The sequence below is a fragment of the Ideonella sp. BN130291 genome, from assembly GCF_036231905.1.
Taxonomy (GTDB): Bacteria; Pseudomonadota; Gammaproteobacteria; order Burkholderiales; family Burkholderiaceae_C; genus CAMLIZ01.
Genome location: NZ_JAZARE010000011.1, coordinates 1 through 57,671 on the forward strand (window position 1 = coordinate 1; position 57,671 = coordinate 57,671).

At 69.2% G+C, this 57,671-nt stretch carries 47 protein-coding genes and 1 pseudogene (1 of these 48 running past the window's edge); 15 read left to right on the plus strand and 33 right to left on the minus strand.

Annotated elements, in window-relative coordinates; genetic code table 11:
- The first annotated feature begins 147 nt into the window (after positions 1 to 147).
- The 9 genes from VPH43_RS21515 to VPH43_RS21555 all read left to right on the plus strand — a co-directional run bounded on the left by VPH43_RS21515 (position 148) and on the right by VPH43_RS21555 (position 12,689).
- Positions 148 to 879, plus strand: coding sequence for a hypothetical protein (locus VPH43_RS21515; protein WP_328579814.1), 732 nt, complete (start codon positions 148 to 150; stop codon positions 877 to 879).
- A 677-nt stretch (positions 880 to 1,556) separates the two neighbouring features.
- Positions 1,557 to 2,849 (plus strand): MFS transporter, encoded by a 1,293-nt coding sequence (locus VPH43_RS21520; protein WP_328579815.1) that lies wholly within the window; start codon positions 1,557 to 1,559, stop codon positions 2,847 to 2,849.
- A 36-nt stretch (positions 2,850 to 2,885) separates the two neighbouring features.
- Positions 2,886 to 4,274 (plus strand): NarK family nitrate/nitrite MFS transporter, encoded by a 1,389-nt coding sequence (locus VPH43_RS21525; protein ID WP_328579816.1) that lies wholly within the window; start codon positions 2,886 to 2,888, stop codon positions 4,272 to 4,274.
- A 106-nt stretch (positions 4,275 to 4,380) separates the two neighbouring features.
- Positions 4,381 to 8,163, plus strand: coding sequence for a nitrate reductase subunit alpha (locus VPH43_RS21530; RefSeq protein WP_328579817.1), 3,783 nt, complete (start codon positions 4,381 to 4,383; stop codon positions 8,161 to 8,163).
- Positions 8,160 to 9,683: a nitrate reductase subunit beta gene (gene narH, locus VPH43_RS21535; protein WP_328579818.1), complete on the plus strand. Its 1,524-nt coding sequence runs from the start codon at positions 8,160 to 8,162 to the stop codon at positions 9,681 to 9,683. The genes VPH43_RS21530 and narH overlap by 4 nt, the downstream gene beginning before the upstream one ends.
- Positions 9,680 to 10,372 carry a nitrate reductase molybdenum cofactor assembly chaperone gene (gene narJ / locus VPH43_RS21540; RefSeq protein ID WP_328579819.1) on the plus strand — a complete coding sequence of 231 codons (693 nt, stop codon included), beginning with the start codon at positions 9,680 to 9,682 and terminating at the stop codon, positions 10,370 to 10,372. Before narH ends, narJ begins: the two co-directional genes overlap by 4 nt.
- Entirely contained in the window at positions 10,369 to 11,175 is an 807-nt protein-coding gene (gene narI, locus VPH43_RS21545; protein WP_328579820.1) for a respiratory nitrate reductase subunit gamma, read from the plus strand. Before narJ ends, narI begins: the two co-directional genes overlap by 4 nt.
- A 13-nt stretch (positions 11,176 to 11,188) precedes the next feature.
- Positions 11,189 to 11,959: a peptidylprolyl isomerase gene (locus tag VPH43_RS21550; RefSeq protein ID WP_328579821.1), complete on the plus strand. Its 771-nt coding sequence runs from the start codon at positions 11,189 to 11,191 to the stop codon at positions 11,957 to 11,959.
- Between the two features lies 1 nt (position 11,960).
- A complete protein-coding gene (locus VPH43_RS21555; protein WP_328579822.1) occupies positions 11,961 to 12,689 on the plus strand; it encodes a carbonic anhydrase in 729 nt (242 codons plus the stop codon).
- A gap of 51 nt (positions 12,690 to 12,740) precedes the next feature.
- On the opposite strand, the gene VPH43_RS21560 is transcribed toward VPH43_RS21555, so the two are convergent.
- Genes VPH43_RS21560 through VPH43_RS21585 form a run of 6 tightly spaced genes read right to left on the minus strand, consistent with a single transcriptional unit; the run spans position 12,741 to position 16,815 of the window.
- Positions 12,741 to 13,208, minus strand: coding sequence for a RidA family protein (locus VPH43_RS21560; protein WP_328579823.1), 468 nt, complete (start codon positions 13,206 to 13,208; stop codon positions 12,741 to 12,743).
- Positions 13,205 to 13,648, minus strand: a complete 444-nt coding sequence (locus tag VPH43_RS21565) for a ribonucleotide reductase subunit alpha (RefSeq protein ID WP_328579824.1) — start codon at positions 13,646 to 13,648, stop codon at positions 13,205 to 13,207. The genes VPH43_RS21560 and VPH43_RS21565 overlap by 4 nt, the downstream gene beginning before the upstream one ends.
- A 44-nt stretch (positions 13,649 to 13,692) precedes the next feature.
- Entirely contained in the window at positions 13,693 to 14,886 is a 1,194-nt protein-coding gene (locus tag VPH43_RS21570) for an NnrS family protein (protein WP_328579825.1), read from the minus strand.
- A 17-nt stretch (positions 14,887 to 14,903) separates the two neighbouring features.
- A complete protein-coding gene (locus tag VPH43_RS21575; protein WP_328579826.1) occupies positions 14,904 to 16,016 on the minus strand; it encodes a hypothetical protein in 1,113 nt (370 codons plus the stop codon).
- Positions 16,013 to 16,369, minus strand: a complete 357-nt coding sequence (locus VPH43_RS21580) for a metal-sulfur cluster assembly factor (RefSeq protein ID WP_328579827.1) — start codon at positions 16,367 to 16,369, stop codon at positions 16,013 to 16,015. The genes VPH43_RS21575 and VPH43_RS21580 overlap by 4 nt, the downstream gene beginning before the upstream one ends.
- Entirely contained in the window at positions 16,366 to 16,815 is a 450-nt protein-coding gene (locus VPH43_RS21585; RefSeq protein WP_328579828.1) for an Rrf2 family transcriptional regulator, read from the minus strand. The genes VPH43_RS21580 and VPH43_RS21585 overlap by 4 nt, the downstream gene beginning before the upstream one ends.
- Before the next feature lie 136 nt (positions 16,816 to 16,951).
- Between VPH43_RS21585 and VPH43_RS21590 the strand changes: the two are divergent.
- A pseudogene (locus tag VPH43_RS21590) lies at positions 16,952 to 17,680 on the plus strand (YoaK family protein); the annotation flags it as partial.
- A gap of 49 nt (positions 17,681 to 17,729) precedes the next feature.
- Here the strand turns inward: VPH43_RS21590 and VPH43_RS21595 are convergent.
- Positions 17,730 to 18,215 carry a hypothetical protein gene (locus VPH43_RS21595; protein WP_328579829.1) on the minus strand — a complete coding sequence of 162 codons (486 nt, stop codon included), beginning with the start codon at positions 18,213 to 18,215 and terminating at the stop codon, positions 17,730 to 17,732.
- 199 nt (positions 18,216 to 18,414) lie between these two features.
- Between VPH43_RS21595 and VPH43_RS21600 the strand changes: the two genes are divergently transcribed.
- On the plus strand, positions 18,415 to 19,212 hold the full coding sequence (locus VPH43_RS21600; RefSeq protein ID WP_328579830.1) for a Crp/Fnr family transcriptional regulator: 798 nt from the start codon (positions 18,415 to 18,417) through the stop codon (positions 19,210 to 19,212).
- Here VPH43_RS21600 and VPH43_RS21605 read toward each other — a convergent pair.
- Together VPH43_RS21605 and VPH43_RS21610 are read right to left on the minus strand one after the other, a co-directional pair.
- Positions 19,160 to 21,301: a PAS domain S-box protein gene (locus VPH43_RS21605; RefSeq protein WP_328579831.1), complete on the minus strand. Its 2,142-nt coding sequence runs from the start codon at positions 21,299 to 21,301 to the stop codon at positions 19,160 to 19,162. The genes VPH43_RS21600 and VPH43_RS21605 overlap by 53 nt on opposite strands.
- 11 nt (positions 21,302 to 21,312) lie before the next feature.
- Positions 21,313 to 22,065: a response regulator transcription factor gene (locus tag VPH43_RS21610; protein ID WP_328579832.1), complete on the minus strand. Its 753-nt coding sequence runs from the start codon at positions 22,063 to 22,065 to the stop codon at positions 21,313 to 21,315.
- Positions 22,066 to 22,202: 137 nt separating this feature from the next.
- On the opposite strand from VPH43_RS21610, the gene VPH43_RS21615 reads away from it, so the two are divergent.
- Positions 22,203 to 22,625 (plus strand): universal stress protein, encoded by a 423-nt coding sequence (locus tag VPH43_RS21615; protein WP_328579833.1) that lies wholly within the window; start codon positions 22,203 to 22,205, stop codon positions 22,623 to 22,625.
- A 46-nt stretch (positions 22,626 to 22,671) separates the two neighbouring features.
- On the opposite strand, the gene VPH43_RS21620 is transcribed toward VPH43_RS21615, so the two are convergent.
- The 11 genes from VPH43_RS21620 to VPH43_RS21670 all read right to left on the minus strand — a co-directional run bounded on the left by VPH43_RS21620 (position 22,672) and on the right by VPH43_RS21670 (position 35,900).
- Complete coding sequence (locus VPH43_RS21620; RefSeq protein ID WP_442909327.1) at positions 22,672 to 25,362, minus strand: bifunctional acetate--CoA ligase family protein/GNAT family N-acetyltransferase; 2,691 nt, start codon at positions 25,360 to 25,362, stop codon at positions 22,672 to 22,674.
- A 46-nt stretch (positions 25,363 to 25,408) separates the two neighbouring features.
- Positions 25,409 to 26,236, minus strand: coding sequence for a universal stress protein (locus VPH43_RS21625; protein WP_328579835.1), 828 nt, complete (start codon positions 26,234 to 26,236; stop codon positions 25,409 to 25,411).
- Between the two features lie 136 nt (positions 26,237 to 26,372).
- Positions 26,373 to 27,734: an MATE family efflux transporter gene (locus VPH43_RS21630; protein ID WP_328579836.1), complete on the minus strand. Its 1,362-nt coding sequence runs from the start codon at positions 27,732 to 27,734 to the stop codon at positions 26,373 to 26,375.
- A 66-nt stretch (positions 27,735 to 27,800) separates the two neighbouring features.
- Positions 27,801 to 28,577 carry an SDR family oxidoreductase gene (locus tag VPH43_RS21635; RefSeq protein WP_328579837.1) on the minus strand — a complete coding sequence of 259 codons (777 nt, stop codon included), beginning with the start codon at positions 28,575 to 28,577 and terminating at the stop codon, positions 27,801 to 27,803.
- Between the two features lie 5 nt (positions 28,578 to 28,582).
- A complete protein-coding gene (locus tag VPH43_RS21640; protein ID WP_328579838.1) occupies positions 28,583 to 29,863 on the minus strand; it encodes an L-fuconate dehydratase in 1,281 nt (426 codons plus the stop codon).
- Positions 29,860 to 30,717 (minus strand): ureidoglycolate lyase, encoded by an 858-nt coding sequence (locus VPH43_RS21645; protein ID WP_328579839.1) that lies wholly within the window; start codon positions 30,715 to 30,717, stop codon positions 29,860 to 29,862. Before VPH43_RS21645 ends, VPH43_RS21640 begins: the two co-directional genes overlap by 4 nt.
- A 10-nt stretch (positions 30,718 to 30,727) precedes the next feature.
- Entirely contained in the window at positions 30,728 to 31,669 is a 942-nt protein-coding gene (locus tag VPH43_RS21650) for an ABC transporter substrate-binding protein (RefSeq protein ID WP_328579840.1), read from the minus strand.
- A 43-nt stretch (positions 31,670 to 31,712) separates the two neighbouring features.
- Positions 31,713 to 32,732 (minus strand): ABC transporter permease, encoded by a 1,020-nt coding sequence (locus tag VPH43_RS21655; RefSeq protein WP_328579841.1) that lies wholly within the window; start codon positions 32,730 to 32,732, stop codon positions 31,713 to 31,715.
- A 23-nt stretch (positions 32,733 to 32,755) separates the two neighbouring features.
- A complete protein-coding gene (locus VPH43_RS21660) occupies positions 32,756 to 34,270 on the minus strand; it encodes a sugar ABC transporter ATP-binding protein (RefSeq protein ID WP_328579842.1) in 1,515 nt (504 codons plus the stop codon).
- Positions 34,267 to 35,139 carry an amidohydrolase family protein gene (locus tag VPH43_RS21665; RefSeq protein ID WP_328579843.1) on the minus strand — a complete coding sequence of 291 codons (873 nt, stop codon included), beginning with the start codon at positions 35,137 to 35,139 and terminating at the stop codon, positions 34,267 to 34,269. The genes VPH43_RS21660 and VPH43_RS21665 overlap by 4 nt, the downstream gene beginning before the upstream one ends.
- A gap of 11 nt (positions 35,140 to 35,150) precedes the next feature.
- Positions 35,151 to 35,900, minus strand: coding sequence for an SDR family oxidoreductase (locus tag VPH43_RS21670; protein ID WP_328579844.1), 750 nt, complete (start codon positions 35,898 to 35,900; stop codon positions 35,151 to 35,153).
- A 120-nt stretch (positions 35,901 to 36,020) separates the two neighbouring features.
- Here VPH43_RS21670 and VPH43_RS21675 point away from each other — a divergent pair, with 120 nt between their 5' ends.
- Both VPH43_RS21675 and ybaL read left to right on the plus strand, forming a co-directional pair.
- Positions 36,021 to 36,785 (plus strand): IclR family transcriptional regulator, encoded by a 765-nt coding sequence (locus tag VPH43_RS21675; RefSeq protein WP_328579845.1) that lies wholly within the window; start codon positions 36,021 to 36,023, stop codon positions 36,783 to 36,785.
- Between the two features lie 61 nt (positions 36,786 to 36,846).
- Positions 36,847 to 38,547 carry a YbaL family putative K(+) efflux transporter gene (gene ybaL, locus VPH43_RS21680; protein ID WP_328579846.1) on the plus strand — a complete coding sequence of 567 codons (1,701 nt, stop codon included), beginning with the start codon at positions 36,847 to 36,849 and terminating at the stop codon, positions 38,545 to 38,547.
- A 130-nt stretch (positions 38,548 to 38,677) separates the two neighbouring features.
- Here ybaL and VPH43_RS21685 read toward each other — a convergent pair whose 3' ends face one another.
- Genes VPH43_RS21685 through VPH43_RS21695 form a run of 3 tightly spaced genes read right to left on the minus strand, consistent with a single transcriptional unit; the run spans position 38,678 to position 42,028 of the window.
- Entirely contained in the window at positions 38,678 to 39,655 is a 978-nt protein-coding gene (locus tag VPH43_RS21685) for a tripartite tricarboxylate transporter substrate binding protein (protein ID WP_328579847.1), read from the minus strand.
- 14 nt (positions 39,656 to 39,669) lie between these two features.
- A complete protein-coding gene (locus tag VPH43_RS21690; RefSeq protein ID WP_328579848.1) occupies positions 39,670 to 40,929 on the minus strand; it encodes a glycerate kinase type-2 family protein in 1,260 nt (419 codons plus the stop codon).
- Between the two features lie 16 nt (positions 40,930 to 40,945).
- Positions 40,946 to 42,028 carry a tartrate dehydrogenase gene (locus tag VPH43_RS21695; RefSeq protein ID WP_328579849.1) on the minus strand — a complete coding sequence of 361 codons (1,083 nt, stop codon included), beginning with the start codon at positions 42,026 to 42,028 and terminating at the stop codon, positions 40,946 to 40,948.
- Between the two features lie 115 nt (positions 42,029 to 42,143).
- On the opposite strand from VPH43_RS21695, the gene VPH43_RS21700 reads away from it, so the two are divergent.
- On the plus strand, positions 42,144 to 43,097 hold the full coding sequence (locus VPH43_RS21700; protein WP_328579850.1) for a LysR substrate-binding domain-containing protein: 954 nt from the start codon (positions 42,144 to 42,146) through the stop codon (positions 43,095 to 43,097).
- Positions 43,098 to 43,159: 62 nt separating this feature from the next.
- Here VPH43_RS21700 and VPH43_RS21705 read toward each other — a convergent pair whose 3' ends face one another.
- The 10 genes from VPH43_RS21705 to VPH43_RS21750 all read right to left on the minus strand — a co-directional run.
- Positions 43,160 to 46,057, minus strand: coding sequence for a PAS domain S-box protein (locus VPH43_RS21705; protein ID WP_328579851.1), 2,898 nt, complete (start codon positions 46,055 to 46,057; stop codon positions 43,160 to 43,162).
- A gap of 58 nt (positions 46,058 to 46,115) precedes the next feature.
- Positions 46,116 to 46,991, minus strand: a complete 876-nt coding sequence (locus VPH43_RS21710) for an ABC transporter substrate-binding protein (protein WP_328579852.1) — start codon at positions 46,989 to 46,991, stop codon at positions 46,116 to 46,118.
- Positions 46,992 to 47,223: 232 nt separating this feature from the next.
- On the minus strand, positions 47,224 to 47,913 hold the full coding sequence (locus VPH43_RS21715) for an ABC transporter substrate-binding protein (RefSeq protein ID WP_328579853.1): 690 nt from the start codon (positions 47,911 to 47,913) through the stop codon (positions 47,224 to 47,226).
- Between the two features lie 145 nt (positions 47,914 to 48,058).
- Positions 48,059 to 49,594, minus strand: coding sequence for an alpha-N-arabinofuranosidase (locus VPH43_RS21720; RefSeq protein ID WP_328579854.1), 1,536 nt, complete (start codon positions 49,592 to 49,594; stop codon positions 48,059 to 48,061).
- A gap of 35 nt (positions 49,595 to 49,629) precedes the next feature.
- Entirely contained in the window at positions 49,630 to 51,000 is a 1,371-nt protein-coding gene (locus tag VPH43_RS21725; protein WP_328579855.1) for an alpha-L-fucosidase, read from the minus strand.
- Positions 51,000 to 52,208, minus strand: coding sequence for a glycoside hydrolase family 27 protein (locus VPH43_RS21730; RefSeq protein ID WP_328579856.1), 1,209 nt, complete (start codon positions 52,206 to 52,208; stop codon positions 51,000 to 51,002). The genes VPH43_RS21725 and VPH43_RS21730 overlap by 1 nt, the downstream gene beginning before the upstream one ends.
- Positions 52,209 to 52,253: 45 nt before the next feature.
- Positions 52,254 to 53,564, minus strand: a complete 1,311-nt coding sequence (locus VPH43_RS21735; RefSeq protein WP_328579857.1) for a serine hydrolase domain-containing protein — start codon at positions 53,562 to 53,564, stop codon at positions 52,254 to 52,256.
- Positions 53,565 to 53,639: 75 nt separating this feature from the next.
- Positions 53,640 to 55,595: a sialate O-acetylesterase gene (locus VPH43_RS21740; RefSeq protein WP_328579858.1), complete on the minus strand. Its 1,956-nt coding sequence runs from the start codon at positions 55,593 to 55,595 to the stop codon at positions 53,640 to 53,642.
- A 19-nt stretch (positions 55,596 to 55,614) separates the two neighbouring features.
- Entirely contained in the window at positions 55,615 to 55,965 is a 351-nt protein-coding gene (locus tag VPH43_RS21745; RefSeq protein ID WP_328579859.1) for a DUF5110 domain-containing protein, read from the minus strand.
- Between the two features lie 177 nt (positions 55,966 to 56,142).
- Positions 56,143 to 57,671: the 3' portion of a VPS10 domain-containing protein gene (locus VPH43_RS21750; protein ID WP_328579860.1), read on the minus strand. The gene runs 796 nt beyond the window's last position; only the last 1,529 of its 2,325 coding nucleotides appear in the window; the start codon falls outside the window, past its right edge; it ends in the stop codon at positions 56,143 to 56,145.

The window sequence follows — 57,671 nt, forward strand, 5'->3', positions numbered from 1 at the left end:
GTGAGGACCACAAAGGGCGCTTCAAACCCACTTCGGAGGGCGACCGCATCATGAGTTTGTCCGACTACCTTGTTCGAAGCGCCCATCGCGGGCGCGCGAAAACGAGTTGTTCAGACCTTCCCTAGGCCGCACCGCAAGAGGTCGAACATGAACGAATTCGATGGCGATCATCGAAAGTATCAGGCCCTGATGGACTACGTGGCGTTCAAGGAACTACACGAGTTTGTCTCAAATTCCGCGGCGATTGCAGCCCATACCGATTCGTACGCAGTCAGTTCTCTCGGCCCAATCGCCGCCTCGAAGGTCGTTGAATTGAAGGTGGCGAAAGCCGGGGAGCTTCGCGGCGCGCTGATGCACTTTGCCTGCCAGACGATTGTCAGTCTGTGTACTACCTTTGAAGTGGCCGCTAGGGACTTCTTGCAGGCAGTGTTTGCAGTGAAGCCTGACGGCATGTTCGAGTTCCTGGGCCCCGAAGATGCCCGGGGTCATGTCCCACTGAAGGACGTCCTTCAGGCCTCATCACATGACGAGTTAGTAGGCGCGCTGGCAAAGAGAGCTGCAGGCTCCGCCTCAAAGGGAAAGTACGGCGCAGTGTTTGCACGCGCCACTCAGCTAGCGGGTGGAACTGTGGACAAGGCAATCGTTTCCCGCTTAAACAGCTTGCAGACAGAACGAAACAAGCTGGTTCACGAGCGACACCGGCCTGCTATCGGCCTTGAAGAAGTGCTCAACGCTCACGCGACCGTCGATGCGGCAATCGACGCCCTTTGCGAGATCGCCGTGAAGGCCGGGATGCCGGGCCGCTATACATGCGTCCACTCAGACGCGGCGTGGGTAGTTCAGGATGTTGTGGGCCTAGTTCCAGGCGACGCTCCGTAGTCGACCAGGCAGTTGTCCCCATAGGGAGAACGCCATCACGCGCGCTCGACCGACAGGCGCAGTACGACCTTCATCCATCAAGTACCCACGGTGCCTTTCTCGCAACAGAAACACCTGAGCAAGTTTCCAGGATCAATATACAGAAGCAGTCGTTCAAACAACCGCCGGGCGGTCGTCGCCGTCGAGCGGCTGGTTCCCGGGCTGAAGCTGTCCGTCAGGCCGCCGACGCTTTGTGGCCGGTGTTCCCGGGGGCTGTCGCTCAGGCCATGATCCGCAAACGACTCAGATCAGTCTGCTGCCGTAGTTCGCTGCCGTGAGCCGAGCGGCTGCATCGGTCGCGAAAGAAGTCACCCAACAAGCGCTCCAACCTGCAACGTTCGTCGCCGGCACCGCTGAACACGTGCAGCGCCGGAACAGTCTGCCAGCCATTTGCAACCACCGCTTGGCCACACCGTAGTGCAAGCCCCCCGGGCTATCTCCCATCCTGCCCCATCCCCGCGCGTCACTCCTTGACGCCGCGCAACCCCACGCTCCTCTGATCCGCAGGTAGTTCTTCCGGACGACCCACCGCGCCCGGCATCGTTCTTCCGCACACCGCTCGCCCTGTCCAGCGAAGGATGCCGCGATGGCGCGTGGGCGGGAACAGTAGCGGCATGGAGAAAAAAAGGAGCCCCTCCATGCCTGCGATCCCTGCTTCCATCCCCCGTGTCGCGCCTCGCGCTGACAGCGCGCCGCGCAGCGGCCAGGCGCTGTCGGTGCTCGTCGTCAGCACGCTGGCCTTCACCGTGTGCTTCATGGTCTGGATGATGTTCGGCGTGATCGGCATTCCGATCAAGAAGGCGCTGAACCTCAACGCCACCGAGTTCGGCCTGCTCACCGCCATGCCGGTGCTCACCGGCTCGCTGATCCGGGTGCCACTGGGCATCTGGACCGACCGCTTCGGCGGCCGCATCGTCATGGCGGTGCTGATGGCCTGCACGGTGCCCGCCATCTGGCTGATGGCCTACGCCACCGCCTACTGGCACTTCCTGGTCATCGGCCTGTTCGTCGGCCTGGCTGGCGGTTCGTTCTCGGTGGGCACGCCCTATGTGGCGCGCTGGTTCCCCAAGAACAAACAAGGCTTCGCGATGGGCGTGTATGGCGCTGGCAACTCCGGCGCGGCGGTCAACAAGTTCATCGCCCCCGCGCTGGTGGTGGGCTTCGGCTGGGCCGTGGTACCTCAGGTTTACGCGGCCGTGATGCTGGGCACGGTGGTGCTGTTCTGGATGTTCAGCCACTCCGACCCGAAGCACCTGGTGCCCAGCAACGTCACCTTCGGCCAGCAGTTGAAGGCGCTCAAGGACCCCAAGGTGCTCAAGTACTGCCAGTACTACAGCATCGTGTTCGGCGGCTACGTGGCCCTGAGCCTGTGGATGGTGCAGTACTACGTGGGCGAGTTCGGGCTGGACATCCGCGTGGCCGCGCTGCTGGCCGCCTGCTTCTCCCTGCCGGGCGGCGTGCTGCGCGCAGTGGGCGGCTGGCTGTCGGACAAGTACGGCGCCCACAGCGTCACCTGGTGGGTGATGTGGGTGAGCTGGGTCTGCCTGTTCCTGCTGAGCTACCCGCAGACCGACTTCACCGTGCTCACCGTCAATGGCGCGCGCAGCTTCCACATCGGCCTGAACGTCTATGGCTTCACCGCGCTGATGTTCGCGCTGGGCGTGGCCTTCGCCTTCGGCAAGGCCAGCGTCTTCAAGTACATCAGCGACGAATACCCCAGCAACATCGGCGCCATCAGCGGCATCGTCGGCCTGGCCGGCGGCCTGGGCGGCTTCGTGCTGCCCATCCTCTTCGGCGCGCTGGTGGACCTGACCGGCATCCGCTCCAGCGCCTTCATGCTGATGTACGGCGTGGTCTGGGTCTCCCTCATCTGGATGTACTTCACCGAGGTGCGCCGCACCGAGGTGATGGGCCGGCACGTGCCTGCCTGACGCCCGCAACGCTCTTCAACCTCAACGGAGAACCTCATGGCTTCTTCCTCCCTCATCGCGCACTGGAACCCGGAGGACCACGGCTTCTGGCGCAGCACCGGCGCCTCCATCGCGCAACGCAACCTGTGGATCTCCATTCCCGCCCTCACGCTGGCCTTCGCCGTGTGGATGGTGTGGTCGGTGGTGGTGGTGAACCTGCCCTCGGTGGGCTTCAAGTTCAGCACCAACCAGCTGTTCTGGCTGGCATCGCTGCCGGCCCTGTGCGGCGCCACCTTGCGCATCTTCTATTCGTTCGCGGTGCCCATCTTCGGCGGGCGGCGCTGGACAGCCATCTCCACCGCATCGCTGCTGCTGCCGGCCGCCGGAATCGGCATGGCGGTGCAGAACCCGGGCACCCCCTATGAAGTGTTCGTGCTGCTGGCGCTGCTGTGCGGCTTCGGCGGCGGCAACTTCGCCTCCAGCATGGCCAACATCAGCTTCTTCTTCCCCAAGGAGAAAAAAGGCACGGCGCTGGGCCTGAACGCCGGCCTGGGCAACCTGGGCGTGTCGCTGGTGCAGTTCGTGGTGCCGCTGGTCATCACCGCCGGCGCCTTCGGCGGCTGGGGCGGGGAAGGGCAGACCATCATGAGGGCCGGCAAGGCCACCACCCTCTGGCTGCAGAACGCGGGCTACGTGTGGGTGCCGTTCATCATCCTGTCGGCATTGGCCGCCTGGTTCTGGATGAACGACCTGGCCGAGGCCAAGGCCTCCTTCGCCGACCAGGCCGTGATCTTCAAGCGCAAGCACAACTGGCTGATGTGCTGGCTGTACCTGGGCACCTTCGGCAGCTTCATCGGCTACTCCGCCGGCTTCCCGCTGCTGATCAAGAGCCAGTTCCCCGGCGTGAATGCACTGCAATACGCCTGGCTGGGCCCGCTGGTCGGTGCACTGGTGCGCCCTGTGGGCGGCTGGCTGGCCGACAAGGTGGGCGGCGCGAAGGTCACCTTCTGGAACTTCATCGCCATGGCGCTGGGCGTGGTGGCGGTGCTGCAGTTCCTGCCGCAGGGCGGGCAGGGCGGCAACTTCGGCCTGTTCCTCGCTTCCTTCCTGGTGCTGTTCGCCGCCTCGGGCATCGGCAACGGTTCCACCTTCCGCATGATCCCGGTGATCTTTCTGACCGAGCGGCAGCGAGCCGCGGCGGGGCAGCCGAAGGCCGTGCAGGAACAAGCCATCAAGGAGGCCAACAAGGAAGCTGCGGCCGTGCTGGGCTTCAGCTCGGCGGTGGGCGCCTACGGTGGCTTCTTCATTCCCAAGGCCTATGGCACCTCGGTGTCCATGACCGGGTCGATGGATGCGGCGCTGTACTTCTTCATCTTCTTCTACGTCACCTGCGTGGCGGTGACCTGGTGGTTCTACAGCCGCAAGAACGCGGAAATGCCGTGCTGATGCATCGCCTGTCACACAGCATTCACGCAGCGTTACGCACTACAGCGATGCAGTCATACCGCGTTGGCGTCCGCGCCCCAAGCTGCACGCACTTTCGGAGCCACTGATGAGCCACTTTCTGGACCGCCTCACGTTCTTCGCCCAGCCCAAGGAGAGCTTCTCCGACGGCCATGGCGTGACCACCGGCGAGGACCGCACCTGGGAGGACGCCTACCGCGCCCGCTGGCAGCACGACAAGATCGTGCGCTCCACACACGGCGTCAACTGCACCGGCTCCTGCTCGTGGAAGATCTACGTCAAGGGCGGCATCGTCACCTGGGAGACCCAGCAGACCGACTATCCGCGCACCCGCTGGGACCTGCCCAACCATGAGCCGCGCGGCTGCGCCCGCGGCGCCAGCTACAGCTGGTACCTCTACAGCGCCAACCGGGTGAAGTACCCGCTGGTGCGTGGCCGCCTGCTCAAGCACTGGCGCGAGGCACGCGCCACGCTGGACCCGGTGGACGCCTGGACCGCCATCGTCAACGACCCCGCCAAGCGCGCCGACTGGCAGAAGCAGCGCGGCCTGGGTGGCTTCGTGCGCAGCAGCTGGGACGAGGTGAACGAGATCGTGGCCGCGGCCAACGTGCACACCATCAAGCAGCACGGCCCCGACCGCATCATCGGCTTCTCGCCCATTCCGGCGATGAGCATGGTGAGCTACGCCGCCGGCAGCCGCTACCTCAGCCTGATCGGCGGCGTGTGCATGAGCTTCTACGACTGGTACTGCGACCTGCCACCCAGCAGCCCGCAGACCTGGGGCGAGCAGACCGACGTGCCGGAGTCGGCCGATTGGTACAACAGCACCTACATCATCGCCTGGGGCTCCAACGTGCCGCAGACGCGCACGCCGGATGCCCACTTCTTCACCGAGGTGCGCTACAAGGGCGCGAAGACGGTGGCGGTGACGCCCGACTATGCCGAGGTGAGCAAGCTCGCCGACATCTGGCTGCACCCCAAGCAGGGCACCGATGCCGCGATCGCGATGGCCATGGGCCACGTGATGCTCAAGGAGTTCTACATCGACAAGCGGAGTGCGTACTTCGACGACTACGCGCGCCGCTACACCGACCTGCCGCTGCTGGTGACGCTGAAGTCGCAGACCCTGCCGGACGGCCGCAAGATCATGGTGCCGGACCGGTACGTGCGCGCCAGCGACTTCCACGGCCACCTGGGCCAGCAGCACCATGCCGAGTGGAAGACCGTGGGCTTCGACGCCATGGGCAAGGCCGTGCTGCCCAACGGCTCCATCGGCTTCCGCTGGGGCCCCGAAGGCGACCCCGACAAGGGCAAGTGGAACCTGGAGGCCAAGGAAGCGCGCCACGGCAACGAGGTGCACCTGAAGCTGTCGGTGCTTGAGAACGAGGCCGGCGAGCAGGCGCACGACATGGTGCCGGTGGGCTTCCCGTACTTTGGCGGCATCGACTCGCCGCAGTTCACGCCCAACAAACAAAGCGACGTGCTGGTGCGCCAGGTGCCGGCCGTCACGTTGATGCTGGAAGAGCAGGGGGTTGCGAAGCCGGTGCAGGTGGCCACCGTGTTCGACCTGCACGTGGCGCACTACGGGGTGGACCGCGGCTTCGCCGGCGACGACTGCCCCGCCGGCTACGACGACAACCGGCCCTACACGCCGGCCTGGGCCGAGAAGATCACCGGCACGCCGCGTGACCAGATCATCACCGTCGCGCGCCAGTTCGCCGACAACGCCGACAAGACGCACGGCAAGAGCATGGTGATCATCGGCGCGGCGATGAACCACTGGTACCACTGCGACATGAACTACCGCGGCATCATCAACATGCTGATGATGTGCGGCTGCATCGGCCAGAGCGGTGGCGGCTGGGCGCACTACGTGGGCCAGGAAAAGCTGCGCCCGCAGACCGGCTGGACCGCGCTGGCCTTCGCGCTGGACTGGATCCGCCCGCCGCGCCAGCAGAACAGCACCAGCTTCTTCTACGCCCACACCGACCAGTGGCGCTATGAAAAGCTGGGCGTGGACGAGGTGCTGAGCCCACTGGCCGACAAGGCGCAGTTCGGCGGCAGCATGATCGACTACAACGTGCGCGCCGAGCGCATGGGCTGGCTGCCCAGCGCCCCGCAGCTCAAGACCAACCCGCTGCAGGTGGTGAAGGAGGCCGCGGGCGGCGACGTGAAGCAGTACGTGGTCGATGGCCTGAAGAGCGGCAAGCTGCAACTCAGCTGCGAGGACCCGGACCACCCCGCCAACTGGCCGCGCAACATGTTCGTGTGGCGCTCCAACATCCTGGGCTCCTCCGGCAAGGGCCATGAATACTTCCTGAAGCACCTGCTGGGCACCAGCCATGGCGTGCAGGGCAAGGATCTCGGCAAGGACGAGGCCAAGCCCAAGGAAGTGGTGTGGCACGACAAGGCGCCCGAGGGCAAGCTCGACCTGCTGGTCACGCTCGACTTCCGCATGAGCACCACCTGCCTGTATTCGGACATCGTGCTGCCCACCGCCACCTGGTACGAGAAGAACGACCTCAACACCAGCGACATGCACCCCTTCATCCACCCGCTCAGTGCCGCGGTGGACCCGGCCTGGCAGGCGCGCAGCGACTGGGAGATCTACAAGCGCTTTGCCAAGACCTTCAGCGAGGTGTGCGTGGGCCACCTGGGCGTGGAGAAGGAAGTGGTGATGACACCGCTCATGCACGACACGCCGGCCGAGCTGGCGCAGCCCTTCGGCGTGCAGGACTGGAAGCGCGGCGAGATCGACCTGATCCCCGGCAAGACCGCGCCACAGATCACGGTGGTGGAGCGCGACTACCCCAACACCTACAAGCGCTTCACCTCGCTGGGTGGCTTGATGAACAAGCTGGGCAATGGCGGCAAGGGCATAGCCTGGAACACCGACACCGAGGTGCAGCAGCTGGGCGAGTTGAACGGCGTCGTGCAGGAGCCCGGCGTGAGCCAGGGTCGTCCGAAGATCGAGACCGACATCGACGCCGCGGAAGTGGTGATGATGCTGGCGCCCGAGACCAACGGCCATGTCGCCGTGAAGGCCTGGGATGCGTTGAGCCAGCAGACCGGCCGCGAGCACGCCCACCTGGCGTTGCACCGCGAGGACGAGAAGATCCGCTACCGCGACATCCAGGCCCAGCCGCGCAAGATCATCAGCTCGCCCACCTGGAGCGGCCTGGAGAGCGAGAAGGTCAGCTACAACGCCGGCTACACCAACGTGCATGAGCTGATCCCCTGGCGCACCCTCACCGGGCGGCAGCAGTTCTACCAGGACCACCCCTGGATGCGGAACTTCGGCGAAAGCTTCACCAGCTATCGCCCGCCGGTGGACCTGAAGACCATTGACGTAGTGAAGAACATGAAGGGCAACGGCGAGAAGGAGGTGGTGCTCAACTTCATCACGCCGCACCAGAAGTGGGGCATCCACTCCACCTACAGCGACAACCTGCTGATGCTCACGCTCAACCGCGGCGGCCCGGTGGTGTGGCTGAGCGAAGACGACGCGAAGAACGCCGGCATCGTGGACAACGACTGGATCGAGCTCTTCAACGCCAACGGTGCCATCGCGGCCCGCGCGGTGGTGAGCCAGCGGGTGAACCCCGGCATGGTGATGATGTACCACGCGCAGGAAAAGATCATCAACACGCCGGGGTCCCAGATCACCGGCCAGCGTGGCGGCATCCACAACTCGGTGACCCGCATCGTGCTCAAGCCCACCCACATGATCGGCGGCTACGCGCAGCTGAGCTACGGCTTCAACTACTACGGAACCATCGGCACGAACCGCGATGAGTTCGTGGTGGTGAGGAAGATGACCAAAGTGGATTGGCTGGATGAAGAGTCCAGCACCGAAGGAGCGACAGCATGACGATCCGCGCACAGATCGGCATGGTGCTGAACCTGGACAAGTGCATCGGCTGCCACACCTGCTCGGTGACCTGCAAGAACGTGTGGACCAGCCGGCCCGGCATGGAATACGCGTGGTTCAACAACGTGGAAACCAAGCCCGGCATCGGCTACCCCAAGGAGTGGGAGAACCAGGACAAGTGGAAGGGCGGCTGGACCCGCCATGCCGACGGCTCCATCACCCCGCGCCAGGGCGGCAAGTGGAAGCTGCTGTCGAAGATCTTCGCCAACCCCAACCTGCCGCAGATCGACGACTACTACGAGCCCTTCACCTTCGACTACGACCACCTGCAGTCGGCCAAGGAAAGCAAGGCCGCGCCCACCGCGCGCCCGCGCAGCCTGATCACCGGCAAGCGGATGGAGAAGATCGAGTGGGGTCCGAACTGGGAGGAGATCCTCGGCGGTGAATTCGCCAAGCGTTCGAAGGACAAGAACTTCGACGATGTGCAGAAGGAGATCTACGGCCAGTTCGAGAACACCTTCATGATGTACCTGCCCAGGCTGTGCGAGCACTGCCTGAACCCGGCATGCGTGGCATCGTGCCCCTCGGGCTCGATCTACAAGCGCGAGGAAGACGGCATCGTGCTGATCGACCAGGACAAGTGCCGCGGCTGGCGCATGTGCGTGAGCGGCTGCCCGTACAAGAAGATCTACTACAACTGGCAGAGCGGCAAGGCGGAGAAGTGCATTTTCTGCTACCCCCGCATCGAGGCCGGCCAGCCCACCGTGTGCAGCGAAACCTGCGTGGGCCGCATCCGCTACCTCGGTGTGCTGCTGTACGACGCCGACCGCATCCAGGAAGCGGCCAGCGTGGAACACGACCGCGACCTCTACCCGGCGCAGCTGGGCCTGTTCCTCGACCCGCACGACCCGAAGGTGATAGCGCAGGCACGCATCGACGGCATTCCCGACGCCTGGATGGACGCCGCGCGCAAGAGCCCGGTCTACAAGATGGCGGTGGAGTGGAAGGTGGCCCTGCCGCTGCACCCGGAGTACCGCACCTTGCCGATGGTGTGGTACGTGCCGCCCCTGTCCCCCATCACCTCGGCCGCGCAGGCCGGGCATGTGGGCATCAATGGCGAGATCCCCGATGTGAACCAGCTGCGCATCCCGGTGAAGTACCTGGCCAACCTGCTGACCGCCGGCGACACCATGCCAGTGGTGCGGGCGCTGGAACGCATGCTCGCGATGCGCGCCTACCAGCGCGGCAGGCACGTGGACGGGACCGAGAACCTCAAGGCGCTGCAGCAGGTGGGCATGAGCCCGGCCGAAGTGCAGGAGATGTACCAGATCATGGCCATCGCCAACTACGAGGACCGCTTCGTCATCCCCACCAGCCACCGCGAATACGCCGAGAACACCTTCGACATGAAGGGCGGCTGTGGCTTCTCGTTCGGCAACGGCTGCTCCGACGGCGCCACCGAGGTGAGCCTGTTCGGCGGCAAGAAGCGCCGCACCATTCCCATCAAGGCGACGGTATGAGGAAGCACGACACCATGAGCCATGCCACCACCTTGCGCGCCATCGCGCGCCTGCTGTGCTACCCCGACGACGGGCTGATGCGCCAGGTGCCGCAGGTCGCCGAAGCGCTGGTGCTCGACGGCACGCTGTCGTCCAGCACCCGGCGTGCCCTGATGGCGCTGGTCGCCGACCTGGTGCAGCGGGACTGGCTGGAAGTGGAAGCCCTCTATGTGGACACCTTCGACCGCGGCCGCCGCACATCCTTGCACCTGTTCGAGCATGTGCACGGCGATTCGCGTGACCGCGGCCCGGCCATGATCGACCTGCAGCAGACGTACGCCGGCTCGGGCCTGTACCTGGCCGATGGGGAACTGCCCGATTTCCTGCCCGTGGTGCTGGAGTTCGCCTCCACCCAGCCGGCTGACACCCAACGCGAGTTCCTGGGCGAGATGGCGCACATCCTGAATGCACTGCACAGCGCGCTGGTGGAACGCGAGAGCCCCTATGCCGCCGCCGTGGCCGCGGTGCTGGAACTGGCCGGTGAGCCGGTGCAGGCCGTGAAGCTGGAGCCCGAGGCCCCGCTCGACGACAGCTGGCAAGAGCCTGAAGCCTTCGGCGGCTGCAACAGCGCGGGCCAGCAGGCGCCCGGCCAGCCGCAAACCATCCACATCGTGCGTTCCAACGCCCAGCAAACCGGAGCTGCCGCATGACCTCCGCGCTCGACACCTTCCTGTTCGGCCTGTACCCCTACATCTGCCTCACGGTCTTCCTGGTCGGCAGCCTGATCCGCTTCGACCGCGACCAGTACACCTGGAAAAGCGACTCGTCGCAGATGCTGCGCACCGGCAGCCTGCGCTGGGGCAGCAACCTGTTCCATGTGGGCGTGCTGTTCCTCTTCTTCGGCCACGGCGTGGGCATGCTCACGCCGCACGCGGTGTACGAGCACTTCATCAGCGCGGGCCAGAAGCAGTTGATGGCGATGATCAGTGGCGGCATCGCCGGCACGCTGGGCTTCATCGGCGTGAGCCTGCTGCTGCACCGGCGCTTGGCCGACCCGCGCATCCGTGCCACCAGCAAGACCAGCGACATCGCGCTACTGGTGCTGCTGTGGGTGCAGCTGGCACTCGGCCTGGGCAGCATCGCGCTGTCGGCCCAGCACCTGGACGGCGGGCTGATGATGCGGTTTGGCGAATGGGCGCAGCGCATCGTGACCTTCCGCCCCGGTGCGGTGGAGCAGCTGGCCGAGGCCGGCTGGCTCTTCAAGCTGCACATGGCGCTCGGCATGACGGTGTTCCTGGTGTTCCCGTTCACGCGGCTGGTGCATGTGTGGAGCGGGTTCGCCACCGTGTTCTACGTACTGCGGCCCTACCAGCTGGCGCGCAGCCGGCGCCTGAACCTGCCGCAGGGTCATCTGCAGCCCGGCGGCGCGCCCGCTGCCACGCCCGCCGTGCCGCCAGCCGCAGCCGCGCCACGCGAGCTGCCCGTGCGCAGCCCCGGCGTTCGCGCCGCATGACCCGGGTACCGCCATGCAAACCGATACCCTGATCGCCGTGGCCCGCGTGCGCGGCGTTGCGTTGCACCAGCAAGGCGAGCAGCTCGGGCCTGAAGCGCTGCGCGAGCGGGCCTGCACCGAGCTGCTGCGGCAGCGCGCGCAGCAGGCCGGCCTGTTGGCCGCCGATGACAGCGTGCATGCCGATGCCGTGCTCAGCGCCGCGGCGGCCGATGCCATCGAGCGCCTGCTGGAGCGCGAACTGCAATTGCCCGAGCCCGAAGAGGCCGCCTGCCGGCGCCACCACGCGGCCAACATCAAGCGTTACAGCACCGGAGAGCGCGTGCATGCGCGCCACGTGCTCTTTGCGGTGACCGACGGCGTGGACCTGAATGCCCTGCGCAGGGTGGCGGAGCAGACGCTGCTGGACCTGCGCGCCGAGCCCGGGCGTTTTGCCGAGCGTGCCGCGCAACAGTCCAACTGCCCGAGCGCCGCCCAGGGCGGCGACCTTGGCTGGCTGACCCGGGACGACTGTGCGGAGGAGTTTGCACGTGAGTTGTTCGCCCACACCGAGGTGGGCGTGCTGCCGCGCCTGGTGCACAGCCGCTTCGGCCTGCATGTGGTGGAGGTGCTCCAGCGCAACCCCGGCACGGCGCAGCCCTACGAAGCCGTGCGCGGCGCGGTGGCGCTGGCGCTGCGCCAGCAGGTGTATGTGACCGCGCTGCGGCAGTACCTGCAGCTGCTGGCCGCCGACGCCGACATCGTCGGCGTGGACCTGGCCGCCAGCGACAGCCCGCTGGTGCAGTGACGTGAGCGAACGCGCCTGCGGCCCCGGCGCCGACGATGCGCTGCTGCAGCGCCTGAGGCGCTTTCACACCGACTACTTTCCGCGCTATCGCGAGCGCTTCCAGGACCTGGTGGCCCAGGGACAGCACCCGACCACGCTGTTCATCGGCTGCTCCGATTCCCGCCTGGTGCCCTACCTGCTCACGGGCGCCGGGCCGGGCGAACTCTTCATCGTGCGCAACGTCGGGGCCCTGGTGCCGCCGGTGGACGGGCTGCACGGCCTGCACGGCACCGCGGCGGCCATCGAGTTCGCAGTGCTCAGCCTGGACGTCCGGCACATCGTGGTCTGCGGCCACAGCCACTGCGGTGCGATGAAGGCCCTGTACGAGGAGCTGCCGGCGGAGGCCACCCACCTGCACGCCTGGCTGGACATGGCACGCGAAGCGGCGCTGCCCGTGCAAGTGGGCCCCGAAGCGCTACGCCGCACCGAGCAGCGCGCCGTGGTGCTGCAACTGGAGCGCCTGATGGCCTACCCGATGGTGCGCCGGCGAGTGGAGCAGGGCCGGCTGTTCCTGCACGGCTGGCACTACGTGATCGAGGAAGGCGAGGTGCACGTGTTCGATGTCGAAAGCGGCCGCTTCGTGCCGGCGTCGCAGGCGCAGCACAGCGGGACCGGCCCGTACCGGACGATGGAGCCCATCGACGGGGAAGGGGCGATCTTCAACGAGGTGGACCGGGCGTTCGGGGGGTAGGTCTCCCGGCCTGCATTGCAGTTCGACGGGGCGAGCGGCTCGATGGAAGGGTCAGGCCTCAGCGATCGCTGCAATGGAAACTTTCAAACCCGGTATGCGCGCAGGCAGCTTGGCGCCTTGGCGAGCCGGAGGATCAGAAGGAAACCACCTGAGCCACTCCTCATTCATTCCGGGGAAGTCGTCTTCCTCAGCAAGCACGACAGTCACGCTGACAATCTTGTCCAGGGAACTGCCTGCTTCCTCGAGGATGGCTTGTATGTTGGTCAGGCATTGTCGGGTTTGCTCTTGGATGGTTGTTCCTTTGAGAGCGCCTGTGGTGGGATCATTCGGAGCTGTTCCTGAGACGAACACCAAGCCCGCGGCTTTGACCGCCTGGCTGTACATCGGCGGCGGCTTGGCGGCATTTGGCGTGAACACGATCTGGCGAGCCATTTGAGTTCCCTTGCGTGCGTTGGTGATCGAAAGGGGAAGTCCATGAACATTCTGTTCGTCGGCATCGATATCGCCAAGCAGGTTCATGTCCCCAGCGCCAGCGTCAGCGCCTCGCCCTGCGCCCCGTAGGCCAGGAATCCATCCACGTCCCCCCGCTTCACCGCCTCCACCATCCGCTCCAGGGCGCTGTTCACCTGCGCATCGCTGGGCGGCTGACCGCGGCTGCCGCCCAGCGCGCCGACGAACACCACCTGCCAGGGCGGGCCGTAGGCGCCTGCCTCGTCGGCCAGGGTGGCGAAGCTGTCCAGCTCCTCCAGCGTCTTGTCTACGCACATCAGCGGTGTGAGGTGGCCACCTTGCCCGCGCTCGAAGCGCGCGCGTTGCGCGGGGGTGGCGTCTGGCGGCAGCTCGGCTGCCGTGAACACGAACAGCAGGCGCTGCGGCTGCGCTTCGGCGGCCGCAGCCTGCAGCAGCTGGTGGAAAGGCGTGGTGCCTGCTTCTGGAACCGTTGGGCTGTGGGTGTGCATGGTGGGGAGTCCTGGTGTGTTGATCTGGGTGGCACGCGGCCGTGTCAGCCTGGTTTGCCGTCCAGGCGGGGGCGCAGCAGCATCGGCCCGTAGCGCAGCGCATAGAGCCCGAAGCCCAGCGACCACAGCGCCGCCGATCCGGCGATGGCCGCCACATAGAGCGTGGGCGTCAGCAGGGGCAGGCCCACGCGCAGCAGGCCAGCGCCCAGCACCAGCCCGTAGGCGGCCACGTCGAAGCCGTCCGCCTTCAATGGGCGGGCGGTGTGGCCACGCGCGGTGCGGGTCATCATGCCGATCACCAGCGCGCCGATGGCACCGGCGGTGAGCGCGTGCGCGGCCACCGACGGGCTCACCCACCCTGCCAATGCCGCTGCGCGCAACGCCATGTGCAGCGGTATCCACGCGTATGCCGCGTGCAGCACCCAGACCAGCGGCGTTCGCAGCGTGCGCCAGGGCTGCCACAGCCACAGCCGCGCTGCATGGGCCGCCGCGGCGGCCACGAGCACCAGGCCGAGGGCAGCGTCGGGCAGCGGCAGCACGTCCGTGGCCACCAGCACCAGCACGCTGCCCAGGGCCACCCGCTCCAGCCACGGGTCGCGCCGCGCCTGCGCCCCAGGCACGCCGTTGTTGGTGAACATGGGCACCACGCGGCCCGCCATCACGGCCATGATGAACAGCACCAGGTCCAGCCCCAGCTGCAGGCCGGCCCAGGCAGGCAGCGTGAGGCTGCCCAGCAGCGACAGGTGAACCACCAGCGCCGCGCAGCCCATGGCCACCAGCAGCGCCACGAAGAAGTAGTTGCGCCGGTTCCGGCCCGCCTTCAGCGAGCGCCACAGTGGCCAGGCGCAGCACCACGCAAACCCGACGTTCGCAGCCGCGGCCGCCACGCCCCAGGGCGTGAGCACGAGCACGCGGGCGGCCAGCCACAACAACACCAGCGCCGCGAGCCTGGCGCCCGATGGGGTCGGTTGCCCCGACCAGTTGCGCCCCGCGGTGAAGAGAAAGCCCACCACCACCGCGAGCGTGAAGCCGAACAGCATCTCGTGCGCATGCCAGGCGGGCCCCTGGAGGTAGGCCGAGGGCAGCCACCCCAGGCTTTGCGCGCCCCACAGCGCGATGGACAGGGCTGCAAAGCCGCTGGCCAGCAGGTAGAACGGGCGAAAGCCGAGCTGCCAGAGCGCCAGGCCGCCAGGTGCCTGGCGCGGCGGCGGTTCGTCGATGGGGATGAATGTCGGCATGGGGGACATGGATCGGGTCATTGCAATGCGCCGTGACGCCGCCGCCAGACGAGGGCGGCGCCGATCACGGTGAGGAGGAACAGCACGATGGCCGCGCTGTTGAGGGCGGCACCCAGCCTGCGCAAGGCGGGATCGAAGGCGCCGCCGCCCACGCGCAGCAGCAGCGAGCCGTGCAGCGCGAGCAGCGGCAGGTAGAACGCATGGCCGAAAGCCAGCTTCACGCGGGCCACGGCGGGCAGGATCACCGGTGCATGGCCCATCACCATGCTGAACACGAACCCCAGTCCCACCGCATGCAGCGCGGTGTCGCGGGCCGCGGGCAGGCCGGCGCTGGCCGCCGCCCACGCCAGGCCGCCCATGGCAAGCCAGCCGTACCCTGCCAGCAGGCACACCGCCATGTAGCGGGCCAGGCCGCCGGCCAGCACCGTGCGGCGCGCGATGTCAAAGGCCATCAACCAGCCGGCCAGCGCGGCCAGCGCCAGCCCGAACACCACGCCGCCCAGCGCAGGCCACGACGCGCACAGCGCGCTCCCCAGCAGCAGCGCGCCCAGCAGCCACAGCAGCAGCGCCTCGGCGCCCGGGCGGCGCCGCATCAGCCGCGTCATCTCCAGCCGTTCGGCCGCGATGGTGAGCACCAGGAAGGCAAGCCACGCCGGCAGCACGGCCGCCGCGCCGGTGCCAGAGACCTGCAGCACATTGCCGCCCAGCCAGCTGAAAGCGCCCAACAGCAGCAGCCAGGTGTGCGCCGCCTGCTGGCGGCGCACGATGGCCGCGTTCACCGCCACGAATGCCAAACCGGCCAGCACGAAACTCGCGTGCGCCGCCTGCGCCTGGCCAGCCAGCAGCAGGGCGCCTCCCACCGCGCACACCAGCGGCGCCACGATCGCCGCCGGATGCTTCAGCGCGACGGCGCGCTCGATGCCGATGACCGTGCCGAGGAACGCGCAGATCATCAGCGCCGCATGCCACACGGCCGCCTGGCCGATCCAGTCGGCCTGCAGGGGCAGCACCACGCCGGCGCGCAACAGCCCGCCCAGCATGCCGGCAGCCAGGCTGGCAAGGGCGAGGGCGAGGGCGGGCCGCGCGATGCCGGTGCGCCGCGAAGGGCGCACCCCGCGCTGCCGGCTCACCAGCCCATCTGGCGCCGGCCTTGGGGCGTGATGCGCTCGGGCGTCCATGCGGGCTCCCAGCAGAGTTCGAGTTCGATGCGGTGGTCGGCCGGCACCACCGGGTCGAGGCGGTGTTCCACCTCGTCCATGATCTCGTCGGCCACCGGGCAGGCAGGCGATGTCATGGTCATCAGCACATGCACCCGCTGGTCCGCCACCGTCACCTGGTAGATCAGGCCGACGTCGACGATGCTCAGCGCCACTTCGGGGTCCATCACGCGCCGCAGGGCGCCGGTGATGGGGCGTCGCAGTGCCTCGTCGCCCAGGTAGGGGAAAGGCTGCGTGTCGGTGTCGTCAGCGGGCACGTCGCTCATGGCGCGGCCCGCCTGGGGAAGAACAGCACCTGCGCGATGTCGGCTCGGTTGCGCACCACATCGGCCAGGGTGTAGCGGTCCAGCACGGCATGAAAGGCCGCCACCGCCTCGGCCATGGCGTCGCGCAGCCGGCACACCGGGGACAGGCAGCAGTCGTCCGCATCGGCATCGAAACATTCGGCCGGGCGCAGCTGCCCCTCGGTGTCGCGCACCACCTGGCCGATCACGATGTCCTCGGCCCGCCTGCCCAGCATCAGCCCGCCGCCGCGGCCGCGCGCGCTGGCCAGCCAGCCGTTTCTGGCCAGGAAGTGCACCACCTTGGTGAGGTGATGCTCGGACACCTCGAAGGTGCCGGCGATCTCCGCGATCGTGACGCGCCGCTCCGGCCGCGCCGCCAGGAAGATCAGCACGCGCAGGCTGTAGTCGGTGAAGGTGCTCAGCTTCAAGGTGGCAGGTGGTCCGAAAGATGCATGGATCTTCCAGCTTTGAGCGCGCCGGGGACTTGATCCCGCGCAAGTCCGGCGCCTGGCTTATGCGGCCGCCCCACTGCGGCATGATCACAACCAGGAGCACTCCTCACGCATGCCGCTCAACCTGTCCCGCCGCCTCACCGGCAAGGACCGCACTGCCGAAGCCAACCGCCACCTCGGCTATGCGCTCGCCTTCGTGGCCGGTGCCACCAATGCCGGCGGCTTCCTGGCGGTGCACCAGTACACCTCGCACATGACCGGCATCGTCTCGTCCATGGCGGACAACCTGGTGCTGGGCGCTTTGGGCCCCGTGCTGGCCGGGCTGGGCGCCTTGCTGTGTTTTCTGTTCGGGGCCATGGCATCCGCGCTGCTGGTGAACTACGCGCGCCGTCGCAGGATGTCCAGCGAATACGCCTTGCCCCTGCTGGCCGAAGCGGCGCTGCTGCTGGTCTTCGGCGTGGCGGGCGGCAGGTTGCAGCACATGCAGGGGTTCTTCGTGCCCGGCACCGTGATGCTGCTGTGTTTCATCATGGGCCTGCAGAACGCGGTGATCTCCAAGATCTCACGCTCGGAGATCCGCACCACGCACGTCACCGGCACGGTCACCGACATCGGCATCGAGCTGGGCCGGCTGCTGTACTGGCGCCGCTGGCCGGCCGAAGCGGGGCAGGACGTGGCGGCCAGCCACCGCCGGCTCGCCATGCTGTGCCTGCTGGTGGCCAGCTTCTTCGTGGGCGGGGCCTCGGGCGCTGCCGGCTTCAAGGCCCTGGGCTACGCCTGCACGGTGCCGCTGGCGGTGCTGCTGGTGGCGCTGGCCTGTGCACCGGCCTGGGACGACGTCGGCAGCGCGTTCAAGGGCGGCGGCTGGCGCTGAGCCGGGATGCGCCCGCTCAAGCGATGGTGTTCATCAATGCAGCCTGCATGAGGTAAAGGCGGTCAGTGTCGTCGGCGTCCGGCGCCAGCAGGCTGGTGATCGGGTGTTCGCTGCGGCTCAGGCCGTTGCACACGGGGACGCCGGCTTCGGCTTGCAGGGCGCGGGCCTGTGCCGGGGTGAGGCGTTCGCACTCCACCATGTCGTACAGGCGCGCGAGCATGCGGGCGCTCTCGGCGCGCTCACCCTCGGCGCACAGCAACGCGTCCACGCGCAGCCGTGAAACACGCGCACCCAGCTGCGTGGCAGCCTGCTCGAACACCCGGCCGCCAGGCGAGTCGGCCTGGTCGCACAACAACGCGATGTGCTTGCCGCGCAGCAGCAGCGTCGGCGTGCCGGTCTGGGCAGCCTGCTTCAGCGTGCGCGCCGCGTTCAGCAGCGCCTGCGAGTCGGCAGCGGACAGGCGGGCGCCCGACAGCAGGCGATGGGTGAGCGTGCTTTTCATGACGGCGCCAGCTTAGGGCGGCGCGCGGCCGCTGGTTTGCGCGGCGTCAAACGGTGGAGCGCCAAGGCGTGCTGTCGCGGTGCCGATACACGCGGTTCACCGAGCGTTACCGAGCGACATGCCCGGGTCGCGCGGGGTTGACGCGCGGTTTCTAAGCTCTCCCTCATTCGATCCCCCGACTGTTCAGAGGCACCCCACCATGCTCGCCAACGCCCACCAGCCCGTCACCGCCACCTGCCCGACCGCTGCCGCCGTGCGGGCGGCCGTGGTGCCGCCTCCGCCGGCCCCGGGCGCGGCACTGCAGGACCACAGCCGCCGCATCGCCGACACGCTGCAGCTGCTGTCGGACAGCCTGCCGTTGCAGCGCCGCGTGGTGCGCTCGGGCGACACGGTGTACCAGGCCGGCGAGCGGTTCACCCATTTGTACGTGCTCAATTCGGGCTTCTTCAAGGTCGTGAACCTGTCGGCGGACGGACGCGAGCAGGTCGTGGGCCTGAAGTTCCGCGGCGACTGGCTGGGGTTCGACGGCATTGCGTCAGGCCAGTACGCGTCCGACGCGATCGCGATGGACACCGGCGAGGTGTGGGTGGTGAGCTATGACGCGCTGCTGGCGGCCTGCGCACGGCGCCCCGCGCTGATGGGGGTGCTGCATGAGGCGATGAGCCGCGAGATCGCCCGCGACCGGGATTCGCTGATGTCGGTGTGCACCTTGCCGGCCGACGCGCGGGTGGCGGACTTCCTGCGCTACTGGGCCGATTCGCTGGCCAAGCGGGGGCTGCGCACCGACCAGATCACCTTGCGCATGAGCCGCGCGGAAATCGGCAACTACCTCGGCATGACGCTGGAAACCGTGAGCCGGGCATTGTCCAAGCTGGCCAAGGGCAAGGTGATCCACTTTGCCGAGAAGGGCCGCCGGGAGATCCAGATTCCCGACGTGGGTGCGCTCAGCCGCTTTGTGCAGGGCTGCCTGGCGCCGGCGAGCCGCGCGCTGCAATGACCGGCGCGGCCACCCGCGCGATGGCCCGCCCCAGCGCTTCGCGCGTGTAGGGCTTGGGCAGCAGCTCCCAGGCGGGGGGCGATTCGCGGTCCGCGTCCAGCAGCTCGGCGGAGAAGCCGGACATCAGCAGGATGCCCAGATGGGGCAGGCGCTCCTGTGCCAGCCGGGCCAGCTCGGTGCCGCGCATGCCGGCGCCCAGCGCAATGTCGGTGAGCAGCAGGTCGAAGTCGGCCTCGGGCGTCAGCGACAGCAGCGCCTGTTCGGCGCTGGCGCAGGCCGTGACCCGGCAGCCGAACGCATCGAGGAAGGTGCGCACGACCGCACGCACTTCGCCGTCGTCTTCCACCATCAGCACCTTCAGGCCGGGCGGCACCTGCCCGGCCGCCGCGCCGGGTGCATCGGCGGCTGCGGCCGCCGCCTCCCATGGGCGGGGGATGTAGAGGGTGACCCGGGTGCCGGCGCCCAGGACACTGTCGATCGCAATCGCACCGCGCGACTGCTTCACGAAGCCGTAGACCGTGCTGAGCCCGAGCCCGGTGCCCCGGCCGGCTTCCTTGGTGGTGAAAAACGGCTCGAAGGCGCGTTCCTTCACGTCCTCCGGCATGCCGGTGCCGGTGTCGGCGATGGTGATGGCGACGAAGCGCTCGTCACGTGCGCTGGGATCATCCAACTCGCCGCGCACGCCCGCCGGCAGGCTGGCGCAGGGCTGGGCTTCGAAGCGCAGCACGCCGCCGTCCGGCATGGCGTCACGCGCGTTGATCGCGATGTTGAGCAGCGCCGATTCCAGCTGGCCCGGGTCGGCCAGGCAGGGCGGCAGGGCCTGCGACACGTCCACCTCGATGCGGATGCGCTGGTCCAGGGTGCGCCGCAACATGTCGGAAAGCGACATCAGCATCGCGCCCAGGTCCACCGGCGCCGGCTGCAGCACCTGCCGGCGTGAAAACGCGAGCAGCTTGCCCGTGAGCTCCGCGCCGCGCCTGCTGGCCCGTGCAGCCGCGGCCACCAGCTGCTGCGCGTAGGCGTCGTCCGCCACGGCGGGCAGCTCCTCCAGCACCTGCAGGTTGCCCTGGATCACGGTGAGCAGGTTGTTGAAGTCGTGCGCGATACCGCCGGTGAGCTGCCCCACGCTCTCGAGGCGCTGCGCGTGGCTGAGTGCCTCCTCGGACTGGGCACGCTGCAGGCTGGTGGCCAGCAGGCTCGACAGTGATTCGAGAAAGCGCGTCTCGTCTTCGCCGAAGCGGTTGGGCTGGAGCGACCGCACCGCCAACGCGCCGATCGTGCGTCCACGATCGCTCAGCGGCACCGCCATCGCGCTCACGAGGCCGGCGTCGAGGTAGGTCGCGGGCACCGTGAAGCGGTGCTCCTCGCGGTAGTCCGGCACGACCACCGGCCGCCCGTGGGCCAGCACGAAACCGGGCGGCGTGTCAGGCCGGTTCGGCAACCGGGCGCCGACTTCCTCTCCCTGCACCAGGCCCACGCCGCTGGCCACCCGGAATTCAAGCCGGTTCGCTTCCAGCAGGAACACCATCGCGACTTCCACCTGCAAGGCTTGCGCCGCGATCGCGGGTACCTGCTCGAGCAGCACCTGCGGGTCGCGCGCATCCACGGCCAGGCGGCCCAGCTGCGCCAGGTGCTCGCTGTAGCGGGCCCGCTGCAGCGCCTGCTTCACACGGGGGTAGGCGCTGATGTCGCGAATGGCGGCCACCACCAGCGGCCGCCCGCCGCTTTGCAGCGGGCTGAGCGCGATCTCCACCATCACCTCCGAGCCGTCGCGCCGCCTGGCCACCAGCTCCATCTGCGTGCCCATGGGCCGGGTGCGGGGCGAGCGCGCATACGCCTCCCGGTAGGCAGCGTGGCGGGGGCGGATGCTGTCGGGCACCAGCGCATCCACGTTCAGGCCGGCCATCTCTTCGGGCGTGTAGCCCAGCAGCGCGGCAGCCGACGGGTTGGCCAGCACGATGGCACCGGCCGTGTCCACCAGCAGCAGTGCGTCCGGATACGCAGTGAACAGCGAGCGGAACACGCTGCGATCGTCGATGTCCGGCGGCAACGCGGGCGGAAGCGGGCCGGAAGGCAGGCGGGTGTGCATTTGTCGATGCCTCAGAACGGGGTAACGGCCGGCACGAAGATGTAACCCGCACCCCGCACCGATTTGATGAGTTCGGGATTCTCCGCGTCGACCTCCAGCTTCTTGCGCAGCCGGCCCACCTGCACGTCGATGGTGCGGTCGAACGGCGCGGCTTCGCGCCCCCGGGTCTGCTCCAGCAGGAAATCGCGCGAGAGCACACGGCCTGGATGGCGCGCGAAGGCACACAGCAGGTCGAGTTCGCCGGTCGTGAGGCTCACCTGCTCGCCATCGGGCGCGGTGAGGCGCCGGGCCGCCATGTCGAGCTCCCAGCCTTCGAAGCGCAAGCGCTCGCGCGGCATGGCCGCCGGCGAGGCAGCCGACGCCGGCACGGTGGCAGGCGTGGCGCCTGCGTCGGCGGGCGCCAGCCGCCGCAGCACCGCCTTGATGCGGGCCAGCAGCTCGCGCAGGTCGAACGGCTTGGTCACGTAGTCGTCGGCACCCACCTCCAGCCCGACCACCTTGTCGATCGAGTCGCCACGGCCGGTGACGATGACCAGGCCGCAGCGCCAGTGCTCGCGCAACTGGCGCGCGATCACGAATCCGTCCTCGCCAGGCAGGCCCAGGTCCAGCAGCACCAGGTCAGGCGGGTCCTGCGGCATCAGGGCCATCAAGTCGCGTCCGGAATGCACCTGGGTGGTTCGGAAGCCATGGCCCTTGAGGTAGTTGGCCAGCAGCAAGGTGATGTCGACTTCATCGTCGAGCACGGCAATGTGGGTCGGTTTCACGGGTTCTGTGGGTGAGTCACAAGCGCACAGCGTAACGCTTCGGGGGAGCGCGGATGCCGCTTGACGCAGGTCAACCTGCCGGGCGCGGGGCCAACCGAGCATGGGGCACCTCGTCCACCTACCGAACGGAGCTCCCCATGAAGATTCTTCTCGCCGTCGATGGCAGCACCTACACCAGGCACATGCTCGGTTACCTGGCAGCGCACGACGAACTGCTGGGCGCGGACCGCCAGTACACCGCCTTCACCGTGGTCCCCCCGATTCCGCCGCATGCGACCTCGTTCCTGGAGCGCGAGGTGATCGACACCTACTACCGCGAGCAGGCGCAGCAGGTGCTGGCGCCGGTGCAGTCGTTCGCCAGGCAGAACGGCTGGGAAATGGACGCCCGCCATGCCGTGGGCCACGCCGGCGACGCCATCGCCAGCCTGGCAACCGAAGGCCGGTTCGACCTGATCGTGATGGGCACGCACGGGCATTCCGCGCTGGCCAACGCGGTGATGGGCTCGGTGGCGACCCGGGTGATCGCGCAAGGCAAGGTGCCGGTGCTGCTGATCCGCTGACGCGGTTGGCGCGCAGTGCCGCCAGCGCGCGAGCGCTCGAACGGCGTCAGCAGGCCCGGGTTGCCGGCTGCTGCAGGGGCGCCAGCGCCTTGACCAGGCGCACCACTTCGCGGTCGTGCGGATCCGCCGGGTCCTCAGTGAAGCCCAGGTGGCGGGCCAGCTGCAGCATGGCGCTGTTTTCACGCAGGACCCAGCCCACCAGCCGCGGCGTTCCCCGCGATCGCGCATGCTCGATCAGCTGCTCCAGCAGCATGCTGCCCAGGCCCCGTCCTTTCAGGTCGCTGCGCACGATGACCGCAAATTCGGCTTCGGTGTTGTCGGGGTCGCGCACCGTGCGGCCGACGCCCAGCGTTTCCGGCGCGCCCTGTGCGTCGGCGCCGACCGCGATGAAGGCCATCTCGCGCTCGTAGTCCACCTGCGTCAGCCGGGCGAGCTCGCTGCGGGGCAGCTCGCGCCGCGTCTGGAAGATGCGCATGCGGATGTCTTCAGGGCTCAGCTGCTGCAGGAAGCGGCGGTGCTGCTCCTCGTCCTCCGGGCGGATGGGACGCAGCACGATCTCGCGCCCGTGCCATTGCACTCGGCGCACCCACTCGGTGGGGTAGGGCCGGATCGCAAACCGGTCCGCACCGGCCACCGGCTGGGCCGACAGCCGCACCCGCGCGTCCAGCGCCAGGACACCGTGCTCGTCCACCCACAAGGGGTTGATGTCCAGCTCCGCCAGGTGCGGCAGGTCGGCGAGCATCTGCGACACCGCGATCAGCACGTCATGCAGTGCATCGGCGTGCGCAGGCGGACGGTCGCGGTAGCCGGCCAGCAGGCGCGACACCCGGGTGCGCGACACGAGCTCGCGCGCCAGACTTCGGTTCAGCGGCGGCAGGGCGATGGCGCTGTCGGCCAGCACCTCCACCGCGGTGCCGCCCTGGCCGAACAGGATGACCGGGCCGAACAGCGCGTCGATGCTGGCGCCGACGATGGTTTCGTGCGCATGCGGCCGCCGGGCCATGGTCTGCACGCTGAAGCCGGTGACCCGGGCACCTGGGCGCGCGCGCTGCACCGACTGCAGCATGTCGGCGGCCGCCTGCTGCACCGCCTGGGCATCGGGCAGGTCGAGCCGCACGCCGCCCACGTCCGACTTGTGCGTGATGTCCGGCGACACGATCTTCAGCACCACCGGATAGCCGATGCTGTGTGCCGCCGCCGCGGCGGCATCCGCATCGGGGGCGACGGTGAGGGTGCGTACCACGGGCACTCCGTAGGCCGCGAGCACCGTCTTGGCTTCGGCTTCGCCCAGCCATTGCCGGCCTTCGGCCTGCGCCGCTGCCATCACGGCCAGGGCCGCGGCGCGGTCGGGCACCGGGTTCTCGCTGGCCGAGGGCGCCTCCATCAGGATCGCCTGGTTGCGCCTGAACGTCTGCAGCATGGCGAAGGCATGCACCGCGCCCTCCGGGGTGGCGTAGTTCGCGATGCCCGCGCGCTCGAAACGGGCACGCGCCTCGGCCACTGCGCCCTCGCCCAGCCAGCAGCTCATCACCCGGGCGGGTGCGGCGGCGACCAGTGGCACGCAGGCGCGGGCAATGTCGTCGCTGCGCACGATGGCGGTGGGCGAGTGCAGGAACAGCACCGCGCCGGTGGCCGGGTCGTCCAGCACGGCTTTCAGCGTGGCGGTGTAACGCTCCACCGGAGCGTCGCCGATGATGTCGATCGGGTTGGCCTTGGACCAGTTGGGCGGCAGCACCTTGTTCAGCGCCTGCAGCAGCGCAGCGGACAGGTCGGCGAGCGCCACGCCATGCAAGGCGGCGGAGTCGGCGGCCATCACGCCGGCGCCGCCGCCGTTGGTCATGATGGTGAGCACCTCGCTGAGGTTGCCCCGGAAGCGCGCCAGCGTTTCGGCGGCGATGAACAGCTGGTGCAGGGTGTCCACCCGCAACATGCCGGCACGGCGGATCGCTGCGTCGATCACCGCGTCGGCGCCGGCGAGGGCGCCGGTGTGGGAGGCGGCCGCCTGCACGCCGCGGCCTGCACGGCCGGCCTTGACCACGATCACCGGCTTGTTGCGCGCCGCCGCGCGTGCGGCCGAGATGAACTTGCGCGGCGACTGCACCGATTCGATGTAAAGCAGGATGGCGCGTGTGCGGGCATCGCTGGCCAGGTAGTCCAGCAGGTCGCCGAAGTCCACATCGCAGTGGTCGCCCAGCGACACCATGTGCGAAAAGCCGATGTTGCGGCTGCGCGCCCAGTCCAGCACCGCGGTGATGAGCGCACCCGACTGCGACACGAAAGCCAGCTCGCCGGCGGCCGCGTCGGTGTGGGCGAAGCTCGCGTTCAGGCCGATGTGAGGGCTGAGCAAACCGATGCAGTTGGGCCCCAGCAGGCGCAGCAGGTACGGCTTGGCGGCCTCCAGCATCCCTTGCTGCTGGCTGGCGCTCAAGCCCGCTGTCACCACCACCACCGCCCGTGTGCCCATCGCACCCAGCTCGGCGACGAGTCCGGGCACGGTCGCTGGCGGCGTGCACAGCACAGCCAGCTCGGGCGTGCCGGGCAGGTCGCTGGCGCGGGCGAAGACCGGCAGGCCGTCCAGCGCCGTGTGGCGTGGGTTCACGGGGTAGAGCGGCCCAGCGAAGCCACCTGCGCGGAGGTTGCGCCACACGGTGGCGCCCACGCTACCGGGGCGGTTGGATGCACCGAATACCGCAACCGACGCGGGCCGCAGCAAGTGGTCGAGATGACGGATCGTCAATCGGATTCCCCGTTCAGCAGCCAATGGCTCCGGGAGCCCGGCTCGCTCAATGTGCCATCAACACCGGCAGCGTCATGCGCTCCAGTATCGCCCGCGTCGCCCCGCCCAGCAGCCGCTCCCGCGCCGGGCTGTGGCCGTAACAGCCCATCACCAGCAGCCCGGCGCGGACCTCCTTGCTCCATTGCAGCAGGGCGCCGCCGATGTCGCCAGGCGCCTTGCCGTACCGATGAACTTGCGCGGTGATTCCGTGCAGCGCGAGGTGGGATTCGATGTCCATGCACCCGTCGAGGCGCGGCACCGTCGCTTCACCCCAATTGACAACATGCACATGCCTTGCCTGGCGAAGCAGCGGCAACGCGGCCGCGAGCGCGCGTGCCGATCCGGCAGTGGCGTTCCATGCAACAACCGCGGTCTCCGCCGGCAATGCATACCTGCCTTCGCGTGGCCACACCAGGGCGGGGCGTCCGCAGGCCGCCATGACGGCTGGCGCGAAGTCCCTCTGCAGGCCAGCCCCGGGGTCGGCTGCGTCCTGGCCGAGGACCAGCAGGTCGGTGGAGCAGGCGTACCGGGCGAAGGCAGGCGCATCCGATGCGGGCGGCAGCTCGGCCCAGCAGGCTCGGGTACGGTCGGTGAATACCGCCTCGAACAGCGAGCGCGCGCTCGCCCGGCGCTGCAGCGCCATGTCTTGCAGGGCCTGCGCATCAGCGGCCCCGGCGGTGTAGCTGTACGGCGTGTCCACCTCGCCAGGGGTGTCGCTCAGCAGGGCCGTGATGCATGCGCCATGCTGATCCGCAAGATCGCGCGCGGCCAGCAGCCTGGCGCGGCTGCGGGGCGAGGCGTCAACGTGGACGAGGAGGGATCGCAGGGCCGACATGGCAGCTTCTTCGGGAGCCCGACGATAGGGTGAGGCTTCGCTGCCGGCCTTGCGCGATGTCAAGCGGGCATGCAACGGCGCAGACGCCCGCTGCGCGGATGAAGCGGGGCGCGCGAGGGGCTCGTTCAGCGTCGCCCTAGGGGGCTGCAGAGTCCCGCGCCACCTTGCGCAACGCGAGCACAAGCCCCAGCGACACCAGCACCAGGCCGATGACCAGCCCGACCCAGAAGCCATACACCTGCATCGGCCCGGCGCCCGGCAGGCCGACGTAGCCCAGCCAGGTGCCCACGGGGATGCCGATCAGCCAGAACGCGACGACCATCAGCACCATCGGCATGAGGGTGACCTTGTAGCCGCGCAGTGCGCCCATGGCGCACACCTGCGTGGCGTCGAAGAGCTGCCAGAAGGCCGCGAACAGCAGCAGGTTGGCTGCCAGCGCGCGCACCGCCAGGTCCGTGCTGTAGACCGCGGCCACCTGGTGGCGCAGCCCGATGATGGGGCCGATGGCGGCCGCCGCGATCAGCAGGCCGAGGCCGATCCCCGTCCACGCGAGTTGGCGCGCGCGCCGCAGATCCTGCGCGCCCAGCGCCTGGCCCACGCGGATGGCCAGCGCGGAGGACAGGCCCATGGGCAGCATGAAGATCAGCGCCGAGAAGTTGAGCGCCACCTGGTGCGCCGCGATCTGCACCTCGCCGAAGCGGCCCACCAGGACGGCGATGCTGGAAAACGCCGCCACCTCCGCCAGGCCGGCGCCGCCCATGGGCAGGCCGATGCGCAGCAGCTGCTTCTGCGCCTCCCAGCGCGGCAGCGTCCAGCCATGCCAAACGTAGTGCGGCTTGTAGACCGGCGCATGGGCGGTCCACAGCGCAAGCAGCAGCGCGGCCACCCACATGCCGACGCCGGTGGCCCAGCCACAGCCCGCACCGCCCATCGCGGGCAGGCCGAAGTGCCCCTCGATCAGCACCCAGTTCAGCACCGTATTGATGGCCAGGCCAAGGAACGCCAGCACCATGATCGGCCGGGTCTCGTTGATACTGGCCGAATAGAAGGCCAGGGCCCGGTACACCAGGGCGGCCGGCATGCCCAGGCAGATGCCCCAGAGGAACAGCCCGGTGCGCCCGGCCAGCGCGGGCGCGATGCCGGCCAGCACCAGCAGCCGTGGCGTCCAGGGCAGCAGCAGCAACGGCACCACGCTCACCCACAGCGCCAGCCAGATGCCTTCACGCGCATCGCGCGCCACGGCTTGATGGTCACCCGCGCCGAAATGATGGGCGACGATGGGCGACACCGCCTGGATCACGCTCATCAGCGTGACGAACACCGGGATCCACAGCGCCACGCCCAGGCCCACCACCGCCAGCTCGCCCGCGCCTGCGTGGCCGGCCATCACCGTGTCGACCAGGCCCATCAGCACATAGGCGATCTGCGACAGGATGATGGGACCGGCCAGGCGCAGCAGTGCGCGGCTGTCGTGGAGGAAGCGGTGAAGTCTTGGCATGCGGCAGGGCGCGCAATGTAGCACCGACTGCGCGCGCGGCAGGCGCGCCGCGGCAGCGCTGCACCGTCAGGGCAGGGCGCGGTCCAGGTGGACGTAGCCGCCGTCGGGGTGCAGCCACTGACCGGTGGTGTGGGAGGAGCGGTCGGAGAGCAGGAACACCACCAGGTCGGCGATCTCCTGGTCGGTGGTCATGCGGTGCCCGAGCGGGATGCGCCCGGTGATGGCCTGCAAGGCGGCGTCGGGGTCGGGCCGCGTGCCCAGCCAGCGCCGGTACATCGGCGTCATCACCTCCGCCGGCAGCACCGCGTTGACACGCACGCCTTGCGGCGCCAGCGCCGCGGCCCACTCGCGCGTGAGCCCGAGCAGGCCCGCCTTGGCCGCCACGTAGCCGCTGGTGCCGCCCTGGCCGGTGAGCGCGGTCTTGGAGGAGATGTTGACGATGGCGCCTTGCCGCTGCACCAGCTGGTCGACGCACAGGTGCGCCATGACGTAGCAGTGCACGAGGTTGCTCTCCAGCGAAGCCATGAAGGCCGCGCGGCCAGCCTCCAGCCCCACGCCGTCGTTCACGCCGGCGTTGTTCACCAGAGCGTCGATGCGGCCGAAGGTGGACACCACTTGCGACACCGCGTCGCGGCAAGCGGCTTCGTCGGCCAGCTCCAGCCTGAAGAAGCCGAAGCGCGGGCTGTGCGCGCGCAGTTCGGCCTCGAACGCCGCGTCCAGCGGCTGCCGGTCGAAGACCACCGGCAGCGCGCCTTCCTGCGCGAGCTGGCGGCAGATGGCCGCGCCGATGCCGCTGCCGCCGCCGGTGACGATGACGACCTTGCCCTGCAGGTGCAGATCCATCGCGGCTATCCCCGATGGCTGTACTGCGCGATCGAGGCCGGCTTCATCTCGATCGAGAAGCCCGGCGCCTCGGGCGGCAGGTAGGCGGCACCGCGCACCACGCAGGGGTGGACGAAGTGCTCATGCAGGTGGTCCACGTACTCGATCACGCGACCCTCCTTGCTGCCGGCGATGCACAGGTAGTCGATCATCGACAGGTGTTGCACGTACTCGCACAGCCCCACGCCGCCGGCATGCGGGCAGACCTTGAGGCCGTGTTTGGCGGCCATCAGCATCACGGCGAGCACCTCGTTCAGCCCGCCCAGGCGGCAGGCGTCGATCTGCACCACGTCGATCGCGCCGCGCATGATCAGCTGCTTGAAGATGATGCGGTTCTGGCACATCTCGCCGGTGGCCACCTGCATGCGGCCCTTCATCGCCTCGCGGATGCGGCGATGGCCCTCAATGTCGTCCGGGCTGGTGGGCTCCTCGATGAACCACGGCTTGGCAAAGGCCAGGTGATCCAGCCACTCGATCGCCTGGTCCACCTCCCACACCTGGTTGGCGTCGATCATCAGCTGGCGCTCGGGGCCCAGCACCTCGCGCGCGATGCGCAGACGCCGGATGTCGTCGGGCAGGTCGCGGCCGACCTTGAGCTTGATGTGATTGAAGCCGGCGTCCACCGCTTCCTGCGCCAGCCGGCGCAGCTTGTCGTCGTCGTAGCCCAGCCAGCCGGCCGAGGTGGTGTAGCAGGGGTAGCCGTCGGCCAGCAGGTCGGCGCGGCGCTGGGCTTGGGTGGGCGCCTGGCGCTGCAGCAGCGTCAGGGTTTCCGCCGGCGTGATGCAGTCGGTGATGTAGCGGAAGTCGATCAGCCGCACGATCTCTTGCGGGCTCATGTCGGCCACCAGCTGCCACACCGGCTTGCCCGCGGCCTTGGCCCACAAATCCCAGGCGGCGTTCACCACCGCGCCGGTCGCCAGGTGGATCGCGCCCTTGTCCGGCCCGATCCAGCGCAGCTGGCTGTCGGAGGTGACGTGGCGCCAGAAGCGGCCCATGTCCTCGGCGATCCAGGCCAGGTCCAGCCCGACGACCAGGTGCTCCATCGCGCGGATGGCGGCGCAGCAGATCTCGTTGCCGCGGCCGATGGTGAAGGTGAGGCCGTGGCCTTCCAGCCCGGGCTGGTCGGTCTCCAGCACCACATAGGCGGCGGAGTAGTCCGGGTCGGGGTTCATCGCGTCCGAGCCGTCGAGGAACCGCGAGGTCGGAAAGCGCACGTCCTCGATGCGCAGGGATCGGATGGTGGTCATATCGCGGTGACAGTGCGCTGACGCTGCTCCCCCAGGCCCTGGATGCCCAGGCGCACCGTCTGGCCGGGCACCAGGTACTTGGGCGGCTTCTGGCCCAGGCCCACGCCGGGTGGCGTGCCGGTGGCGATCACGTCGCCGGGCTGCAGGCTCATGAAGCGGCTCAGGTAGCTCACCAGGTGGCGCACGCCGAACACCATGGTGCGGGTGCTGCCGTTCTGGTAGCGGTGGCCGTCCACCTCCAGCCACAGCTGCAGGTCCTGCGGATCGGGCACTTCGTCGGCGGTGACCAGCCAGGGGCCGATCGGGCCGAAGGTGTCGCAGCCCTTGCCCTTGTCCCACTGGCCGCCGCGCTCCAGCTGGTATTCGCGCTCGGACACGTCGTGCACCACGCAGTAGCCGGCCACGTGCTGCAACGCATCAGCCTCGTCGATGTAGCGCCCGCCGGTGCCGATCACCACGCCCAGCTCCACCTCCCAGTCGGTCTTGGTGGAGCCGCGCGGAATCTCGATGTCGTCGTCCGGCCCGCAGATCGCGCTGGTCCACTTGCCGAACACCACCGGCTCCGCCGGCACCGGCATGCCGGACTCGGCCGCATGGTCCGCGTAGTTCAGCCCGATGCAGATGAACTTGCCGACCTGGCCCACGCAGGGGCCCAGGCGCAGGCCCTGCTGCGGCGTGCCGTCCACTCGCGGCAGCGAGGCCGGGTCGATCTGGCGCAGCTTGGCCAGCGTGGCAGCGCTCAGGGCGGCGCCCGCGATGTCGGGCACCACGCCGGAGAGGTCGCGCACGCGGCCTTCGGCATCGAGCAGCCCGGGTTTTTCCTGGCCCTTGGGGCCGTAGCGCAGGAGTTTCAAGGTCAGTCCTTCAGTCGTAGAGCACCGCGGCGATCTTCGGGTCCGCGATGTTGGTCTTGTCGTACCAGAAGAAGCCGGTGTCGATGATCTTGGGCAGCTTTTCGCCCTTGAGCGCCTTCACCGCGGCTTCCACCGTCTTGTAGCCGATGCCCACCGGGTTCTGGGTGATGGAGCCGGCGATGGTGCCGTCGCGGATCGCGTCCTTCTGCTGCTTGCCGGAGTCATAGCCGATCACCACCAGCTTGCGCTTGGTCTCGCGCACGGCATTCACCACGCCGAGCACCGAGCCTTCGTTGGCGCCGAACATGCCCTTGAGCTTGGGGTAGGCCTGCAGGATGGACTTGGCGATCTCGGTGGACTTCAGGTGATCGCCACCGCCGTATTGCACGCTCACGATCTTGACGTTGGGATGGGCCGCCTTCATGCGGTCGACGAAACCGTCGCGCCGGTCCACGCCGGTGCGGCTGGTCTGGTCGTGCACCACCAGCGCCACCTCGCCGGCATTGCCGATCAGCTCCGCCATCTTGTCGGCGGCCAGCGCGGCGGCCGCCTTGTTGTCGGTGGTGGCGGTAGTGACCGGAATGTCGCTGTCCACGCCCGAGTCGAAGGCCACCACGGGGATCTTGGCGGCCTGTGCCTTCTTCAGCAGGGGAATCGCAGCCTTGCTGTCCAGCGCCGCGAAGCCGATGGCCTTGGGCTGCTTGGCCAGCGCGGCAGAGAGCATGTCGATCTGCTTGTCGACCATGGCCTCGCTCTCGGGGCCTTCGAAGCTGATCTTCACCTTGAAGTCCTTGCCGGCCTGCTCGGCGCCCGACTTCACGGCCTGCCAGAACTGGTGCTGGAAGCCCTTGGAAACCAGCGGTATGTAGGTCTCCTGCGCGAGGGCCGCGCCGGCAAAGCCGAGCGCAAGGCCGCAGGCCACGGCAAGCTGCCGCAAGCGGTTGTTCAGCATGGTGCTTGTCTCCTGTTGTTGGACATGGAAAGGTGCCGCCGCTTCAACGCTGCGCGCGCCGGCGGAGGATGTCGGTGTAGACCGCGAGGATGATGATGGCGCCGGTGACCACGGTCTGCCACTCTTGCGCCACCGACATGATGCGCAGGCCGTTGGTGAGCACACTCATGATGAAGGCGCCGATCACGGTGCCCAGCACGGTGCCGGTGCCACCCGACAGCGAGGTGCCGCCGATCACCACCGCGGCGATGGCGTCCAGCTCGTAGCCCTGGCCCAGCGCTGGCTGGGCCGAGTTCAGGCGCGATGCGATCAGCAGGCCCGCGATGCCGCAGACCATGCCGCTCACCGTGTAGACCACGATCTTCCAGAAATCGACGTTCACGCCGGACAGGCGCACCGCTTCTTCGTTGCTGCCCAGGGCAAAGGTGTAGCGGCCCAGCAAGGTGCGGTTGAGCACCACGCTGGCACCGGCCGCCAGCAGAAAGAGGATCAGCACGCCGTTGGGAATGGGCAGCGCGGGCAGCAGCTCGCCGATCAGTGAATCCTGCGAGATGGCGGTGAAGCCCGGCGTGTCGTTGAAGTAGATCGGCTTGGTCTGCGAGATGACCAGCGCCAGGCCCTTGAGCAGCATCATCATGCCCAGCGTGGCGATGAAGGGCGGGATCTTCAGCTTGGCGATCAGCACGCCGGAGGTGCCGCCGCACACCGCGCCCGAGACGAGCGCGGCGGCGATGCCCAGCGGCAGCGGCAACCCCAGGTTGGTGAGCACCACGCCGGTGATCACCGCGCAGAAGGTCATCATCGTGCCCACCGACAGGTCGATGCCGCCGCTGATGATGACGAAGGTGCAGGCCACGGCCAGCACGCCGTTGACCGCCGTGGCCTGCAGGATGCTGACCATGTTGTCCACCTGCAGGAAGCGCGGCGACGCCACGCTGAAGAACACCATCAGCGCCACCAGGCTGGCAAAGGCCAGCAGCTTCTGCCGCGTGGCGGGGCGCAGCAGGCGCGCCTTCAGCGTCGGCACGGCCGGGCCGGCGGGCAGGGCGGGGCGGTCGGTCATGGTGCGATCCATCGTGGTGTCTTTCATGGCTGCAGCACCGCCTCGCGCCGTGTGGCGAGCTGCATGATGCTTTCCTGCGTGGCCTCGGCGGCGGCCAGCTCGCCAGTGACCCGGCCCTCGCACATCACCAGCACCCGGTGCGACAGGCGCAGCACCTCCGGCAGCTCCGACGAGATCACCACGATCGCCTTGCCCTCGCTCGCCAGCTGGGTGAGCAGGCGGTAGATCTCGGCCTTGGCGCCCACGTCGATGCCGCGCGTGGGCTCGTCGAAGAACAGGATGTCGCAGTCGCGCAGCAGCCACTTGGCCACCACCACCTTCTGCTGGTTGCCGCCGGAGAGCAGCCGCACCGGCTGCTGGACCGATGGTGTGCGGATGCCCAGCCGGCGCACATAACCTTCGGCCGTGCTGCGCATCGCAGCGGCATCCAGCCACAACCCGGCGCGCACGAAGCTCGGCATCGCAGTGAGCGCGATGTTGGTCTCCACGTCCATGCCGGTGGCCAGGCCGAAGTGCTTGCGGTCCTCCGACAGGTAGCCGATGCCGTGCGCCACCGCCTGCTGCGGCGAGCGGATGCCCACGCGCTTGCCGTGCACCCGGATCTCGCCGCTGTCGATGGGGTCGGCGCCGAACACGGCGCGCGCCACCTCGGTGCGGCCGGCGCCCATGAGGCCGGCGAAGCCCAGGATCTCGCCGCGGCGCAGGCTGAAGCTCACGTCCTTGAGCACGCCGCGCCGGTTCAGGTGCCGCACCTCCAGCACCACCGGGTGGGCCGAGGTGTCGGGCACCACGCGGTCCCAGGCGTCCAGCGTGCGGCCCACCATCATGCGGACGATCTCGTCGGTGCTGGTGCCGGCCATGGGCACGGTGGCGATGCTGCGGCCGTCGCGCATCACGGTCACGCGGTCGGCGATCTGCTGCAGCTCGTCCATCTTGTGCGAGATGTAGACGATGCCCACGCCCTCGCCGCGCAGCTGGCGCAGGACGCGGAACAGGTCTGCCACCTCCTGCGTGTTCAGCGCCGCGGTGGGCTCGTCCATGATCAGCACGCGCGACTGGTGCGACAGCGCCTTGGCAATCTCCACCATCTGCTGGCGCGCCACGGTGAGATCGCCCACCCGCACGCGCGGGTCGAGCTGGAGGTTCAGGCGCTCGAAGAGGGCCCGCGCGCCGGCGTTGAGCCGGTCTTCGTCCAGCCACAGCCCGCCCAGGCGGCGTGGCTCGCGGCCGATGAAGATGTTCTGCGCCGCGGACAGGTGCGGCATCAGGTTGAGTTCCTGGTGCACGATGCCGATGCCCAGCGCCTGCGCGGCGCGCGGCGAGGGGATGTCCACCGGCTGGCCGTCGAGCTCGATCGTGCCGGCATCGCGCGCGTGGATGCCGGCCAGGACTTTCATCAGCGTGGACTTGCCCGCGCCGTTTTCGCCCATCAGCGCATGCACCTCGCCGGCCTGCAGCTCGAAGCTCACCTGCTCCAGCGCGCGCACGCCGGCGAAGGCCTTGGAGAGCTGGGTCACGCGCACCAGCGGGGCGGTCATCGCGTTTCCAGGCCGTAGAAACGGCGCGCGGTGCCGTGCAGCACCTGCTCCCGCTCGGTGGGCGACAGCTGGGCCAGCAGCAGGTCGCTGGCCGCCACCCAGGTGTCGTAGCCGGCTGCCAAGGTGAGCACCGGCCAGTCGCTGCCCCACATCAGGCGCGAGGGACCGAATGCCTCCAGCAGCGTGTGCCACACCGGCCACAGGCTGGCCGCGATGCGCTCGGGCGAAGTGCAGTCCTGCGGCGCCATCTCGGTGACCAGGCCCGACAGCTTGCAGCACAGGCCGGGGTGCTGCGCCAGGCGCTTCATGCCATCGCGCCAGGCCTGCAATGCCCACTCGTTGCCGGGTTGCGCCAGTGGCGGCTTGGCGGCATGGTCCACCACCACCGGCAGCTCGGGCCACTGCGCCAGAAAGTGAAGCAAGCCGGGCAGGTGAGGGGGCTTCACCAGTGCATCGAAGCGCAGGCCCAGGCCCAGCAGCGCCTGCACCACCGCAGGATGCGGTGCGGTTGCGATCCACTGCACGTCGTCCAGGTCCTGCAGCATCGGCCGCACGCCCTTGAACCTGGCATGGCGCGCCAGGCGCTGCAGCACGTCCACCGAAGCGGGCTGCGCCAGATCCACCCAGCCGACCACGCCGCCGATGAACGCCTGCTCGTCGGCCAGCGACAGCATGAACTCGGTCTCCGCCACGCTGTCGGCCGCCTGCACCAGCACGGTCTGCGTGATGCCGTGGCGCTGCAGCAGCGGCTGCAGGTCGGCCGGCTCGAAATCGCGCAGCAGCGGCGCGAGCGCAGGCGCATCGGGCGTGAGCCAGCGGTAGTCGCCGCGGGCGCGGCGCCAGAAGTGCTGGTGGGCGTCGATGCGCATGCGCGGCAGGCTCAGATCGTGACGCCGCCGTCCACCGACAGCGCCTGGCCGGTGACGAAGCGCGACTCGTCGCTCAGCAGGTACACCACCATCGGCGTGATGTCGTCCACCGTCGCCAGACGGCCCATGGGCTGGCGCGCGATGAAGTTCTTTTCCGCCTGCACCGGGTCGGGTGCGTTGGCGATACGCCCGCGCAGCGAGGGCGTGTCCACGGTGCCGGGGCACAGCGCATTGCAGCGCAGGCCGCGCGCCACGAAGTCGGCCGCGATCGATTTGGTGAGGCCGATCACCGCCGCCTTGGTGGCACCATACACAAAGCGGTTCGGAAAACCCTTGATCGACGACGCCATCGAGGCCATGTTCAGGATGGACGGCGCGCTGCCCTGCGCCGCCTTGTCCAGCATGCCGGGCAGGAAGGCCCGCGTCACCCGGTACATGCTCTTCACGTTGAGGTCGAAGCTGAAGTCCCAGGCCGCTTCGTCGCAGCCCAGGATGGAGCCTTCGTGCACGAAGCCCGCGCAGTTGAACAGCCCGTCCAGCGGCGGCAGCTGCGCCGCCAGCGCCGCGATGGCCGCGCCGTCTCGCACGTCGAGCACGGCGGTTTGCACCTGCGGCGCTTCGCTCGCCAGTGTTTCCAGCAGTGCGGGCTGCACATCGGTGGCGATCACGCGGGCGCCTTCCCAGGCGCAGGCGAGGGCGCTGGCCCGGCCGATGCCCTGGCCGGCGGCGGTGATCAGGAGGGTTTTGCCTTGCAGACGCATTGGGGAATCTGTTTATGGATGAACAACATGTTCATTAGTAGACTGAAGTCTGACTCAGACCCGCAGGCCTGGAACTAGGGCTTGCCCTGATTCGTGAGCGACCACCGAGGGCGACCTGCGATGAACGACACCGCCGACAAGTACCGAGCGCCGGCCCTGGACAAGGGGCTGGACATCCTGGAGCTGCTGGCCGAACAGCCCGCCGGCCTGACCCGTGGCGAGATCGTGAAGGCCATGGGCCGCAGCCCGAGCGAGATCTACCGCATGCTGGAGCGCCTGGTGGCGCGGCACTACGTGGCGCGGTCACCCGAAGGCGACCGCTATGCGCTCAGCCTCAAGCTCTTCATCCTCGGCCACCGGCATCCGCCCATCCAGCGCCTGGTGAGCCGGGCACTGCCGGCGATGGACCTGTTCGCCAAGGGTGCGGAGCAGTCCTGCCACTTGAGCGTGTACGACCGGGGCAACTTGATCGTGGTGGCCCATGCCGGGGGGCCCAACAACTGGGGCATGTCGATCCGCGTGGGCGTGACCGTCAACCTGATGGACACCGCCTCCGGCCATGTGCTGCTGGCGTTCCAGACCCCCGAGCGGCGGGCCGAGATGCTGGCCGAGCACGAAACCCTGGAAGGCGAAGTCGCCATTCCCGAGGCCGAGCTCGAGCAGATGCTGGACGAGGTGCGGCGGCAGGGCCACTGGCAGGGCGACAGCCGGCAGTGCTTTGGCGTGACCGACATCTCGCTGCCCATCCTCGGGCCGCACGGCGAGGCGATCGCCGCCCTCACCTGTCCGTTCATCCGCCGCATCGACCGGCATGTGGGCGCGAGCGTGGACCAGGCCCGGGCGCTGTTGCAGGCGGCGGCCGCCGGGCTGTCGTTGTGCGGGTAGGCGAGGGCTTGGGTACGCTCGGTCCCGGCGACTCCTCGCCGCGCAGCAAAGGGACGAAGCAGTGCACCATGCCGTGAGCCTTATCACCATCCTGGCAGCGGGTTTCGGCCTGGCGCTGGTCCTGGGCTTCATCGCCGCCCGACTGAAGCTGCCCGCGTTGGTGGGCTACCTGCTCGCCGGCATCGCGATCGGGCCCGCCACACCGGGCTTCGTGGGCGACATGGCCATCGCCTCGCAGCTGGCCGAAATCGGCGTCATGCTGCTGATGTTCGGTGTCGGGCTGCACTTCTCGATCGATGACCTGCTGGCGGTGCGCAGGATCGCACTGCCGGGTGCGGTGGTCCAGATGGGCGTGGCCACGGCATTGGGCCTGGGCGTTGCCAGCGCCTGGGGCTGGTCCCTGGGCGAGGCGCTGGTGTTCGGCGTGTCGCTGTCCGTGGCCAGCACCGTGGTGCTGCTGAAGGCGCTGGAAAGCCGCGGCCTGGTGGAAACCGCCGATGGCAGGATCGCCGTCGGCTGGCTGGTGGTGGAGGACCTGGCGATGGTGCTGGTGCTCGTGCTGCTGCCGGCGGTGGCGCCGGCATTGGGCGGCAAGGCGTCGGCCTCCGCGCATGGCACCGGCCTCACCATCCTCATCACGCTGGCGGAAGTGGCCGGGTTCCTCGCCTTCATGCTGGTGGTGGGGCGGCGCCTGTTCCCCTGGGTGCTGTGGCAGGTGGCGAAGACCGGATCGCGCGAGCTGTTCACGCTGTGCGTGGTGTCGGCCGCGGTGAGCATCGCGTACGGCTCCTCGGCGCTGTTCGGCGTGTCGTTTGCGCTGGGCGCCTTCTTCGCCGGCATGGTGCTGCGGGAGTCGGAGTTCAGCCAGCGCGCCGCGGAGCAGACCCTGCCGCTGCAGGACGCTTTTGCAGTGCTCTTCTTCGTGTCGGTCGGCATGCTGTTCGATCCCCAGGTGCTGGTCGATGAGCCGCTGCATGTGCTGGCCACGGTGGCGGTGATCGTGGTGGGCAAGTCGCTGGCCGCGGTGATGCTGGTGCTGCTGCTGAAGTACCCGGTGAGGACAGCCTTGGTGGTTGCCGCCAGCCTGGCGCAGGTGGGCGAGTTTTCCTTCATCCTCGCGGGGCTGGGCATGTCGCTGGGCCTGCTGCCCCAGGAAGGGCAGAGCCTGATCCTGGCGGGCGCGCTGATCTCCATCGCACTGAACCCGATCGTTTTTGCTGCCCTGGGCCCGGTGCAGCGCTGGCTGCAGCGGCGCCCCGGCCTGGCGGCGCGGCTGGAGGCGGCGCTCAACCCCCTGGCGGAGCTGCCGGTGCACACGGAGGGCAAGTACCTCGCGAACCAGGTGGTGCTGGTGGGATGGGGCCGCGTGGGCAAACAGATCGCCCAAACCCTGGCGGACAAGGGCGTTCCCTTCGTCGTGGCCGAGGCGAACCGCGAGTGGGTTCAGCAGCTGCGCGACAGCGGCGTGCCTGCCGTGTGGGGCGACGCGACTGAGCCGGAGGTGCTCATCCAGGCCCACATCCGCGACGCCACCGCACTGGTCATCGCCACGCCGGAAACCGTGCAGGTCAGGCGCATGGTGGACACGGCGCGAACCCTGAACCCCAGCATCGAGGTGGTGGTGCGCAGCCACAACCTCGAGGAGGCGAGCCTGCTGTCGCAGGAGGGGGCCGGGACGGTGTTCGTGGGCGAGAGCGAGCTCGCCAAGTCGATGGCGAGGTTCGTGCTCGAGGTCGTGCACGCCAGGAGTGGCACCCGTTGACCGGGCCGGGCCGCTGCCAGGGCGGCTTGTGCGGCAAACGCGCGCGATGCAGCTGGCACTGATGCCGCGCACCGCGATTCGCAGCGGCAGTAGCGGGTGCGCTGGCGCTGGCCTGGGTGCTGGCCTCGGCTCACTCCAGCGTCACCTTCGCATCCTTCACCAGCTTGGCATACCGTGCCGTGTCGGCCGCGATACGCCGGCCCATGTCCGCGGCCGAATTGCCGATGGGCTCGGCGCCGATCTCCAGCATGCGCTGGCGGAAGTCGGCCGTCTGGATGATCTTCACCATCTCGGTGTTCAGCCGCGCCACGACCTCCTTGGGCGTGGCGGCCGGCGCCAGCACGCCGAACCAGGTGCCCAGGTCGAATCCCTTGAGGCCTGCCTCTTCGAGCGTGGGCACATGGGGCAGTGTGGAGGAGCGCTTGGCCGTGGTCACGGCCAGGGCCTTCAGCTTGCCCGCCTTGATGTGCGGTAGCACCGGCGTGAGCGTATCGAACGACATGTTGAGCTGGCCCCCGATCAGGTCGGTGGTCAGCGGGCCGCTGCCCTTGTAGGGCACGTGCACGAGCTCGATGCCGGTCATCGCCGCCACCTGCGTGCCGATGAGGTGCTGCGCGGTGCCCATGCCGTTGGAGCCGTAGGTCATGGGCGCCTTGGCGGCCTTGGCCAGGGCCACCATCGACTTCACGTCGTTGGCCGGCGCGTCGGCGCTCACCGTCCAGACGTTGGGCACCAGGGCCACCATCGTGATGGGCGCAAAGTCCTTTTCGAAGCCGTAGGGCAGCTTCTTGTACACGCTGGTGGCGATGGTGTGGTGCACCGCGCCCATCAGCAGCGTGTAGCCGTCGGGCCTGGCCTTGGCCACGATGTCGGCGCCCAGGGTGGCGCCCGCACCGGGCTTGTTCTCGATCACCACCGGCTGGCCGAGCGCAGCCTGCAACTTCTCGCCCAGCGCGCGGGCCAGCACGTCGGTCGTGCCGCCGGGTGGGAAGGGCACCACCAGCGTGATGGGCTTGGCCGGCCACTCCTGCGCCGCCGCCCAGGGTGTGGCGAACGCCGCGGCAAAGGCGAGCACGAGGGCACGGCGGGTCGAGCGTGGGCATTTCATGGTGGTGTCTCCTGTCATGCGATGTAGATCGCCCTGAAGTCGTTCACGTTGGTCAGCGTGGGACCGCTGATCACCGAGTCGTCCAGGGCCTGGAAAAAAGCGTGGCCGTCGTTGTCGTCGAGCATGCGGCGTGGGTCCAGGCCTTGTGCGCGGGCGCGGGCCAGGCTGTCGGGCGCAAGCAGCGCACCGGCAATCTCCTCCAGCCCGTCGATGCCGTCGGTGTCGCCCGCGATGGCGTGCACGTTGGGTTCGCCCTGCAGCGCGAGGGCCAGCGAGAGCAGGAATTCGACGTTGCGGCCGCCCCGGCCGCGGCCACGCAGGGTGACCGTGGTTTCGCCGCCGGACAGCAGCACGCAGGGCCGCTTGAACGGCTCGCCCCGGCGCGCCACCTGCCGGGCGATGGCTGCCAGGCAACGGCCCACGTCGCGCGCCTCGCCCTCGATCGCGTCGCCGAGGATGTGGGCCTGCATCCCGGCCCGGCGCGCCACCTCGGCGGCCGCGTCCAGCGCCTGCTGCGGCGTGGCCACCAGGTGCGTCTGCACGCGTCGCAGTCGCGGGTCCGCCGGCTTGATGGTTTCGGCCGCGCCGCTTTCGAGCAGCGACCACGCGGCCCGCGGTACCTCGATGGCATGGCGGCGCAGGATGTCGAGCGCGTCCGCGCAGGTGGTCGCGTCGGCCACGGTGGGGCCGGAGGCGATGTCGGCCGGGTCGTCGCCCGGCACGTCGGAGATCAGCAGGTTGACCACGCGTGCGGGGTGGCAGGCCGCGGCCAGCCGGCCGCCGCGCAGGGCCGACAGGTGCCGGCGCACGCAGTTCATCTCGCCGATGCTCGCCCCGCTGGCCAGCAGCCGCCGGCTCAGGCTTTGTTCGTCGTGCAGCGCCAAGCCTTCGGCAGGCAACGGCAGCAGCGCCGAGCCACCGCCGGAAAACAGGCCCAGCACCAGGTCGTCTTCGCCCAGACCGCGCGCCAGCGCCATCAGGCGCCGTGCCGCCGCCTCGCCGGCGGCATCGGGCACCGGGTGGCCGGCTTCCACCACCTCGATGCGGCCGCAGCGCACGGCATGGCCGTGGCGGGTGACGACCAGGCCTTCCAGCGGCCCGGGCCAATGGGCCTCCACCGCCTGCGCCATCGCGGCCGACGCCTTGCCCGCGCCCATCACGATGGTGCGGGCCCGGGGCGGCGGCGGCAGGAACGGCGGCACCCGCAGCGCCGGCTGTGCGGCCGCCACCGCGGCGTCGAACATCGCCCGCAGCAGCCGGCGGGGGGAGCCCATGCTCACGCGATGGCCCTCACGCGGGCCGGCGGCGCGCGCCCACCAGCTCGCACACCGCCTGCGTCACCTGCGCCGTGGTGGCCTGGCCCCCCAGGTCGCCGGTGTGCAGGGCGGGGTTGGCGGTCGCCTGCTCGATGGCGGACATCACCGCGCCGGCGGCCTCGTGCTCGCCCAGGTGCTCCAGCAGCATCACCACCGACCAGAAGGTGCCGATCGGGTTGGCCACGCCCTTGCCCATGATGTCGAAGGCCGAGCCGTGGATGGGCTCGAACATCGAGGGGTAGCGGCGCTCCGGGTCAATGTTGCCGGTGGGCGCGATGCCCAGGCTGCCGGCCAGCGCGGCAGCCAGGTCGCTCAGGATGTCGGCATGCAGGTTGGTGGCGACGATGGTGTCCAGCGTGGCCGGCTTGTTGACCATGCGGGCGGTCATCGCATCGACCAGCTCCTTGTCCCAGCGCACGTCGGGGAACTCGCGTGCCACCTCGGCGGCGATCTGGTCCCACATCACCATCGCGTGGCGCTGCGCGTTGCTCTTGGTCACCACCGTCAGCTGCTTGCGCGGGCGGGCCTGCGCCAGGCGGAACGCGAAGCGCAGGATGCGCTCCACGCCCACGCGGGTCATGATGCTCACGTCGGTGGCGGTCTCGATCGGGTGACCCTGGTGCACCCGGCCGCCCACGCCGGAGTACTCGCCCTCGGAGTTCTCGCGCACGATCACCCAGTTCAGGTCCTCGGCGCGGCAGCGCTTCAGCGGCGCGTCGATGCCGGGCAGGATGCGCGTGGGCCGCACGTTGGCGTACTGGTCGAAGCCCTGGCAGATCTTCAGGCGCAGGCCCCACAGCGTGATGTGGTCCGGGATGTGCGGGTCGCCGGCCGAGCCGAACAGGATGGCGTCCTTGCCGCGCAGCGCATCCAGCCCGTCCTCCGGCATCATGGTGCCGTGCTCGCGGTAGTGGTCGCCGCCCCAGTCGAAGTTCTCGAACTCGAAGCGAAAGCGGTCGTTGCTCGCCGCCACGGCCTGCAGCAGCTGCTGGCCGGCCGGCACCACCTCCTTGCCGATGCCGTCGCCCGGGATGGTGGCGATGGAGTAGGTCTTCATGCTGGTCGCTCCGCAAAGAATCAATCGATGGGCGGACTGTAGGAACGCGACGCCCGCTTGCGGCACGCTCGGGCTCAACCCATCATTCACCTGAAGCTAACAATCGAGCCGACCCATGGCGAAAGCGATCCAGCCCACAGACCTGCGGTTCTTCTCCGTGCTGGCCGCTGCGGGCAGCCTGAGCGCGGCCGCGCGCGAACTCGGCATCACCACGCCGGCGGTCAGCAAGCACCTGGCGCAGATCGAATCGCGCCTGGGCCTGTCGCTGGTGAACCGCACCACGCGCCGCATGGGCCTCACGCCCGAGGGCGAGCTGTACCTGGAGCATGCGCGCCGCATCCTGGCCGAGATCGACGACATGGAGCAGTTGCTCGGCGTCTCGAAGGAAACGCCCAAGGGCCTGCTGCGCGTGAACGCCACTCTCGGCTTCGGCCGCAGCCACGTCGGGCCGCTGATCTCGCGCTTCGTGCGCAAGCACCCCGATGTGCAGGTGCAGCTGCAGCTGTCGGTGGACCCGCCGCCGATCTCGGAGGATGCATACGACGTGTGCGTGCGGTTCGGCCAGCCGCCGGACTCACGCATCGTGGCCCGCCTGCTCGCGCCCAACCGGCGCCTGCTGTGCGCGAGCCCGGCCTACCTGCGCAAGCACGGCACGCCGCGCGGGCCGCATGAGCTGGCGCGCCACAACTGCATCGGTATCCGGCAGGGGGAGCAGGCGTACGGCGTCTGGCAACTGTCCACCGGCCGCGGGCGGCATGCGAGCACCGAAACGATCAAGACGCGCGGCAACCTCACCACCAACGACGGTGAGATCGCCGTCAGCTGGGCGCTGGACGGCCTGGGCATCCTGATGCGCGCGCAATGGGACATCGAGCGCTACCTGCGCAACGGCCGCCTGGTGCAGGTGCTGCCGCAGTACGACACGCCGGACGCCGACATCTACGCGGTGTACCCGCAACGGCACCAGCGTGCCGCCAGGGTGCGGGCGTTCGTCGACTTCCTCGCCGCGTCCTTCGCGCAGCAGGTGGACGCCGCCCACCTGTGCCGGCCTCGTTTTTCCGGCGTGTAGGCGCTTTTTGTCCAAGCGGACACACAGGCCCGATCAGGCGCCGGTCAGGGCGCCGCGCAGCTTCATGAGCGCGCGTTGGCCGGTGGCGTGGGCGGGCCGGCAGCCTGGGCGGAGCGGGGGCCGAAGCGCCAGTCCAGCCGCAGCAGCGCGCCGATTTCGGCCAGCAGCTGGTCCAGGTTCACCGGTTTGGGCAGATAGGCGCTGGCGCCACCTGCCAGGATGTCCTGACGTTCGGTGTTGGTCGCGTTGGCCGACACCACGATGATCGGCACGCCGCTGCACTGCGGCAGCTGGCGCAGGCGATGGGTGGCCTCGCGGCCGCCCATGACGGGCATGGCCGAGTCCATGAGGATCAGGTCCGGCGGCGCAGCCTGGGCGCGCTCCAACCCCGCCTGGCCGTTGTCCGCCTCGGTCACCTCGAACCCCAGCGGCGCCAGGAACTCCGTGATGGTGGCGCGATTGGCCGCGTTGTCGTCCACCACCAGCACCTTGCAGCGCGACCCCAGGTAGCCGGTGATGGCCTGGCCCGGCGGGCCCGGGGCGGCGATACCCGGTGCGCGGGCGGGTGCCACCGGCAGCGCCAGCTCGAACCAGAATCGGCTCCCCCGGCCCGGCTGGCTGTCGACATGGATGTCGCCGCCCATCAGCAGCACCAGCTGCCGACTGATGGCCAGCCCCAGGCCACTGCCGTGCGCACGCCGTGTCGCGTCGCCCACCTGCTCGAAGCGCATGAAGATGGCGGCCACCGCTTCCGGCGCGATGCCCACGCCGCTGTCCTCGACCTCGAAGCGCAGGCGCACCTGTGCGTCGGCCCGCCCCATGGCACGCACGCGCAGCGTCACGTGGCCCTGGTCGGTGAACTTGACCGCGTTGTTCAGCAGGTTCAGCAGCACCTGGCGCAAGCGCTTGGCGTCGAAACAGGCGGCGCCCGGCAGCCCGGCGGGAAGGTCGACCACGAAGCGCAGGCCTTTGTCGACCGCCTTCACGCGGATGATCTCGGCCGTCAGGTCCAGGAACGCGCGCAGTTCGACCGGCTCCGGCAGCAGCTCGAGCTTGCCCGCTTCCACCTTTGCCAGGTCGAGCACGTCGTCGATCAGCGCCAGCAGGTGCTCGCCGCTCTTCTCGATGGTGCCCAGGCCTCGCCGCTGGCGCTCATTGAGGCCGTCATCGCGTTGGAGGAGCTGCGCGAAACCGAGCACGGCGTTCAGCGGCGTGCGCAACTCGTGGCTCATGTTGGCCAGGAACGCGCTCTTGGCCTGGTTGGCCACGTCGGCCAGCTCCTTCGCCCGGGTGAGCTCGGCGGTGCGCTCGGCCACCAGCTCTTCCAGGCGCTCGTGGCTGCGCTTGAGCTCGGCCTCGGCCAGCTTGCGCGCGGTGACGTCGCTGGCAAAGGTCTCGATGAAGACCGGTCGGCCCGCCTCGTCGCGCACCAGCCGCGCGCTGAACGAGGCCCACAAGGTCTGGCCCTTGGCATGGCGCAGTTTCAGCTCCTGGTTGGAAATCGCCCCGTAGGCCACCAGGGTGGACAGGATGCGCTCGCGGTCCTCGGGGTGCGCATAGACCTGGTTTGCCAGGTCGGTCACCTTGCGCAGCACCTCGTCCACGCTGTCGTAGCCGAGCATGCGCGCACCGGCCGGGTTGGCGCTGAGCACCCGCCCCTCCATCGAGACGCGGAAGATGCCTTCCAACGCACCCTCGACGATGCTGCGGTACTTCTCTTCGCTGCGGCGCAGCGCCTCTTCCGCGCGTTTGCGTTCGGTGATGTCGGTGGAGATGCCGCACACCGCGTAGACCCTGCCGCTGCCGTCGCGCAGAGGGAACTTCACCGAGACGAAGGTGTGCGGGCCATCGTCCAGCGGCACCAGTTCCTCGGCCTGCTGCGCCGCGCCCGCGGCCAGCACCTTGCGGTCGACGGCCTGGTAGGCCGCGGCCCGCTCGGCCGGATAGAGATCGACATCGGTCCTGCCTTCGATGGCCAGCGCGTCGACGTGGTGCAGTTGCCCGTACCGGCGGTTCACCATGAGGTAGCGCCCTTGCAGGTCCTTCAGGTAGACGACCGCCGGCGAGTTGTCGATGATGGAGCGCAGGCGCTGCTCGCTGCTGCGCAGGGCGTCCTCCGCGCTCCGGCGCTCGGCGTTCTCCTGCCGCAGGTGCTCGTAGAGCGCCGCGTTCTTTGCGATCGAGGCGCGCAGGCCTTCCACCATCGAATTGATCTTGCTCGCCAGCAGGTGCAGCTCATGGCGGCCGGAATCCTCCAGCACGAAAGGCTTGCCGCCCAGGTTGTCGATGTTCAGCCTGCCCACGAACTCGCTCAGCTGCTGCAGCGGGCGCCCCAGCCAGCGGCGGACGACGTAGAGGAAGATGAACCACAGCGCCAGCGTCTTGAGGACCGCGTTCACCAGGATCAGGACGAAGGCGTACTTCACCTGGTTCACGACGACCTGGCGGTTGGAAAACACGGTCCACCGGCCGATCACGCGCTGGGTGCCGTGCTCGTCCGTGTAGAGGATGGGGTACTCGCGGCTCAGCGGCTCGTCGAAAAGGCCCTGCTTCTGCGCCACTGGGGAAAGGCGCCCGTCTGACGCGGCGCTCAGGCGGCGACCCTGCGCGTCGCGCAGCAGGCCCTGCGCATGCACCAGGGCGCCGTTCTCGTCGTCGATCCTCACGCCCTGGACGATCGGGATCTCCTTGATCCCGGAGGCGATCCCGCGCAGCACCTCCGTGTTGTAGTTCCACATCGCGTCGGAGAGGGCGCGGCCGAAGGTCTGCTGCATGGCCTGGATCTCTTCCACCACGCGGTCTTCGGTGTTGCGGTATTCCAGCGCCAGCTGGAGGCAGGTGACGACGACCGCCACCGCGAGATAGGCGCCGAAGATGATGCGCAGCAGCCGAGCGGCGATCGAATCCCGCAGCCCTACCGCCGAATCGGCTGCGTCATCGTGCGGGGCAGGGGTGGCCAAGGCGCACCTCCGGGCGGTCGTTCACGAGTGAGCCGGACCGGCTGGCTGCCTGCACGGCTCACTCTGCGCTGAGGAACTTGGTGTCGTACAGGCGGCGAATCTCGCGCACGCCCTCGTCGTCCTGCCACAGCTCCATGATCTTGCGGTAGCGCGCCTTCGGCCGTTCCTCCCGGAGGATGGCATTCACATCGCCGATCACCTGCCGGCCCGGCGCGGTGTCCGCGCACATCACCCGGCCCAGCACGGCCTCGGTCATTTCCGCAAAGGGCAGGCCGACCAGCTCACCGTCGTGGCCGAGCTTGCGCGCCGTGTAGGTGGCAAACACCGGGTACACATACAGGTAGTCGATGCGCCCGGCCAGCAGCATGCGAAGCGCATCGGTGTCGTCGGCATGCGAGGGCGGCTGGTAGCGGGCCAGCAGCGCCTCGATGGCGGGCCCGAACGCTACGCCGCGGCCGAAGCTCGTCTGCATCGAGCCATTGGCGAGCAAGGCGTCGAGGGACAGCTCGCCAAAGGCGCTGAAGCGCGGCAGATCCTTCTTCCGGACGATGATGCGGCGCGGCAGCGAGAGCTGCGCCGGGATCGAGAAGACGGCAAACTCCTCCAGCGCCGCGCTGCGCGGGCTGCCGACAAAACACCAGAGGTCGCCCTTGCGCATCTCGTTCTGGATGCGCGGAAACGTGGCGACGACCGTCTGGTGGTCGAAGCGGACAAGCCGCTCCTGGAGCAGCAGCTGGATCTGGTCGCGGATGCCCTGGCCCTTGTCCGGCCCGTCCACGATCTGGTTGGGCGCGGCATGGGGCACGCCCCAGGTGATCCGGTCCTTGGCGAGCGCGCTGTTGGCCAGGGCCGCCGCCATGCACAGCGCCACGGCGACGCAGCGCAACAGCCGTCGCCGGCGCGGCAGGCGTGTGAAGGGGGTGGTTGGAACCATGCTGTGGCGACACCAGGTGCTTGCACCGGCGGGCGGGGCGCCACTTCGACTGCGCGGGCGCCCGAGGCTGACCGCTGCCACTGGGCAGTATGCGCGCCGGCATGGGCACCTGCAAGAGGGCCGGCCAGGGGTTGGCCCCTGGCTCCCATACCATTCATCGCCAGCTCCTTCGCCTTCATGGAAGTAGCGCTTGACCCATGGCAAACAGCCCGGACCTCGACCGCTTTGACGTTCAATTGCTGGACGCGCTGCAGCGTGACTGCCACAGCCCTGCCGAGGTGCTCGGCCAGCAGGTGGGCCCCTGGTCGAGCGTTCGCGCGAGACCCTCCACACCCGGCTGCGCCACCAGGGCATGCTGCCTTCCCTTGTTTGCACCGCGCGCGCATTCAAGGGCGGCCCCGACGGCAGATGCATGCCGCACCTTCCACTGGCCTGACCCTGCAATCGACCTGTCCGGCCGTGGCCGCGCGATGCTCATTGCCGGATGGGCCGGCAGTTCCTCGAGCGCAGGGTAGGGCGCCGAAAGACGAAGCACCACGGTGTTCGCAGGTTCGTCGGCGTCAAGGCTCTGCGACGTGCCATCGGCTCGAAGGGAACCGCCACGCTGCAGCAGACCTATGAGCGTGGGCCCGAGGATGGAAGGCGACCCTGGCTGCAGGTGCCTCGACAGTGAATGGACCACATCACGAGGCGTGACACGCCGGCCATCATCGAAGGAAGCGGGCAACAACGGAAGGCGCCACTCCAGGCCGTCGGCCGATATGTCAGGCAGGCGACTCAAACCCGGAGTGGGTGGATCGCTGAACCTGTTCTTTCTCAACAGCGTCTGGTACAGCGGCGCGATGAACGCAAGCGCGGGCCGGTTCGCCGCCAGGGGGTCGAGTTGAAAGTCGCCAGCCAGAAGACCGAGCCTGAGGATCATGGGAACGCCACACGGTGAGTTCAAAGACCCAGTGTCGATTCACCGCAGCGCCGCTGGGCGGCGTTCAAGGGCCGCAATGCGCCGCCTGGCGTCGATTTTCGGGGGATGGGCTGTCGCAGCCGGCCATCGCGAGGCATGCAGCCCTTCATCGCTGGAGACTGACGACCACCACCGACTTCGGCGGCAAGTCGAGTGCCAGCGGCGTGCCAGTGGCCCCGGCACCGTAGGGCACCGGCACCAAGGCGTTCGGTTGCCCAAAGGTGTTGTGCGCGTCCATGGCGGCTGCGGTGATCACCCGGCCGCGCGCCGCGCCAGTGAGGTTGGTCTGCACGCGCGCGCGGCGCTGCGGATCGAGGTTGACCAGCGCCAGCACCGTGCTGCCGTCGACCGCTCGCGCCACCGACGCGTCAACAGCCGGCAGTTCGACATCGCCTTCGTGCCACAGCGGCGCACTCAGCTGCGCTTTCAGCGGCGTGGCGCCGCGGAACGACTTGTAGAGATCGAACGCGTGGTAGGTGGGCGTGAGCACCATGCGCGGGCCGTCGGTGAGCGCCAGCGCCTGCAGCACGTTGACCATCTGCGCGATGTTGGCCATCTTCACGCGGTCGGTGTGGCGGTGGAAGGCATTGAACGACAGCGCCGCCACCAGCGCGTCGCGCAGCGAGTTCTGCTGCTGCAGGAAGCCGGGGGGAGAGCCGGGCTCGGGGTCGAACCAGGTGCCCCATTCATCCACGTACAGCGCGATGCGCTGCTTCGGGTCGTGCTTGTCCATCAGGCGGCTCACGGCCGCGATGCGCGGCTCGATCCCCATCGCGCTCTTCAGCGTCTTGGCCCACTCCTGTGCGTTGAAGCCGGTGGCGCTGCCATGCTTGGACCAATCGCCCGGCATCGTGTAGTAGTGCAGCGTCAGCGCGTCCATCTGCGGGCCGGAGCGCTCCATCAGCAGCTCGATCAGGTGGTCGTTGCCCTGGCCGTCGCCCGAGGCCACGCGCACCACCGGCGCGTGCAGGAAGGTCGAGTACTGGTTGTGCAGGTCGGCCTGGTACTCGGGCCGCATGTTGCCGCCGCAGCCCCAGCTCTCGTTGCCGACACCGAAGTACTTGACCTTCCAGGGCATGTCGCGGCCGTTGCCGCGGCGCTCCTCGGCCAGGGCCGACTTGCTATCGGAGGTGAGGTACTCCAGCCACTGCCCCATCGCGCGCGGCGGCATCGAGCCCATGTTGCCCGCGAGGTAGGCCTCGGCGCCGAGCTGTTCGGTCAGGTCCATGAACTCGTGCGTCCCCACACGGTTGGGCTCGACAACGTTGCCCCAGATCTTGTTCAGCCGCGCGGGGCGCTTGGCCGGGGCACCGATGCCGTCGCGCCAGTCGTAGTCGTCTGCGAAGCAGCCGCCGGGCCAGCGCACCACCGGCACGCCCAGCTTGCGCAGCGCCTGCACCACGTCGTTGCGCCAGCCGCGGGTGTTGGGGATCTTCGAATCGGTGCCCACCCACAGGCCGCCATAGATGCCGGTGCCCAGGTGCTCGGCGAAATGGCCGTAGACCTCCGGCTCGATGCGCGGGCCGGCCGCCTCGGCGCTCACGGTAAGGGTGGCCACGGCCGGCTCGGCTGCCGTGGTGGGCGTCACTGCGCCCGCGCACAAGGCCAGGGCAACGGTGGACAACAGCTGATGGGTCTTCATCTTGACTCCTGAGGGGTTTTCGGAGAGTGGTTTCATCAAGGTCTTGCTGAGGTGCGGAGTTCCAGCACCGTGACCGGCAGGCCGCGCTGCGGCGCGGGCACGGACACGGTGAGGCCGTGCGGCCCGTCGCGCCATGCCACTTCGTCGCCAGAGAGGTTGCGCACCCCGGTCACCTGCCGGGGCAACATAGGCAGCTGCAGTTCGCCAGCCGGCCAGCGCGTCACGAAGAGGTAGCAGCGGTCGCCGCGCTGCGTCATGCCGTGGACGCCATCGACCGGCTGCAGCGGCCCGGGCCGCGTGCCGTACACCGCCTGGCCGTAACGCTGCAGCCAGCGCCCGACGCCGCGCAGCGTCTCGCTCTGCTTGGGCGGTATCACGCCGTCGGCATCCGGGCCCACGTTGGCGAGCAGGTTGCCGTTGCGCACGATCGCATCGACCAGCATGGTCACCAAGAAGTCGGTGCTTTTCACCTGGCCTTCCGGCACGTAGCCCCAGGCACCATTGATCGAGAAGGTCTTCTCCCAGGGCCGTGCGCGGATCGGGCCCTTGATCGGGGCGTCGCCTTCCTCCACGTCGAAATCACCCTGCCAGCCCGAGCGCGGGTTGATCACCACCTTGGGCTGGTGGCGCCGCACGAGACGGTTGAGCTTGTCGGGCTCCCAGAACCAGGCGGCGTCGGCATCGGTGCCCTGGTGGGCCAGCCAGCCGCCGTCGTACCAGAGGATGTCGATGCGGCCGTACTCGCGCATCAGCTCCTCGACCTGGCCGTAGGTCTGCTGCTTGAAGGCGCTCGCGTTCTCCGGCATGTCCTTGGGGTGGAAGTAGGCCGGGAAGCGCCAGTCCAGCGGCGAGTAGTACAGGCCCACGCGCAGGCCCTGCCGGCGCACCGCCTGCACCCAGGGCGCGACGAGGTCGCGCTTCGCCGCCGAATGCGGCGCATCGAACTGGCCGTGGCTGGCCCTGCTGGCGAACAGCGAGAAGCCGTCGTGGTGGCGGGCGGTGAGCACCATGTAGCGCGCGCCGGCGTCCTGCGCCAGCGCGGCCCAGGCGTCGGGGTCGTAGTGCTGCGGATTGAACTGCTGTGCGAGCTTGGCGTACTCGGCCGCCGGCACCTTGTCGTTGAACATGTGCCACTCGCCCTTGGCGGGAATGGCGTACAGCCCCCAGTGCACGAAGACGCCGAACTTGGCGTCGCGCCACCAGGCCATGTCCTGCGCGGGCAGCAGCAGGTCGGGGGCGAGCGTCGGGTCGGCGGTGGATGGCTTGAGGGCCGAGCGCAGCTCGTCGCTGACCGGCTCCGCGGCCCGCGCCGCGCCGGCCAGCAGGCAGCCGGCGACCGCCAGGGCCGAGAGTCGGCAGGCGGCCTTCATCGCAGCGCCCATGCGGCCCGGGCGCATGATCGCCATCAGAGCACCGGCGTGATGCGCAGCATGATCACGCCGTGCGGGGCGACCTTGCCGCCGTAGCTGCCGATGACGTTCTTCGTGAGCTTCTTGCTCCACAGGTCCTTCACGTCGGCCTTCTGGCCCGCGGGGAGCCTGAGCAGGTCCCAACCCACTTTCATGTCGGCGGGTGTCTTGCCACGGTTGAACAACACCACCGCCTGCTCGCCGCCCTTGAGCGCGCGCACCCAGATCTCGAGGTCGCCTTCCTTCAGGATGCGCCGCCCTTGCTGGCCCAGCGGGTCCTGGTCGATGGCGATGACGTCGGCATTGGTCAGGATGCGGCGCGTGTCGGCGTCCATCCTCGACAGGTCGTTGCCGGCGATCAGCGGGGCGGCCAGCATGGCCCACAGCGAGAAGTGCGCCTCGTACTCGGTCGTCGTCATGCCGCCGTTGCCGACTTCCAGCATGTCCGGGTCGTTCCAGGCGTTGGGTGCCGAGGGGCGCTCGCGCTCGGCCTGCATGTCGAGGATGTTCGTCATGCCGTGCGACCATTCCTTCTTGCCTTCCCAGGCGTCATAGATGTCGCCGGTGGTGCGCCACAGGTGGCCGACCGTCGGGCCCCAGCGCTCGGGATGGTCGGTGCCCCATTCGCAGATCGACAGCACGATGTCGCGGCCGGACTCGCGCAGCGCCTTGGCCATGATGGTGTAGGCGGCCTCGGCGTTGCGGGTGCCGGTGTGGCACCAGTCGTACTTGAGGTAATCCACGCCCCACCTGGCGTACTGGCGCGCGTCCTGGAACTCGTGGCCGGCGCTGCCGGGGCGGCCGCCGCAGGTGAGCGAGCCGGCGTCGGAATAGAGCCCGAACTTCAGCCCCTTGGAATGCACGTAGTCGGCCAGCGCCTTGATGCCGCTGGGGAAGCGCTCGGGGTCGGCCTGGATGTTGCCGTCGGCATCGCGGCTCTTCTGCCAGCAGTCGTCGATGACGACGTACTGATAGCCGGCGGCCTTCATGCCCGAAGCTGCCATCGCCTCGGCCTGCTGGCGGACCAGCTGCTCGCTGACGTTGCAGCCGAACTTGTTCCACGAGTTCCAGCCCATCGGCGGCGTGGGCGCCACGTTCGGCTTGGGCGCGTCGAGCTTGAGGGTCTCATGGGCCTGGGCGGGCGCGGCGGCGATGACGCCGAGCAGGGCGACGGCGTAAACGGCGCGTCGGAACAGCGAATGCATGAAAGGTCCTCTGGAAAGAAGGGCGTGGAACGGAAAGGGCGTGGTTCAGCGCGGCGCGTCGTCCAGCGCTGCGTAGTAGCTGTTGATGAACCGCGCGATCACGTCGTCCTGGTTGTAGGGCAGGTGCTGGAGCAGCAGCAATGCGACGGTGCGTTCCCGCGGGTCGACCTGCACGAAGGTCGTGGCTGCGCCTTCCCAGCCGAAGGCGCCGGGCGAGCCGAGGGTGAAGCCGTCGCCGGGGTCGTTGAGCACCCGCACGCCAAGGCCGAAGCCCTGGCCCGGTGCGCCGAACGGATGCGGATCGGCGAGGTGCTTCAGGTGGTCGGCGGTCATCAGCGCCACCGTCTTGCGGCCGAGGATGCGAACCCCATTGAGCTGCCCGCCGTCGAGCAGCATCTGGGCGAAGCGCAGGTAGTCGGCTGCCGTCGAGTACAGGCCACCGCCGCCGCTCAGGATGCCGTGGCCGGGGCCCGCTTCGTTGGCGTTGGCCCATCCGCTCGGCACCAGCCGGCCCTGGTCGTCGCGCTCGTAGACGGTGGCCAGGCGCGCAAGCTTTTCCTTCGGTACCCAGAAGCCGGTGTCCACCATGCCGAGCGGGCCGAAGATGCGCTCGCGCAGGTATGCGTCCAGACGCTGGCCAGAGGCCTTCTCGACGATGGCGCCCAGGATGTCGGTGCTGACGCCGTAGCGATAGCGCGTGCCGGGCTGCTCGTGGAGCGGCACGGTTGCCAGGCGCGCGATGAAGTCATCCAGGTTGGCCGCCTTCCACAGCCTGGCGCGCTGCATCAGCGCCGCGGGCAGGGCGTCGGCGGACCAGGGTTCGTCGTAGTAGTAGCCGGAGGTGTGGGTGAGCAGGTCGCGGATCGTGACCGGCCGCCGCGCGGGCTCCAGCCGCGGAGCATCCGCGGCACCGCCCACCACGACCTGCCTGTCCTTCAGCGCAGGCAGGTACTTCTCCACCGGATCGTCCAGCTTCAGGCGCCCATCCTCCAGCAGCGTGAGCACGGCCACCGAGGTCACGATCTTGGACATCGAGAAGATGCGGACGATGGAGTCCTTCTTCAGCGGCGCCCGGCTGTCGATGTTCTGCCAGCCGTGCGCGCGCCAGTCGACGATCTTGCCGTCGCGCGCGATCAGCACGATGCAGCCGGAGTACCGGCCGGCAGCGACCTCGCTTGCGATGCGGCGATGCAGCACTTCCAGCCGCTGCGCTGAAAAGCCGGCCGCTTGGGGCGCCACCGTTGGCAATGGGGCTGGCGCCGGGTCGCCGGCGTGTACCTGGGTCAGGGCCTGCAGCAGCAGCGCGCCGAGCGCGGCCAGGGATTTGCGCAGGCGGCCAGTGGGGGACGATGTCATGCGGGCTCCTCGGGGCGCCCGCGCCAAAGTGACGAGTCGGGTGATGGCGTGCATACGCGGGGACCTTTCGCGCGATCAGCGTCCGTACCGCCGCCCGGCCGATTCCAGCGGCCAGTCGTCGGTGCGCAGCGGCGCCAGCGGCAGGCCGTCGCCGCCGACGATGTTGGCTTCGCTGGGGTTGTTGACCCAGGCGTAGCGGGCGGCCACCGGCACCAGCACCGCAGGGCTGCGCAGCACGATGGAGTCGCCCTCGAAGCGCGCCTCCGCAGGCACCCAGCGGCGGTCGGCGCCGGCCAGGTAGAAGCCGCGCAGCGGCTCGCCGGCACGCGCGGTGCGCAGGCCGCCGGCGGTGTCGCCGAAGCGCAGGCGGAGCTCGCCGCCCTTCGCCTCATGGCCCAGCAGGCGCGGGCCGCCGGCCGGCGCGGCGCGCAGGCCCAGCTCGTGCAGCGCCAGCGCGGCCAGGCGCTGGCCGACGGTGCGCTTGTTGCGCGGGTGGATGTCGACCGCGTCGCCCACGTCGATGGCCGTGGCCATGCCGGTGTGGGGCAGCGCCAGGGCCGCGGCCTGGCTGGCGCGCAGCTCGGCCCAGCCGTTGCCGTCGGGTCGGTTGTCGGCCAGCGGGGACCAGGCGGCCAGCTGCACGAAGAGGAAGGGCATGTTCGGGTCGCCGAACTGGTGGCGCCAGTCTTGGATCAGGCGCTTGAAACTCTCGGCGTAGGCGGCCGCGCGGCCCGCGTTTTCCTCGCCCTGGTACCAGAGCACGCCGCGCACGGACAGCCCCTGCAGCGGCGCGATCAGGCCGTTGTGGCCCAGAGTCGGCGCGTCGTTTGCCACGGGGCCGGACGCGGCGGTGATCTGCTCGACGCGCGCCCGCCAGGCGCCGGCCAGGGAGACGCTGCCGGCGGCGGTGTCCAGGCGGAGGTCGGCTGCCTCGCCATGAAAGCCGCCGCCACCGCCGGTGTCGGTGACGCGCACGGCGAGCCAGTTGGCGCCCGCGCGCAGCAGGCCGGCGGGCAGCGCGTAGCGGCGCGGCAGCTCCCAGCCGCACTGGCCGCCGACACGCTGGCCGTTGACCCAGGTCTCGTCGCAGTCGTCCACCTTGGCCAGGTGCAGCTCGGCCGCACCGGCGGCCTGGGCGGCGCTGAGTTCGATGCGCTTGCGCATCCACACGACGCCGTCGAGGTCGGCCAGGCCCTGGGCTTCCCACAGGCCCGGCGCCTTCAGCGTCGGCCAGTTGGCGTCGATGTGGTCGCGCGCGGCGGCCCAGCCGCCCGCGTCCGCGCCCTGCACCGGCAGGCCCGGCTGCCAGGCGGCAACGCGACCTTGCACGCGCTGGCGCAGCCCGTTGCTGAAGAGTGCGTTCTCGGCCGGCAGCGCGCGCACCGCGGGCGCGAGGTCGGGGTCCTGCAGCGCCGCGTCGCGCCGTACCCAGGTCTCCAGCATCGAGCCGCCCCAGGCGGTGTTGATCAGGCCGATCGGCACGCCCTGCACCGCCTGCATCTGCTTGGCGAAGTGGTAGCCGACGGCGCTGAACTCCCCCACCTTGCCGGGCTCGGCCACCACCCAGGGCGCCGGCGCGATCTCGGCCTCGGGCTTCACGCTTGCGCGCAGCGGCACGCGCAGGTGGCGCAGCTGCGCGTTCTGCGGCGTCGCCACTTCCTGCGGGCCGGTGTCGGTCTGTGCCAGCGGCCACTCCATGTTGGACTGGCCGCCCAGCAGCCACACGTCCCCGATCAGCACATCGTTCAGCTCGACGGTCTGGTCGCCCATGACGCGCAGGCGGTGCGGACCGCCGGCCGGAAGCTCGGGCAGCTGCACGCGCCAGCGGCCATCGGCGCCCACGCGGGTGCTGGCCTTGCGGCCGGCGAACTCGACGCTCAGGGTCTGGCCGGGCGTGGCCTGGCCCCAGAACTGCAGCGGGCGATCGCGCTGCAGCACCATGTGGTCGCCGAACACGGTGGCCAGGCGCACTTCGGCGTGAGCGGTTGCGGCCAGCAGGGTCAGCAAAACGGGGAGGGTGGTCTTCTTCATCGGTTTTTCCGGTCTCTTGTCATCGGGAGCGGAAGTGCAGCGCGAGTGCGCGGCCTTCGTATTGCAATGTGCGGGTCTGTTCAGCCTCGCCCGGGGACGCCATCACGCGCACGCGCACCTGGCGCCGCGCGGCCATGCCCGGATAGCGCCCCTGCCGCGTGCCGATATGCAGCCTGCGCTGCGCATCGTCCCAGCGCAACGCTGTGGTGGCGCGTTCGCCGCGCTCGTAGGCGTAGGTCTCGCCGTCGTTCTCGTAGAGCGTGAAGCGGCCGTCGGCGCCGGGGTAGATGCGGATCTCACACGGCGCATCGGCGTGCTCGCCGGTGTGCTGCACCACCGGGCCCAGCGGCACGAGAGAACCGGCGCGCACGAACAGCGAAAACTCGTCCAGCGCATAGTCGCGCGCCGCGCTGCGGCCGCCGGCTTCGGCCAGCCCGCCAGCGCGGCCAGGACGCCGCCCACCGCAGCGCGCACGAAACCGCGCCGGCCCGGTGCTTCGGGCGAGGTCGTAGTGGTCATGTGATGCGTCGGGCGGGAGGGCAAGGTTTCAGTTGCTGTACAGCAACCCTCGGCCGGTGCCGCTGACGTAGATGCGGCCGTACACGTTCTGGTCGGCCGCCATCACGCCGATGCCGCCGAACTGGTGGGCCTCGTCGTTGAAGCGGGTCCAGGTAGCGCCGCCATCGTCGGAGCGGTACACGCCCCACACGCCGTTGACCGTGCCCACCACGTACACCGCGGCCGAGTAGACCGCGCCGGCCTTGGCCTTGCCCAGCGCCACCGCGCTGACGCCCTGCGTGCCGTTGCCCGACGCGAAGTTGCCGAGCTTGGTCCAGGTGGCGCCCGAATCGCTCGAGCGGTAGACGGTGTTGCCGTCGGCCAGCCAGAGGTCGCCGTCGGCGTTGGGGTTGACCGCGATCGAGGTGGCCCACCAGGCGTTGGGCGCCAGGTTGGCCGCCTCCGAGCCAGCGCTCAGCGTGAAGCTGTGGCCACCATCGGTGGACACGTACACCTTGCCTGCCGTGCCCCAGGACGCGCCGCCCGAATCGTAGGCATACACCTTGTTCGGGTTCTTGCGGTCCGCGACCAGGCGATAGCCGCGGCTCCAGCCCTGGGCGACGCTGGGCAGCGCAGGGAGGTTGGTGGCCGTCCAGCTGGCGCCGTTGTCGGTGGTGTAGTAGGGCACCGAGTCGGAAGGCGCCCATACCGCCTTGTTGCGCGCGGTGACCGCAATGCTCGACGGGCCTTCGGTGTGGGTCGCCCCGCCGGGGGGCAGGGTGGCGAACGTCGCCCAGGTCTTGCCGCCGTCGCCCGACCAGTAGCCGGTGCCGGCCCCGTTCGAATTGATCCGGCCGATGCCGGCGATGTAGTTCGGATCGGCCCAGGAGATGTCGGCGCTGTTGGCGTTGCTCCAACCCGTGCCGGGGTTCAGCGTGGGGGCCTTGGTGAGGTCGGTGTGGACCCAGGCGCCGACGTCGCCGGAGCTGTTGACCAGCAGGTAGGGCGCGCCGGCCGGCGGCGTGACGAGGGACTGGACGGCGATCTCCTCGATGCCCTCGATGGTGCCGTTCCAGGTGGGCGTGAGCGAGGAGGCATTCTGGGTCTCGACGACGCCACCGCCGTGCACGTGCAGGATGTGCTCGCGGTTGGACGGATCGATCTCGACGTCATCGACCCAGCCGGAGGCGATGTCGCCAGGCATCGTCGCTTCGATCTCGCGCCAGTTCAGGCCGCCGTCGTCGGACAGCTGCACGATCTGCTGGCCGCTGAAGTTGCCCCAGGTGTTGCTGACGCCCAATGCAATGCGGGTGGTCGCGCCGCTGCCCGAGACCGACAGGCCGCCGAGGCCGGGGTTCGTCCACTGCGTCGGGTCGACGCTCTTGAGCAAGGTCCAGTTGCCGCCATCGAACTTGTAGAGGCGCCCAGGACCGCCGGCGCCCGGCCCGGCGTCCTTCGTGAAGACGACGTAGAAGACGCCGTCGGCAGCGCGCACCATGTGGGGGATGTGCATGCCGGAGACCGGGGTCGCCACCGGGCTCCACGAGGCGCCGGCGTCGGTGGACTTGTACAGGCTCG

Coding starts and splice junctions, on each gene's coding strand:
- VPH43_RS21595 (WP_328579829.1), bottom strand. CDS start 18,215: ATGAAAAGCACGCTCACCCATCGCCTGCTGTCGGGCGCCCGCCTGTCC.
- VPH43_RS21605 (WP_328579831.1), bottom strand. CDS start 21,301: ATGCACACCCGCCTGCCTTCCGGCCCGCTTCCGCCCGCGTTGCCGCCG.
- VPH43_RS21580 (WP_328579827.1), bottom strand. CDS start 16,369: ATGAGCGACGTGCCCGCTGACGACACCGACACGCAGCCTTTCCCCTAC.
- VPH43_RS21565 (WP_328579824.1), bottom strand. CDS start 13,648: ATGCACACCCACAGCCCAACGGTTCCAGAAGCAGGCACCACGCCTTTC.
- VPH43_RS21710 (WP_328579852.1), bottom strand. CDS start 46,991: ATGGTTCCAACCACCCCCTTCACACGCCTGCCGCGCCGGCGACGGCTG.
- VPH43_RS21695 (WP_328579849.1), bottom strand. CDS start 42,028: ATGAAGACCTACTCCATCGCCACCATCCCGGGCGACGGCATCGGCAAG.
- VPH43_RS21735 (WP_328579857.1), bottom strand. CDS start 53,564: ATGACATCGTCCCCCACTGGCCGCCTGCGCAAATCCCTGGCCGCGCTC.
- VPH43_RS21690 (WP_328579848.1), bottom strand. CDS start 40,929: ATGGGCTCCCCCCGCCGGCTGCTGCGGGCGATGTTCGACGCCGCGGTG.
- VPH43_RS21700 (WP_328579850.1), top strand. CDS start 42,144: ATGGCGAAAGCGATCCAGCCCACAGACCTGCGGTTCTTCTCCGTGCTG.
- VPH43_RS21655 (WP_328579841.1), bottom strand. CDS start 32,732: ATGACCGACCGCCCCGCCCTGCCCGCCGGCCCGGCCGTGCCGACGCTG.
- VPH43_RS21715 (WP_328579853.1), bottom strand. CDS start 47,913: ATGATCCTCAGGCTCGGTCTTCTGGCTGGCGACTTTCAACTCGACCCC.
- VPH43_RS21685 (WP_328579847.1), bottom strand. CDS start 39,655: ATGAAATGCCCACGCTCGACCCGCCGTGCCCTCGTGCTCGCCTTTGCC.
- VPH43_RS21650 (WP_328579840.1), bottom strand. CDS start 31,669: ATGCTGAACAACCGCTTGCGGCAGCTTGCCGTGGCCTGCGGCCTTGCG.
- narJ (WP_328579819.1), top strand. CDS start 9,680: ATGAGGAAGCACGACACCATGAGCCATGCCACCACCTTGCGCGCCATC.
- VPH43_RS21725 (WP_328579855.1), bottom strand. CDS start 51,000: ATGGCGATCATGCGCCCGGGCCGCATGGGCGCTGCGATGAAGGCCGCC.
- VPH43_RS21675 (WP_328579845.1), top strand. CDS start 36,021: ATGAACGACACCGCCGACAAGTACCGAGCGCCGGCCCTGGACAAGGGG.
- VPH43_RS21640 (WP_328579838.1), bottom strand. CDS start 29,863: ATGACCACCATCCGATCCCTGCGCATCGAGGACGTGCGCTTTCCGACC.
- VPH43_RS21560 (WP_328579823.1), bottom strand. CDS start 13,208: ATGAACCTGCTTGGCGATATCGATGCCGACGAACAGAATGTTCATGGA.
- VPH43_RS21530 (WP_328579817.1), top strand. CDS start 4,381: ATGAGCCACTTTCTGGACCGCCTCACGTTCTTCGCCCAGCCCAAGGAG.
- narH (WP_328579818.1), top strand. CDS start 8,160: ATGACGATCCGCGCACAGATCGGCATGGTGCTGAACCTGGACAAGTGC.
- VPH43_RS21665 (WP_328579843.1), bottom strand. CDS start 35,139: ATGCGCATCGACGCCCACCAGCACTTCTGGCGCCGCGCCCGCGGCGAC.
- VPH43_RS21660 (WP_328579842.1), bottom strand. CDS start 34,270: ATGACCGCCCCGCTGGTGCGCGTGACCCAGCTCTCCAAGGCCTTCGCC.
- VPH43_RS21515 (WP_328579814.1), top strand. CDS start 148: ATGAACGAATTCGATGGCGATCATCGAAAGTATCAGGCCCTGATGGAC.
- VPH43_RS21670 (WP_328579844.1), bottom strand. CDS start 35,900: ATGCGTCTGCAAGGCAAAACCCTCCTGATCACCGCCGCCGGCCAGGGC.
- VPH43_RS21550 (WP_328579821.1), top strand. CDS start 11,189: ATGCAAACCGATACCCTGATCGCCGTGGCCCGCGTGCGCGGCGTTGCG.
- VPH43_RS21570 (WP_328579825.1), bottom strand. CDS start 14,886: ATGCCGACATTCATCCCCATCGACGAACCGCCGCCGCGCCAGGCACCT.
- VPH43_RS21520 (WP_328579815.1), top strand. CDS start 1,557: ATGCCTGCGATCCCTGCTTCCATCCCCCGTGTCGCGCCTCGCGCTGAC.
- VPH43_RS21740 (WP_328579858.1), bottom strand. CDS start 55,595: ATGAAGAAGACCACCCTCCCCGTTTTGCTGACCCTGCTGGCCGCAACC.
- narI (WP_328579820.1), top strand. CDS start 10,369: ATGACCTCCGCGCTCGACACCTTCCTGTTCGGCCTGTACCCCTACATC.
- VPH43_RS21635 (WP_328579837.1), bottom strand. CDS start 28,577: ATGGATCTGCACCTGCAGGGCAAGGTCGTCATCGTCACCGGCGGCGGC.
- VPH43_RS21600 (WP_328579830.1), top strand. CDS start 18,415: ATGCTCGCCAACGCCCACCAGCCCGTCACCGCCACCTGCCCGACCGCT.
- VPH43_RS21525 (WP_328579816.1), top strand. CDS start 2,886: ATGGCTTCTTCCTCCCTCATCGCGCACTGGAACCCGGAGGACCACGGC.
- VPH43_RS21615 (WP_328579833.1), top strand. CDS start 22,203: ATGAAGATTCTTCTCGCCGTCGATGGCAGCACCTACACCAGGCACATG.
- VPH43_RS21730 (WP_328579856.1), bottom strand. CDS start 52,208: ATGCATTCGCTGTTCCGACGCGCCGTTTACGCCGTCGCCCTGCTCGGC.
- VPH43_RS21630 (WP_328579836.1), bottom strand. CDS start 27,734: ATGCCAAGACTTCACCGCTTCCTCCACGACAGCCGCGCACTGCTGCGC.
- VPH43_RS21720 (WP_328579854.1), bottom strand. CDS start 49,594: ATGAAGACCCATCAGCTGTTGTCCACCGTTGCCCTGGCCTTGTGCGCG.
- VPH43_RS21625 (WP_328579835.1), bottom strand. CDS start 26,236: ATGTCGGCCCTGCGATCCCTCCTCGTCCACGTTGACGCCTCGCCCCGC.